The 55,771-nt window shown below is 56.3% G+C and carries 58 protein-coding genes, 1 pseudogene and 1 other annotated feature (2 of these 60 cut by a window edge); of the genes and pseudogenes, 32 read left to right on the forward strand and 27 right to left on the reverse strand.

Annotated elements, in window-relative coordinates:
* Positions 1-1,100 carry the 5' portion of a protein kinase YeaG gene (gene yeaG, locus ACMGGH_RS14215; RefSeq protein ID WP_014883443.1) on the reverse strand. It extends 835 nt beyond the left edge of the window, so the window shows 1,100 of its 1,935 coding nt (coding positions 1-1,100); it begins with the start codon at positions 1,098-1,100; its stop codon lies beyond the left edge, outside the window.
* 430 nt (positions 1,101-1,530) lie between these two features.
* On the opposite strand from yeaG, the gene ACMGGH_RS14220 reads away from it, so the two are divergent.
* Complete coding sequence (locus ACMGGH_RS14220; protein ID WP_023335330.1) at positions 1,531-2,277, forward strand: MipA/OmpV family protein; 747 nt, start codon at positions 1,531-1,533, stop codon at positions 2,275-2,277.
* A 78-nt stretch (positions 2,278-2,355) separates the two neighbouring features.
* Here ACMGGH_RS14220 and ACMGGH_RS14225 read toward each other — a convergent pair whose 3' ends face one another.
* Both ACMGGH_RS14225 and gapA read right to left on the reverse strand, forming a co-directional pair.
* Positions 2,356-3,240, reverse strand: coding sequence for a D-hexose-6-phosphate mutarotase (locus ACMGGH_RS14225; RefSeq protein WP_041910476.1), 885 nt, complete (start codon positions 3,238-3,240; stop codon positions 2,356-2,358).
* 75 nt (positions 3,241-3,315) lie between these two features.
* Positions 3,316-4,311: a glyceraldehyde-3-phosphate dehydrogenase gene (gene gapA / locus ACMGGH_RS14230; protein ID WP_006809136.1), complete on the reverse strand. Its 996-nt coding sequence runs from the start codon at positions 4,309-4,311 to the stop codon at positions 3,316-3,318.
* A 341-nt stretch (positions 4,312-4,652) separates the two neighbouring features.
* Here gapA and msrB point away from each other — a divergent pair, with 341 nt between their 5' ends.
* Together msrB and ACMGGH_RS14240 are read left to right on the forward strand one after the other, a co-directional pair.
* A complete protein-coding gene (msrB, locus tag ACMGGH_RS14235; protein WP_028012770.1) occupies positions 4,653-5,066 on the forward strand; it encodes a peptide-methionine (R)-S-oxide reductase MsrB in 414 nt (137 codons plus the stop codon).
* Between the two features lie 41 nt (positions 5,067-5,107).
* Complete coding sequence (locus ACMGGH_RS14240; RefSeq protein ID WP_028012771.1) at positions 5,108-5,386, forward strand: YeaC family protein; 279 nt, start codon at positions 5,108-5,110, stop codon at positions 5,384-5,386.
* A 59-nt stretch (positions 5,387-5,445) separates the two neighbouring features.
* On the opposite strand, the gene ACMGGH_RS14245 is transcribed toward ACMGGH_RS14240, so the two are convergent.
* The 4 genes from ACMGGH_RS14245 to sppA all read right to left on the reverse strand — a co-directional run bounded on the left by ACMGGH_RS14245 (position 5,446) and on the right by sppA (position 10,462).
* Positions 5,446-6,702, reverse strand: coding sequence for a glycoside hydrolase family 18 protein (locus tag ACMGGH_RS14245; RefSeq protein WP_232948099.1), 1,257 nt, complete (start codon positions 6,700-6,702; stop codon positions 5,446-5,448).
* Positions 6,703-6,874: 172 nt separating this feature from the next.
* Positions 6,875-7,516, reverse strand: coding sequence for a bifunctional nicotinamidase/pyrazinamidase (gene pncA, locus ACMGGH_RS14250; RefSeq protein WP_232948100.1), 642 nt, complete (start codon positions 7,514-7,516; stop codon positions 6,875-6,877).
* Positions 7,517-7,525: 9 nt separating this feature from the next.
* On the reverse strand, positions 7,526-8,542 hold the full coding sequence (gene ansA, locus ACMGGH_RS14255; RefSeq protein ID WP_420299127.1) for an asparaginase: 1,017 nt from the start codon (positions 8,540-8,542) through the stop codon (positions 7,526-7,528).
* Positions 8,543-8,605: 63 nt separating this feature from the next.
* Positions 8,606-10,462 carry a signal peptide peptidase SppA gene (gene sppA / locus ACMGGH_RS14260; protein WP_232948101.1) on the reverse strand — a complete coding sequence of 619 codons (1,857 nt, stop codon included), beginning with the start codon at positions 10,460-10,462 and terminating at the stop codon, positions 8,606-8,608.
* Positions 10,463-10,629: 167 nt separating this feature from the next.
* On the opposite strand from sppA, the gene ACMGGH_RS14265 reads away from it, so the two are divergent.
* The 3 genes from ACMGGH_RS14265 to ACMGGH_RS14275 all read left to right on the forward strand — a co-directional run bounded on the left by ACMGGH_RS14265 (position 10,630) and on the right by ACMGGH_RS14275 (position 14,253).
* Positions 10,630-11,181, forward strand: coding sequence for an NAD(P)H nitroreductase (locus ACMGGH_RS14265; protein ID WP_232948102.1), 552 nt, complete (start codon positions 10,630-10,632; stop codon positions 11,179-11,181).
* Between the two features lie 116 nt (positions 11,182-11,297).
* A complete protein-coding gene (gene selD, locus ACMGGH_RS14270) occupies positions 11,298-12,341 on the forward strand; it encodes a selenide, water dikinase SelD (protein WP_028012777.1) in 1,044 nt (347 codons plus the stop codon).
* Positions 12,342-12,345: 4 nt separating this feature from the next.
* Positions 12,346-14,253: a DNA topoisomerase III gene (locus ACMGGH_RS14275; protein WP_232948103.1), complete on the forward strand. Its 1,908-nt coding sequence runs from the start codon at positions 12,346-12,348 to the stop codon at positions 14,251-14,253.
* A 59-nt stretch (positions 14,254-14,312) separates the two neighbouring features.
* Here ACMGGH_RS14275 and gdhA read toward each other — a convergent pair whose 3' ends face one another.
* Positions 14,313-15,656, reverse strand: a complete 1,344-nt coding sequence (gdhA, locus tag ACMGGH_RS14280; protein ID WP_049001719.1) for an NADP-specific glutamate dehydrogenase — start codon at positions 15,654-15,656, stop codon at positions 14,313-14,315.
* A 227-nt stretch (positions 15,657-15,883) separates the two neighbouring features.
* Here gdhA and ACMGGH_RS14285 point away from each other — a divergent pair, with 227 nt between their 5' ends.
* Positions 15,884-16,156 (forward strand): YnjH family protein, encoded by a 273-nt coding sequence (locus tag ACMGGH_RS14285; protein WP_028012780.1) that lies wholly within the window; start codon positions 15,884-15,886, stop codon positions 16,154-16,156.
* Here the strand turns inward: ACMGGH_RS14285 and ACMGGH_RS14290 are convergent.
* Positions 16,116-16,532, reverse strand: a complete 417-nt coding sequence (locus ACMGGH_RS14290; protein ID WP_028012781.1) for a pyrimidine (deoxy)nucleoside triphosphate diphosphatase — start codon at positions 16,530-16,532, stop codon at positions 16,116-16,118. The genes ACMGGH_RS14285 and ACMGGH_RS14290 overlap by 41 nt on opposite strands.
* Positions 16,533-16,607: 75 nt before the next feature.
* Between ACMGGH_RS14290 and ACMGGH_RS14295 the strand changes: the two genes are divergently transcribed.
* Positions 16,608-17,177 carry a carboxymuconolactone decarboxylase family protein gene (locus ACMGGH_RS14295; protein ID WP_028012782.1) on the forward strand — a complete coding sequence of 190 codons (570 nt, stop codon included), beginning with the start codon at positions 16,608-16,610 and terminating at the stop codon, positions 17,175-17,177.
* Positions 17,170-17,787: a CDP-alcohol phosphatidyltransferase family protein gene (locus ACMGGH_RS14300; RefSeq protein ID WP_192985970.1), complete on the forward strand. Its 618-nt coding sequence runs from the start codon at positions 17,170-17,172 to the stop codon at positions 17,785-17,787. Before ACMGGH_RS14295 ends, ACMGGH_RS14300 begins: the two co-directional genes overlap by 8 nt.
* On the opposite strand, the gene ACMGGH_RS14305 is transcribed toward ACMGGH_RS14300, so the two are convergent.
* The 6 genes from ACMGGH_RS14305 to xthA form a co-directional block, all read right to left on the reverse strand.
* A complete protein-coding gene (locus ACMGGH_RS14305) occupies positions 17,784-19,091 on the reverse strand; it encodes a sulfurtransferase (protein ID WP_232948104.1) in 1,308 nt (435 codons plus the stop codon). The two genes, ACMGGH_RS14300 and ACMGGH_RS14305, sit on opposite strands and share 4 nt — an antisense overlap.
* Positions 19,092-19,164: 73 nt before the next feature.
* The gene (locus ACMGGH_RS14310) at positions 19,165-19,785 is read right to left on the reverse strand and encodes an ATP-binding cassette domain-containing protein (RefSeq protein WP_232948105.1); all 621 of its coding nucleotides are present in this window, start codon (positions 19,783-19,785) and stop codon (positions 19,165-19,167) included.
* Positions 19,785-21,314, reverse strand: coding sequence for a thiamine ABC transporter permease (locus ACMGGH_RS14315; RefSeq protein WP_232948106.1), 1,530 nt, complete (start codon positions 21,312-21,314; stop codon positions 19,785-19,787). Before ACMGGH_RS14315 ends, ACMGGH_RS14310 begins: the two co-directional genes overlap by 1 nt.
* On the reverse strand, positions 21,287-22,447 hold the full coding sequence (locus ACMGGH_RS14320) for an ABC transporter substrate-binding protein (RefSeq protein WP_406585047.1): 1,161 nt from the start codon (positions 22,445-22,447) through the stop codon (positions 21,287-21,289). Before ACMGGH_RS14320 ends, ACMGGH_RS14315 begins: the two co-directional genes overlap by 28 nt.
* Positions 22,448-22,462: 15 nt before the next feature.
* Positions 22,463-23,146 carry a TVP38/TMEM64 family protein gene (locus ACMGGH_RS14325; RefSeq protein ID WP_232948107.1) on the reverse strand — a complete coding sequence of 228 codons (684 nt, stop codon included), beginning with the start codon at positions 23,144-23,146 and terminating at the stop codon, positions 22,463-22,465.
* Between the two features lie 6 nt (positions 23,147-23,152).
* Complete coding sequence (gene xthA, locus ACMGGH_RS14330) at positions 23,153-23,959, reverse strand: exodeoxyribonuclease III (protein ID WP_032644863.1); 807 nt, start codon at positions 23,957-23,959, stop codon at positions 23,153-23,155.
* Positions 23,960-24,392: 433 nt separating this feature from the next.
* Between xthA and astC the strand changes: the two genes are divergently transcribed.
* The 7 genes from astC (at position 24,393) to ves (ending at position 32,103) form a co-directional block, all read left to right on the forward strand.
* The gene (gene astC, locus ACMGGH_RS14335; RefSeq protein WP_028012790.1) at positions 24,393-25,613 is read left to right on the forward strand and encodes an aspartate aminotransferase family protein; all 1,221 of its coding nucleotides are present in this window, start codon (positions 24,393-24,395) and stop codon (positions 25,611-25,613) included.
* The gene (astA, locus tag ACMGGH_RS14340) at positions 25,610-26,644 is read left to right on the forward strand and encodes an arginine N-succinyltransferase (RefSeq protein ID WP_041910463.1); all 1,035 of its coding nucleotides are present in this window, start codon (positions 25,610-25,612) and stop codon (positions 26,642-26,644) included. The genes astC and astA overlap by 4 nt, the downstream gene beginning before the upstream one ends.
* A complete protein-coding gene (gene astD, locus ACMGGH_RS14345; protein WP_232948108.1) occupies positions 26,641-28,128 on the forward strand; it encodes a succinylglutamate-semialdehyde dehydrogenase in 1,488 nt (495 codons plus the stop codon). The genes astA and astD overlap by 4 nt, the downstream gene beginning before the upstream one ends.
* Positions 28,115-29,440, forward strand: a complete 1,326-nt coding sequence (gene astB, locus ACMGGH_RS14350; RefSeq protein WP_045630133.1) for an N-succinylarginine dihydrolase — start codon at positions 28,115-28,117, stop codon at positions 29,438-29,440. The genes astD and astB overlap by 14 nt, the downstream gene beginning before the upstream one ends.
* 10 nt (positions 29,441-29,450) lie before the next feature.
* Positions 29,451-30,416 (forward strand): succinylglutamate desuccinylase, encoded by a 966-nt coding sequence (gene astE / locus ACMGGH_RS14355; RefSeq protein ID WP_048959445.1) that lies wholly within the window; start codon positions 29,451-29,453, stop codon positions 30,414-30,416.
* A gap of 337 nt (positions 30,417-30,753) precedes the next feature.
* Positions 30,754-31,248: an ATP-independent periplasmic protein-refolding chaperone Spy gene (gene spy / locus ACMGGH_RS14360; RefSeq protein WP_232948109.1), complete on the forward strand. Its 495-nt coding sequence runs from the start codon at positions 30,754-30,756 to the stop codon at positions 31,246-31,248.
* Between the two features lie 297 nt (positions 31,249-31,545).
* Complete coding sequence (gene ves, locus ACMGGH_RS14365) at positions 31,546-32,103, forward strand: environmental stress-induced protein Ves (protein ID WP_045261590.1); 558 nt, start codon at positions 31,546-31,548, stop codon at positions 32,101-32,103.
* Here ves and cho read toward each other — a convergent pair.
* Both cho and nadE read right to left on the reverse strand, forming a co-directional pair.
* The gene (gene cho, locus ACMGGH_RS14370; protein ID WP_088205593.1) at positions 32,081-32,959 is read right to left on the reverse strand and encodes an excinuclease Cho; all 879 of its coding nucleotides are present in this window, start codon (positions 32,957-32,959) and stop codon (positions 32,081-32,083) included. The genes ves and cho overlap by 23 nt on opposite strands.
* A 121-nt stretch (positions 32,960-33,080) precedes the next feature.
* Positions 33,081-33,905 (reverse strand): ammonia-dependent NAD(+) synthetase, encoded by an 825-nt coding sequence (gene nadE / locus ACMGGH_RS14375; protein ID WP_028012798.1) that lies wholly within the window; start codon positions 33,903-33,905, stop codon positions 33,081-33,083.
* Between the two features lie 232 nt (positions 33,906-34,137).
* Between nadE and osmE the strand changes: the two genes are divergently transcribed.
* The 7 genes from osmE to chbG all read left to right on the forward strand — a co-directional run bounded on the left by osmE (position 34,138) and on the right by chbG (position 39,989).
* The gene (gene osmE / locus ACMGGH_RS14380) at positions 34,138-34,482 is read left to right on the forward strand and encodes an osmotically-inducible lipoprotein OsmE (protein ID WP_003857836.1); all 345 of its coding nucleotides are present in this window, start codon (positions 34,138-34,140) and stop codon (positions 34,480-34,482) included.
* 281 nt (positions 34,483-34,763) lie between these two features.
* Positions 34,764-35,081 carry a PTS N,N'-diacetylchitobiose transporter subunit IIB gene (chbB, locus tag ACMGGH_RS14385; RefSeq protein WP_014883474.1) on the forward strand — a complete coding sequence of 106 codons (318 nt, stop codon included), beginning with the start codon at positions 34,764-34,766 and terminating at the stop codon, positions 35,079-35,081.
* An 80-nt stretch (positions 35,082-35,161) separates the two neighbouring features.
* On the forward strand, positions 35,162-36,520 hold the full coding sequence (gene chbC / locus ACMGGH_RS14390) for a PTS N,N'-diacetylchitobiose transporter subunit IIC (RefSeq protein WP_028012799.1): 1,359 nt from the start codon (positions 35,162-35,164) through the stop codon (positions 36,518-36,520).
* A 47-nt stretch (positions 36,521-36,567) separates the two neighbouring features.
* Complete coding sequence (gene chbA, locus ACMGGH_RS14395; RefSeq protein WP_028012800.1) at positions 36,568-36,915, forward strand: PTS N,N'-diacetylchitobiose transporter subunit IIA; 348 nt, start codon at positions 36,568-36,570, stop codon at positions 36,913-36,915.
* A gap of 5 nt (positions 36,916-36,920) precedes the next feature.
* The gene (gene chbR, locus ACMGGH_RS14400; RefSeq protein WP_028012801.1) at positions 36,921-37,763 is read left to right on the forward strand and encodes a transcriptional regulator ChbR; all 843 of its coding nucleotides are present in this window, start codon (positions 36,921-36,923) and stop codon (positions 37,761-37,763) included.
* 109 nt (positions 37,764-37,872) lie between these two features.
* Positions 37,873-39,228: a 6-phospho-beta-glucosidase gene (locus ACMGGH_RS14405; protein ID WP_028012802.1), complete on the forward strand. Its 1,356-nt coding sequence runs from the start codon at positions 37,873-37,875 to the stop codon at positions 39,226-39,228.
* Between the two features lie 11 nt (positions 39,229-39,239).
* On the forward strand, positions 39,240-39,989 hold the full coding sequence (gene chbG / locus ACMGGH_RS14410; RefSeq protein ID WP_232948111.1) for a chitin disaccharide deacetylase: 750 nt from the start codon (positions 39,240-39,242) through the stop codon (positions 39,987-39,989).
* A 122-nt stretch (positions 39,990-40,111) separates the two neighbouring features.
* Here the strand turns inward: chbG and katE are convergent, their stop codons facing one another.
* Complete coding sequence (gene katE / locus ACMGGH_RS14415) at positions 40,112-42,361, reverse strand: catalase HPII (RefSeq protein ID WP_232948112.1); 2,250 nt, start codon at positions 42,359-42,361, stop codon at positions 40,112-40,114.
* Positions 42,362-42,529: 168 nt separating this feature from the next.
* On the opposite strand from katE, the gene cedA reads away from it, so the two are divergent.
* Positions 42,530-42,805 (forward strand): cell division activator CedA, encoded by a 276-nt coding sequence (cedA, locus tag ACMGGH_RS14420; RefSeq protein WP_223239595.1) that lies wholly within the window; start codon positions 42,530-42,532, stop codon positions 42,803-42,805.
* A 48-nt stretch (positions 42,806-42,853) separates the two neighbouring features.
* On the opposite strand, the gene tcyP is transcribed toward cedA, so the two are convergent.
* From tcyP to hxpB, 4 genes are all read right to left on the reverse strand, one after another.
* On the reverse strand, positions 42,854-44,245 hold the full coding sequence (tcyP, locus tag ACMGGH_RS14425) for a cystine/sulfocysteine:cation symporter (RefSeq protein ID WP_041910456.1): 1,392 nt from the start codon (positions 44,243-44,245) through the stop codon (positions 42,854-42,856).
* A 129-nt stretch (positions 44,246-44,374) separates the two neighbouring features.
* Entirely contained in the window at positions 44,375-44,965 is a 591-nt protein-coding gene (locus ACMGGH_RS14430; protein WP_232948113.1) for a metal-dependent hydrolase, read from the reverse strand.
* Between the two features lie 94 nt (positions 44,966-45,059).
* The gene (gene kduD, locus ACMGGH_RS14435) at positions 45,060-45,821 is read right to left on the reverse strand and encodes a 2-dehydro-3-deoxy-D-gluconate 5-dehydrogenase KduD (RefSeq protein ID WP_232948114.1); all 762 of its coding nucleotides are present in this window, start codon (positions 45,819-45,821) and stop codon (positions 45,060-45,062) included.
* Between the two features lie 127 nt (positions 45,822-45,948).
* A complete protein-coding gene (gene hxpB, locus ACMGGH_RS14440) occupies positions 45,949-46,620 on the reverse strand; it encodes a hexitol phosphatase HxpB (RefSeq protein ID WP_028012808.1) in 672 nt (223 codons plus the stop codon).
* Positions 46,621-46,767: 147 nt separating this feature from the next.
* Between hxpB and ACMGGH_RS14445 the strand changes: the two genes are divergently transcribed.
* Positions 46,768-47,304 carry a YniB family protein gene (locus ACMGGH_RS14445; RefSeq protein WP_048959441.1) on the forward strand — a complete coding sequence of 179 codons (537 nt, stop codon included), beginning with the start codon at positions 46,768-46,770 and terminating at the stop codon, positions 47,302-47,304.
* A 35-nt stretch (positions 47,305-47,339) separates the two neighbouring features.
* On the opposite strand, the gene ACMGGH_RS14450 is transcribed toward ACMGGH_RS14445, so the two are convergent.
* The 3 genes from ACMGGH_RS14450 to pfkB all read right to left on the reverse strand — a co-directional run bounded on the left by ACMGGH_RS14450 (position 47,340) and on the right by pfkB (position 49,633).
* Positions 47,340-48,200: a fructosamine kinase family protein gene (locus ACMGGH_RS14450; protein ID WP_041910453.1), complete on the reverse strand. Its 861-nt coding sequence runs from the start codon at positions 48,198-48,200 to the stop codon at positions 47,340-47,342.
* A 105-nt stretch (positions 48,201-48,305) separates the two neighbouring features.
* On the reverse strand, positions 48,306-48,596 hold the full coding sequence (ghoS, locus tag ACMGGH_RS14455; RefSeq protein WP_232948115.1) for a type V toxin-antitoxin system endoribonuclease antitoxin GhoS: 291 nt from the start codon (positions 48,594-48,596) through the stop codon (positions 48,306-48,308).
* Positions 48,597-48,700: 104 nt separating this feature from the next.
* On the reverse strand, positions 48,701-49,633 hold the full coding sequence (gene pfkB, locus ACMGGH_RS14460; RefSeq protein WP_041910452.1) for a 6-phosphofructokinase II: 933 nt from the start codon (positions 49,631-49,633) through the stop codon (positions 48,701-48,703).
* Positions 49,634-49,929: 296 nt separating this feature from the next.
* On the opposite strand from pfkB, the pseudogene ACMGGH_RS14465 reads away from it, so the two are divergent.
* Positions 49,930-50,689, forward strand: a pseudogene (locus ACMGGH_RS14465) (DUF481 domain-containing protein).
* A gap of 101 nt (positions 50,690-50,790) precedes the next feature.
* Here the strand turns inward: ACMGGH_RS14465 and yniD are convergent.
* Positions 50,791-50,898: a small membrane protein YniD gene (yniD, locus tag ACMGGH_RS14470; RefSeq protein WP_088205299.1), complete on the reverse strand. Its 108-nt coding sequence runs from the start codon at positions 50,896-50,898 to the stop codon at positions 50,791-50,793.
* 97 nt (positions 50,899-50,995) lie between these two features.
* Positions 50,996-51,088, reverse strand: a complete 93-nt coding sequence (gene yncL / locus ACMGGH_RS14475) for a stress response membrane protein YncL (protein WP_072032007.1) — start codon at positions 51,086-51,088, stop codon at positions 50,996-50,998.
* Positions 51,089-51,410: 322 nt separating this feature from the next.
* On the opposite strand from yncL, the gene thrS reads away from it, so the two are divergent.
* The 6 genes from thrS to pheS form a co-directional block, all read left to right on the forward strand.
* A complete protein-coding gene (thrS, locus tag ACMGGH_RS14480) occupies positions 51,411-53,339 on the forward strand; it encodes a threonine--tRNA ligase (protein WP_028012814.1) in 1,929 nt (642 codons plus the stop codon).
* A 3-nt stretch (positions 53,340-53,342) separates the two neighbouring features.
* Entirely contained in the window at positions 53,343-53,885 is a 543-nt protein-coding gene (gene infC, locus ACMGGH_RS14485) for a translation initiation factor IF-3 (RefSeq protein ID WP_023616141.1), read from the forward strand.
* 97 nt (positions 53,886-53,982) lie between these two features.
* Entirely contained in the window at positions 53,983-54,180 is a 198-nt protein-coding gene (rpmI, locus tag ACMGGH_RS14490) for a 50S ribosomal protein L35 (RefSeq protein WP_003030583.1), read from the forward strand.
* Between the two features lie 50 nt (positions 54,181-54,230).
* On the forward strand, positions 54,231-54,587 hold the full coding sequence (rplT, locus tag ACMGGH_RS14495; RefSeq protein ID WP_000124850.1) for a 50S ribosomal protein L20: 357 nt from the start codon (positions 54,231-54,233) through the stop codon (positions 54,585-54,587).
* A 117-nt stretch (positions 54,588-54,704) separates the two neighbouring features.
* Positions 54,705-54,829: a sequence feature (Phe leader region), on the forward strand.
* Positions 54,710-54,754 carry a pheST operon leader peptide PheM gene (gene pheM / locus ACMGGH_RS14500; protein WP_001386830.1) on the forward strand — a complete coding sequence of 15 codons (45 nt, stop codon included), beginning with the start codon at positions 54,710-54,712 and terminating at the stop codon, positions 54,752-54,754. Its footprint overlaps the feature before it by 45 nt.
* Positions 54,830-54,891: 62 nt before the next feature.
* Positions 54,892-55,771, forward strand: partial view of a phenylalanine--tRNA ligase subunit alpha gene (gene pheS, locus ACMGGH_RS14505; RefSeq protein WP_010426091.1) — the 5' portion only. Its footprint extends 104 nt past the window's final position; 880 of the gene's 984 nt are visible here — the first part of the coding sequence; the start codon lies at positions 54,892-54,894; its stop codon lies beyond the right edge, outside the window.

The following is a 55,771-nucleotide window of genomic DNA, read 5'->3' on the forward strand; positions in this document are numbered from 1 at the left end:
AAGCGCGAGAGCGTTTCCAGCGTGCCCGGAGCGCATGGCGCATGCACCAGCTCACTGTGGTTAAGCAGTTTTTCGTAAATTTTGATCTCTTCGGAGATCCGCAGGCAATAAGGCACCTTGACGATGTACACGCGGTCAAGGAAGGCCTCATTGTTTTTGTTATTACGGAAGGTCACCCATTCCGATTCGTTCGAGTGGGCGAGAATAATCCCGTTAAACGGCAGGGCGGAGATACCTTCCGTACCGTTGTAGTTCCCTTCCTGGGTCGCCGTCAGCAGAGGATGCAGCACTTTGATCGGTGCTTTAAACATCTCGACGAATTCCATAATCCCCTGGTTGGCGCGGCACAGCGCACCGGAATAGCCATAGGCATCCGGGTCGTTTTGTGCGAAGTTTTCCAGCTTACGGATATCGACTTTACCCACCAGCGCCGAGATATCCTGGTTGTTCTCATCACCCGGTTCCGTTTTGGCGATAGCGATCTGCTCCAGTATGGATGGCCACACTTTCACGACGCGGAATTTGGTGATATCACCGCCAAATTCGTGCAGGCGTTTTGCCGCCCACGGCGACATAATGGTGCCGAGGTAGCGACGCGGGATGCCAAACTCTTTATCCAGAATTTGCGCATCTTCCTGCGGGTTAAACAGGCACAGCGGATGGTCGTTCACCGGGCTGCGTTCGCCGTTGGCGCTCAGCACATAAATCGGTACGCGCTGCATCAGAGACTTCAGGCGTTCAGCCAGCGAGGATTTACCGCCTCCGACGGGGCCGAGTAAATAGAGGATCTGTTTCTTCTCTTCCAGACCCTGGGCGGCATGCTTCAGATAGGAGACAATCTGTTCAATGGCATCTTCCATACCATAGAACTCTTCGAACGCCGGATATCGGGCGACCACCCGATTCGAAAATAGACGGGAAAGCCGTGGCTCCAGGGCAGTATCAACCATGTTTGGCTCACCGATAGCCATCAATAGCCGTTCTGCCGCATTGGCATAGGCACTGCGATCTTGCCGACAAATGGTAAGAAACTCCTGCAGTGTGAACTCTTCGTCCTTGGCAGCTTCGTAGCGCTGGCGATAGTGATCGAATATATTCATGGCATGCCGTCCTTTCGTTTTTTAGCACAGGATAAGAGCCGTTCGTATGAGTAGTGGAGGCTCCCGGAAGAGAATCTCTCGCACCCCACTGCCAGAGCAGCAACCTGTGTGCCAGGTCAGACGCTAAGAACCGCAGGTGTTCAGGAAAACTCTTCTTAAATTTAAGCGTAGATGGCATTTGCCAAACTTGCATGCTGAGAAAAACTAATTTCAATGACATATCAATAACTCATCCAAAAATTTCCACCCTGGTTATAAGGCTTAAGCACGTTTTTCATTCATCGGTCATATAAATGAAAGCGGGTTGTCATCTGAAAAGTTAAAAATAATGGGTTAATCAGACTGATTAGCAGGCAAAAAATTTTGGGATGTACGGGAATGGCGGTTACACTTCACCCGCTGATTATTTGACTACAGGAAAGAATGGATTGTGACCAAACTCAAACTTCTGGCATTGGGCATCCTTGCCGCGACCGCAGTTAGCACCGCTCAGGCGGAAAGTCAGTGGACGGTGGGTGCGGGCGTTGGCGTCATTAACAGCCCATACAAACAGTATGACCGCGATGTTTATCCTGTACCCGTTATCACCTATGAAGGCGATAACTTCTGGTTCCGCGGTCTCGGCGGCGGCTACTATCTGTGGAACGATACGGCCGATAAGCTTTCTATCATGGCCTACTACGATCCAACGCACTTCAAGCCTGGCGACAGCGACAGCCACGCGCTTCGCCAGCTCGACAAGCGCAAAAGCTCCATGATGGCCGGGCTTTCATACGTGCATAACACCCAGTATGGCTTCCTCCGTACGGCCCTGGCGGGTGATACGCTGGATAACAGCAACGGCTTTATCTGGGATCTGGCGTGGTTGTATCGCTATACCAACGGTGGGCTCACCCTGACGCCGGGTATCGGCGTGCAGTACAACAGTGAAAACTACAACGACTATTACTACGGCGTTTCTAAAAACGAGTCCCGCCGCAGTGGGCTGAAAAGCTACAGCGCCGATGATGGCTGGGATCCTTACCTGGAGCTGACCGCGAGCTATAACTTCCTCGGCGACTGGAGCGTCTACGGTACCGGCCGTTACGAGCGTCTGAGCGACGAAGTGAAGGATAGCCCGATGGTTGATAAGTCCTGGGCTGGCATCTTCTCGGTGGGTGTGACCTACAAGTTCTGATTGTGCATTATTGCGGTGCAATCATTGCATCAAAACGGGGCGCTTGCGCCCCGTTTGCTTTGGTGTGGTGCAGCGACCTTATCGCTTAACGATGCGAATTGTCTGCCCTAAACGAGACGGCTTTTCCTCGCTCGCTTTTTGCGGGGTCGTCACGCAGGCTGTTTCCACGCAGACGAACGTTTTGTAACCGTCATCAGGGATGTCGGCCATGCTGATGGAGAGTGCAGGCCCTGGGTTCCAGCCCACCACGTTGCTATGATGGTGATGAACCACCTCAATGCCGCGGTTCAGAGCACCGTCGTGGATCACGCTGCACGCTTCCGGATGCAGATAGACGCGGTCAGTACGGTCAGGGAACGCCTGAACGCCGTCGCTCAGCTTACCTTCCTTCGCGTTATCAACTTTGTCGATAAAGGTATCGCCCAGGCCGCTCACCTTCACTGCATTGATGTCACCCACGTTGAAGTAGGTATGCAGGGCAGAGGTGGTCTCGAACTCGCCGTGGGCTTCCAGCTCAATCTCGCAGCTTTGACCCAGTTTGAATCGGGCATACAGGGTGAAATCATGCGGCCACAGGGCGCGGGTTTCATCATTAGCCTGCAGCTCAAAGGTCAGCACTGCGCCGTTGTCATCTTCGTTATGCGCTTTCAGCGTCCACTGCTGGTTACGGGCGAAACCGTGAGAAGGCAAACCCGGCTGTGCGGACGGGCCAAACCACGGCCAGCAGATCGGTACGCCGCCGCGAATCGCATCCCCTTTTTTGAACGAGGTGGCGTCACTCAGCCACAGCGCTTCCGCTTCGCCTTCCGGTTTCCAGGAGAGCAGGTGCGCGCCGTTCAGCGCCACGGAGGCTTTAACGCGCGGGTGGTCAACGACGATAACGTCAGCACCGTCAATCTGACGGCGGGAGAGCACAGGGGTAAGTTGTTCGACTACCGGAAGTGCAAAAATTTTATTTATCATTAAGCAATCCTCTGTCTAAAAAACAATAAAAAAGGCGACCGAAGTCGCCTTTTTGGATCAATCACTCATCTCAACTTATTTGGAGATGTGAGCGATCAGGTCCAGTACTTTGTTAGAGTAACCGGTTTCGTTGTCGTACCAGGAAACCAGTTTCACGAAGTTGTCGTTCAGTGCGATACCTGCTTTAGCATCGAACACGGAAGTGCACACTTCGCCGTTGAAATCGGTAGATACAACGTCGTCTTCGGTGTAACCCAGAACGCCTTTCATTGGGCCTTCGGAAGCAGCTTTGATTGCTTTCTTAATTTCTTCATAAGAAGCAGCTTTTTCCAGACGAACGGTCAGGTCAACAACGGATACGTTAGGAGTTGGAACGCGGAACGCCATACCAGTCAGTTTGCCATTCAGTTCTGGCAGTACTTTACCAACAGCTTTAGCAGCACCGGTAGAGGATGGGATGATGTTCTGAGCCGCGCCACGGCCGCCGCGCCAGTCTTTGTGAGACGGGCCGTCAACGGTTTTCTGAGTAGCGGTGGTCGCGTGAACGGTAGTCATCAGACCTTCGATGATGCCGAAGTTGTCGTTGATCACTTTAGCCAGCGGTGCCAGGCAGTTGGTGGTGCAGGATGCGTTAGAAACGATGTCCTGGCCAGCGTAAGTTTCGAAGTTTGCACCGCGAACGAACATTGGGGTGTTGTCTTTGGAAGGACCAGTCAGAACAACTTTCTTCGCACCCGCAGTGATGTGTTTACGTGCAGTTTCGTCGGTCAGGAAGATACCGGTTGCTTCAGCAACAACGTCAACACCGATTTCGTTCCATTTCAGGTTAGCTGGGTCTTTCTCAGCAGTAACGCGGATGGTTTTGCCGTTAACAACCAGGTGGCCGTCTTTCACTTCAACGGTGCCGTCGAAACGACCGTGAGTTGAGTCGTACTTCAGCATGTACGCCATGTATTCAGCGTCCAGGAGATCGTTGATACCAACGATTTCGATGTCAGAACGTTTCTGAGCAGCACGGAAAACAATACGGCCGATACGGCCAAAACCGTTGATACCTACTTTGATAGTCATATATTCCACCAGCTATTTGTTAGTGAATAAAAGGTTGCCTGTAAAATTACAAAAACCTTACGCAGCGTCAAGCGGAATCGTGTCAATCATTGCGACAAATCAATCCTGTGACTAACGTTTGTGCGACTGACTCGCCTCACTTTCCCTTTGAGCTTGCAACCACATGGGGGCTGCGCCCGGAATTTTAAAGTCCTCGCAGGATAAAAATGTGAACGTGATCACAATTGCCTGACCGCCTTTTCGCGACACATAAGTTTAGAACAAAAGTGCACGCAAGGGTGTTAATGTTTTGTTAGAATCCGGGTTAAAAGATGTCTGTTTCTACAGCGAGATGTAAGCATATGTCGAACCAACATAACCCTGACGATTTGAAAAAAAACCTCACCGAAATGCAGTTTTACGTGACCCAGAATCACGGCACGGAGCCGCCATTTACCGGGCGATTACTGCACAACAAGCGAGACGGTGTCTATCACTGTCTGGTCTGCGATGCCCCGCTGTTCAATTCACAAACTAAATACGACTCCGGCTGCGGCTGGCCGAGCTTTTACGAGCCGGTGAGCGATGACGCAATCCGCTATCTGACCGACTCGTCGCACGGTATGGTGCGCACGGAAATTCGCTGCGGTAACTGCGACGCGCACCTGGGGCACGTCTTCCCGGATGGTCCTCAGCCAACGGGTGAGCGTTTCTGCGTGAATTCAGCCTCAATGAGCTTCACCGATGATGAAAACGGCGACCAGATTAAGGGTTGAAAAAACGATTCAGCAAATTATTCCTTTGAAAGGGAGAGATCGTGAATATTGAGGACATGATTAACGGGATGACCCCGGAAGTTTATCAACGTCTGGTGACCGCCGTTGAGCTGGGAAAATGGCCGGACGGTGTGGCGCTCACGCCTGAGCAAAAAGAGAACAGTTTGCAGCTGGTGATGCTGTGGCAGGCGCGCAATAACACCGATGCGCAACACATGACTATCGACACTAACGGTCAGATGGTGATGAAGAGCAAGCGCGAGCTGAAGGAAGATTTTGGCATCACGCCGAAGCCGATTGCGACGATCAAAATGCAATAACGGTGCGGGTTGATGCCCTCACCAGGCCCTCTCTATGTGGGAGAGGGCCTGGTGTCTTACTACTTGTGCGGGATCCCGAGCGACTCCGCCAGCTGTTTCGCTAACTGATTATTGTCGTCTGCTCCGTACTCCCAGAACATCGCCCCGGCGAGGCCTTTCTCTTTGATGTAGTCCGCCTTGATCGCGACAGAACGCGGATTCTCATACGAAATCGCAAACAGCGCGTTGCCATCGGCACCCTTTACCGAGAGCCACGGTACCTTCGCCTGGTCGTCCCAGTGCTCGGTAAAACGCTTCTGCGGATCGTTCAGCAGCTTCTTCACGATATCGTTGTACTTCACGTAGGTATCTTTAGCCAGGTCATAGCCGAGCGACTTAAACAGGGCGATCTCCTGCGGTCCAAAGTAGGGCTGTGTGACCGGATTTTTTTGCGCGTCCGGCTTGCTCCAGTCAATGCCCGGTTCAACCGCACGTTTCGGTACGCGGCCGTAAAAACCGATCCCGAGGTTCATCTGCTTCGGCTTAAGTCCGGCGGCCAGATAGTTGTTCACCACAAAATCGACGCTGTATTTGTCGGCGGCAGCCACCGTTGGCCAGGCGCTGGAGTCATACAGGTTCGCGTTGAAGTACTGTGTCCCGTACGCCATGTCGTAGGTCATCAGGTTGATGTAGTCGAGGAGCGGGGCGATGGCTTTGACATCCACCCAGCTTTTCGGACTTTCCGCATTCGCGCCCACCGCAATGGTCACCAGCTTTTTCTGCCCGAACGCGTCGCGCATCTCTTTCAGCAGGGCGGTGAAGTTATCCCTGTCGGCGGGCTGGCTTGCAACCAGCCCCCACGCGCCGTTGACCGGATATTCCCAGTCGAGATCGATCCCGTCCAGACCGTATTTCTCAACAATTTCCTTCGCGGAGCGGATAAACACCGCGCGACTCTCCTGGGTTGCCGCTGCGCCAGAGAAGCCACGCGCCCCCCAGCCGCCAACGGAGAGCAGGACTTTCAGGTTCGGGTTTTGCTTACGCAGAGTGGGGATTAAGGCCAGATCGGACGCCACTTTTGGCGACAGCCAGATTTGATGCAGTTTCGCCGGATCTTTCAGCGCGGCGTTGGTTTCGTCTTTTTCGTCGTTATAGACCAGACCAAACGAGTAGTTCAGGTGGGTGATCTGGCGAACGTCCAGTTTATTGATATCGCCACCCGGTCCGGCGGTGACGTCACCACCCCCGTTAAAGTAGCCCACGGACATCAGAGGTGCGGCGGAAGCAAGCGACGCGCAAAGCAAGGGTAATGCTGCCAGCAGGGGCAAACGTTTCATACAAGTTCCTCTTTGACTTAATAAAAATAACCACGCCACAGAAAAGGCGTGGCGAAAAAACAGCCTGAAGAGAATAGCATTGCCGCTTCGCTGAGGATGCGAGGGAGTTCACTTTATGGGGATTGGGGAGGAGTTTTGCCGGGTAAGCGTCAGCGCCACCCGGCCTAAAAGGCTACGCCTGCGTTTCCAGCCAGTCTGCCAGCGTATACAGCGTGGCACCTTCGGCGGCCATATCCATAAACGCCTGGGCGCTGTCATGTGGTTGGATGTTCACCCCACGACAGCCGTCGGTGATGACGCTAACGGTATAACCCAGCTGGAGCGCGTCCAGCACGGTAAACTTCACGCAGTAATCCGTCGCCAGACCCAGCACGATCAGCTCCGTGATTTCATGGTGACGCAACCACGCATCCAGCGCCGTCTTCTGGCGATGCCCGTTATCGAAAAACGCGCTGTAGCTGTCGATAACCGGGTTTTCACCTTTATGGAACACCGCGTCGATGGCCTTCTGATTCAGGAGCGGGTGCAGCTCCGCTCCTTCGGTCTGTTGTACGCAGTGATCCGGCCAGAAGGTTTGCGCCAGACCGTCGAGTTCACCCTGGGTAAAAGGCTCAACGTTGTGCTGGCTGGCAAAGCTGCCGTGGTTCGCCGGGTGCCAGTCCTGGCTGGCGACAACCGCTTCACCGCGGGCTTTGCACCAGTCAATCAGGGTATTTGCCACGTCAACGGTGCTGTCACCTTCGGCGACGGCCAGCGCGCCGCCCGCGCAGAAATCATTTTGCAAATCGACCAGTAGCAGGGCGCGTTGCTTCATGAGAGCTCCTTATTCGTCCGGGGTCAGCTCGCCGCGCAGGTTTTGCATCATTGCGCGGCGAATGGACTGAATGTCCAGATCCTGACTCAGTAAATAGTGAAGTTTAGTCAGCGTCGCCTCAACGGTCATATCGAAGCCGCTGATCACCCCCGCGTGCGCCAGCGCGTTGCCAGTGGCATAACCGCCCATATTGACCTTGCCAGACATGCACTGGGTCAGGTTTACCACCACAATTCCGCGCTCGCTTGCTTCCTGAAGCTCCTTCAGAAATTCGCCGTTCTGCGGAGCGTTGCCGACGCCATAGGAACGGAGGATCAGCGCTTTCACCGGCTGGCGCAGGAAGTTGCGCACCACGTCCGCGGAGATGCCCGGATAGATGGTGACCACGCCAATTGGTTGTGGAGTAATCGGATGCACAATCAGCTCGCCGGCGGTGTTCGGTGCCGGAGGCGTTCCCAGACGACGGATATGAATACCCGCTTCCAGCAGCGGCTGCAGGTTAGGGGAGGCAAAGGCATCAAAACCGTCGGCATGGGCTTTGGTGGTGCGGTTGCCGCGATACAGGCGATTGTTAAAGAACAGCGACACTTCGTTGATCGGGTAATTCGCCGCCACGTACAGGGAGTTCAGCAGGTTGATCTGCCCGTCCGAGCGCAGCTCCGCCAGCGGTATTTGCGACCCGGTGACGATCACCGGCTTGCTCAGGTTCTCCAGCATGAAGGAGAGCGCCGAAGCGGTGAACGCCATGGTGTCGGTGCCGTGCAGGATCACGAAGCCGTCGTACTGGTCGTAATGGGCTTTAATGTCATCCGCGATGTGCTGCCAGTCTTCCGGCGTCATGTCGGAGGAGTCCATCAGCGGCTCGTATTCGTGGATGGTGAAGTCAGGCATTTCCGGGCGGTGGAATTCAGGCATCAACGCAAGCTGACGCTGCAGATGGCCGGAGACGGGGATATAGCCATTTTCAGAGCGCTGCATACCGATGGTACCGCCAGTGTAGGCTACATAAATCGATTTCTTCAGCATGGTAGTGAGTTCTTGTTCTTCAAAAGAAAAAAATCCCCTCTTCACGGGAAGAGGGGACGGTTTTTAACGGACGTTCGCGCAGGTCAGGCAAAACGCGTAACGACTTTGTGGATCGTTAAAGGCCGCGAGCTTATCGCTTTCCGCCTTCATCGCTTTCGCAGCCGTGGTCACCGGGGCCGGCAGGTACGCCTGCAGCGCCTCCGGCAGCATGGCGCGTACGGAGACGGACATGCTGTCCATCACCATATCGAAGAACGACGGTTCGTCCTGATAATACTCAACGTGCCACTGCTTGAGCTTCGCCAGTTCGGCGGCTTTCTTCACCGCGTCGTCGAAGTCGCCCAGGCTGTCGACCAGACCGTTACTCTTCGCATCCTGTCCGGTCCAGACGTGGCCCTGAGCAATCTTGTCGATCTGTTCCGGCGTCTTCTTACGCGAGTCGGCAACCAGCGTGATAAAGCGTTTATAGCCGTTCTCAATGCTCAGCTGCATCATCTCTGAAACTTCCGGCGGCAGAGATTTGGTCATCGACACATCCGCCAGCGGCGACGTGGAAACACCATCGGTATGCACGCCCAGATAATCCAGGCTGTTTTCCACGGTGTTAATCACCCCGAAGATGCCAATCGAGCCGGTCAGCGTGCTTGTGTTCGCCACAATATAGTTGGCAGGCGTGGAGATCCAGTACCCGCCAGACGCGGCCATGCCGCCCATGGATACGACGATCGGCTTGCCAGCGGCACGCGCTGCGGCCAGCTCGGCGCGGATCACTTCGGAAGCGCTAACGCTGCCGCCAGGGCTGTTCACCCGCAGGACAATCGCTTTCACTTTCGGGTCAAGGCGTGCATCGCGGATTTGCGACGCGGTAGTATCACCCCCGACGTTCCCCGGGGTTTCCTGACCGTCCATGATAGCGCCGTTAGCAAACACCACGGCTACGCTGTCGCCGCTGTCGTCCGGCTTTTTCGCAGCATAGTCATACATGCTGATGGCGCTGTAGTTTTTGTCCTCTTTGCTCCAGCCAAACTGTTTGGTCAGGGCTTTTTCGATATCTGCACTGGTGCCCAGCGCGTCAACCAGCTTGTTGTCGAGCGCATATTTCGCGGTATCTCCGTCGACCTTGCGCAGTCCATCCAGCACGCCGCGAGCGCCAGGGAACACCTGCTCAGCGGTAATTTGACGGTTAGCGGCAACGGTACCCAGATAGTTCTGCCACAGCTCGCCAATCCAACGGCTGTCCGCTTCACGGGCGGCAGGGGACATATCGTCGCGGATAAACGGCTCCACGGCAGATTTATAGGTGCCGACGCGGAAGACGTGGGTGGTGACCTTCAGCTTATCGAGCAGCGATTTGTAGTACAGGCCGTTGGTGGCAAAACCGTGCAGATCGACCGTTCCCTGTGGCGAAAGCCAGATCTTATTGGCGAAGCTTGCCAGATAATATTGCCCCTGGCTGTAGCTGTCGCCCACGGCAATCACCGGCTTGCCGCTGTCGCGGAATTCGCGCAGCGCTTTACCGATGTACTGCATAGAAGGCTGGTCGCCGCCGGCAAAATCTTTCAGATCCAGCACGATCCCGGTGATGTTTCGGTCGTCTTTGGCCTGACGGATAGTATCGACGATATCGAACAGGGAGTTCTCCTGCAGGCGGTCTGACGTCGCGCCAAACAGCTGGCGGCCGATCACCCCCAGACGATTGCTGGTGGACGGTTTATCAACGATCACGCCGGTGATATCGAGTAACAGGGCCCCACGAGTCGAATGCTGCGCCTGATTCGCGTTGCTGATATGCATCCAGATGCCCGCGCAAACCAGAACCAGCAGGATGAAGAAGATGTTCATCACCAGGTTGCGGACGAAGTTGAGCAGTCGCCACGTCCATTTAAAGAAACCGGCAAAGATTCGCCAAAGGGTTCGCATGTATTCTCCCTAACCAGAAAATGACTGTTTCCGTCGCCACTGGACGGTAATGTTGGGTTATCGTAATGACCCAACCGCCACTTGTCAGCAGGAATCGCCTGCCAGGCTGTAACAAAATCTGCCGTCGTGTTAATTTTGTGAGTAAATTTCAAGAAAGGAGTTAACCAATGGATGCACTCGAACTGCTTGTTAACCGTCGTAGCGCGTCACGTCTGGCCGAACCCGCCCCAGCGGGCGAGCAGCTGGAAAACATTCTGCGTGCCGGTATGCGTGCGCCGGATCATGGCACGCTGCTGCCGTGGCACTTCTTTGTGATTGAAGGCGAAGGCCGCGATCGCTTCAGTCAGCTGATGGAGCAGGGGGCAGTTGCCGCCGGGCAGGATGAGAAAGGTATCGACAAGGCGCGTAACGCGCCGTTCCGCGCCCCGATGATTATCGCTGTCGTGGCGAAATGCCAGGCCGACCATAAGGTGCCGGTCTGGGAGCAGGAAATGTCTGCCGGCTGTGCGGTGATGGCGATGCAGATGGCCGCCGTTGCGCAGGGCTTTAACGGTATCTGGCGCACCGGGCCGCTGACCGAGAGCGCCGCAGTGCGGGCAGGATTCTCCTGCGGTGAGCACGACAAAATTGTCGGTTTCCTTTACCTCGGCACCCCGCAGCTTAAAGCCTCCAGCACCATTAGCGTGCCGGACACCACGCCTTTCGTCAGCCGTTTTTAATTACACGCGCTAAACTGTCTGGATTCTGAGCATCCGCCGCAGAATTCAGACAGTCATACTTACCTCTTTATGGAATGAGCGCTACCATAGCGCGATTGAGATGACAGGAGACGTCCATGAGCGAGCAAACCATTCGTTTAACGCAGTACAGCCACGGAGCCGGTTGCGGTTGTAAAATTTCCCCGAAAGTGCTGGAGACCATTCTGCACAGTGAACAGGCGAAGTTTGTCGACCCGAACCTGCTTGTCGGCAACGAAACGCGTGACGATGCGGCGGTTTATGACTTAGGTAACGGCACCAGCATTATCAGCACCACTGACTTCTTTATGCCGATTGTTGATAACCCGTTCGACTTCGGGCGCATCGCGGCCACCAACGCCATCAGCGATATCTTCGCCATGGGCGGTAAGCCGATCATGGCCATCGCCATTCTGGGCTGGCCGATCAACACCATTCCACCGGAAATCGCCCGCGAGGTGATTGATGGCGGGCGTTTCGCCTGCCAGCAGGCGGGGATTGCGCTGGCCGGCGGCCACTCGATTGATGCGCCAGAGCCGATCTTCGGCCTGGCCGTTACCGGCGTGGTGCCGACCGAGCGCGTGAAGCGCAACAGCACCGCGCAGGCGGGCTGCAAGCTGTTCCTCACCAAGCCGCTGGGCATTGGTGTGCTCACCACCGCTGAGAAAAAATCCCTGCTCAAACCGGAGCACAAAGGTCTGGCGACGGAAGTCATGTGCCAGATGAACCTCGCCGGCGCGGCGTTCGCCAATATCGACGGCGTAAAGGCGATGACCGACGTCACCGGTTTTGGCCTGCTGGGGCACCTCTCTGAAGTCTGTCAGGGGGCGGGCGTACAGGCGCAGGTCTGGTATCAGGACGTGCCGAAGCTGCCTGGCGTGGAAGAGTACATTGCCCAGGGCGCGGTTCCGGGCGGTACCCAGCGCAACTTCGCCAGCTACGGTCACCTGATGGGCGAAATGCCTGAGGCGTGGCGCAACCTGCTGTGCGATCCGCAAACCTCCGGCGGCCTGCTGCTGGCCGTCACGCCGGAATCCGAAGCCGAGGTTCAGGCAACCGCCGCCGAGTTTGGCATCACCCTGACGGCGATCGGCGAACTGGTGACCGCCCGCGGCGGCCGACCGATGATTGAGATCCGTTAATTCGATGCGGTTGTTTATTGCCGAAAAGCCGAGCCTGGCCCGTGCCATCGCCGACGTGCTGCCTAAACCGCATCGCAAAGGCGACGGCTTTATCGAATGCGGTAACGGGCAGGTGGTCACCTGGTGTATCGGCCACCTGCTTGAACAGGCGCAGCCGGACGTCTACGACAGCCGCTACGCCCGCTGGAACCTCAACGATCTGCCCATCGTGCCGGAAAAATGGCGTCTTCAGCCTCGTCCGTCCGTCACCAAACAGCTCAACGTCATTAAGCGCTTCCTGCATGAGGCGACGGAAGTGGTCCACGCAGGTGACCCGGACAGGGAAGGGCAGCTGCTGGTGGACGAAGTGCTGGACTATCTTGAGCTGGCGTCGGAAAAGCGTCAGCAGGTGCAGCGCTGCCTGATCAACGACCTCAACCCGCAGGCCGTTGAGCGGGCGATCTCGCGCCTGCGTTCCAACAGCGAGTTTATCCCCCTGTGCGTCTCTGCTTTAGCGCGCGCCCGAGCGGACTGGCTGTACGGGATCAACATGACCCGCGCCTACACCATCCTCGGGCGTAACGCGGGCTATCAGGGCGTACTCTCCGTGGGCCGCGTGCAGACGCCGGTGCTGGGGCTGGTGGTGCGTCGCGACGAAGAGATCGAGAACTTCGTCGCCAAAGATTTCTTTGAAGTGAAGGCGCATATCGTCACGCCGAAAGACGAGCGCTTTACCGCCGTCTGGCAGCCGAGCGACGCCTGCGAGTCGTACCAGGATGAAGAGGGGCGTTTGCTGCATCGTCCGCTGGCGGAGCATGTGGTTAACCGTATTACCGGCCAGCCTGCCATCGTTACCAGCTATAACGATAAACGGGAATCAGAACCCGCGCCGCTGCCGTTCTCCCTTTCTGCTCTGCAGATTGAGGCCGCGAAGCGCTTTGGCCTCAGCGCGCAGAACGTGCTGGATATCTGCCAGAAACTCTACGAAACCCACAAGCTGATCACCTATCCACGTTCGGACAGCCGCTACCTGCCGGAAGAGCACTTTGCCGGACGCCATTCGGTGATGAATGCTATCGGCGTCCACGCGCCGGATCTGCTCCCGCAGTCTGTCGTTAACCCGGACACCCATAACCGCTGCTGGGACGACAAAAAGGTCGATGCCCACCACGCGATTATCCCGACGGCGCGCGCCAGCAAGGTCAACCTGACCGATAACGAAGCGAAGGTCTATAACCTGATCGCCCGTCAGTACCTGATGCAGTTCTGCCCGGACGCGGTGTTCCGCAAGTGCGTCATCGAGCTGGAAATTGCCAAAGGCAAGTTTATCGCTAAAGCGCGTTTCCTCGCGGAAGCGGGCTGGCGCACGCTCCTCGGCAATAAAGAGCGCGATGAGGAGAACGACGGCACGCCGCTGCCGGTGGTCGCTAAAGATGACGAACTGCTGTGCGAGAAGGGCGAAGTGGTTGAACGTCAGACCCAGCCGCCGCGCCACTTCACCGATGCGACGCTGCTGTCGGCCATGACCGGGATCGCCCGCTTTGTGCAGGATAAAGATCTGAAGAAGATCCTGCGCGCCACCGATGGACTGGGTACGGAAGCAACCCGCGCGGGGATCATCGAGCTGCTCTTTAAGCGCGGTTTTCTTGAGAAAAAGGGGCGCTACATCCACTCAACGGAACCGGGCCGGGCGCTCATACACTCCCTGCCGGAGCTGGCCGCAAGGCCGGACATGACCGCGCACTGGGAATCCGTACTGACGCAAATCAGCGAAAAGCAGTGCCGCTATCAGGACTTTATGCAGCCGCTGGTGGGGACGCTTTACCAGCTGATCGATCAGGCGCGCAGCACGCCGGTGAAGCGGTTCAGAGGGATGGTTGCACCCGGTGGTGGCGCGAAGAAACCGTTCAAAAAGAAAAAGAGCGCGGCCTGATACACCCGGTTTTCTCCCTCTCCCTGTGGGAGAGGGCACCCGGCCGCACGATATAAACCTTAAATCACACCCTGCCCAATCATCGCATCCGCCACCTTCACGAACCCGGCGATATTCGCCCCGCGCACGTAGTTGGTTTGCGATGCCTCGCCGCCGTACTCGACGCAGGCATGGTGAATATCCAGCATGATGTGGTGCAAACGGGCATCCACTTTCTCCGCCTTCCAGCCGAGCCGCGCCGCGTTTTGCGCCATCTCCAGGCCGGAGGTTGCCACGCCGCCCGCGTTCGCCGCCTTGCCTGGCGCAAACAGCACGCCCGCCTCCAGGAACAGATCCGTTGCCTCGATAGTGGTCGGCATATTCGCCCCTTCGGCCACCGCCTTCACACCGTTGCTAATCAGCGTGCGCGCGGCGTCCGCGTCCAGTTCGTTTTGCGTGGCGCACGGCAGGGCGATATCCACCGGTACGCCCCACGGCTGTTTGCCTTCCAGATACGTCAGGCCAAACTCCGCGGCATAATCGGCAAGTCGGCCATCGCGGCTGGCTTTGATTTCGCACAGGCGCGCCAGTTTCTCCGCCGTAAAGCCCGCTTCGTCCACTACCGTGCCTTTAGAGTCGGAGGCCGTCACCACGCGGGCACCAAACTGCATCGCTTTTTCGATAGCGTACTGCGCCACGTTACCGGAGCCGGAGACCGCCACGCGCATCCCCTCGAAACCTAAGCCGTGACGCTTGAGCATTGCCTCGGTGAAGTAAACCAGGCCGTAGCCGGTCGCCTCCGGGCGGATCAGGCTGCCGCCAAACGATAACCCTTTGCCGGTAAAGACGCAGGCGCTGTTGTTGGAGAGTTTTTTCATCATCCCGGCCATAAAGCCCACTTCACGTCCGCCCACGCCGATATCACCGGCAGGCACGTCGGTATCCGGGCCGAGGTGGCGGTAGAGCTCGGTCATCAGCGCCTGGCAGAAACGCATGACTTCACCTTCGCTTTTGCCTTTCGGGTCGAAATCGCTCCCGCCTTTACCGCCGCCCATTGGCAGGGTGGTGAGGGCGTTTTTAAACGTCTGTTCAAAGCCAAGGAATTTCAGAATCGACAGGTTCACGGAAGGGTGGAAGCGCATGCCGCCCTTAAACGGGCCGATGGCGGAGTTAAACTGCACGCGCCAGGCACGGTTGACCTGTACCTGGTTGCGGTCATCCACCCAGGTCACGCGGAACTGGATCACACGCTCTGGTTCAACCAGACGTTCCAGCAGCGACAGTTGACGATAGCGCGGGTTTTCTTCAAGGAACGGCCAGAGGGTAGTCATTACTTCACGAACGGCCTGAGCAAATTCGCTTTGGTGCGGGTCGCGCTGCTGAACATAGGCAAGGAAACTTTCCAGAGAGCGTGTCTGATCCATAGATATAAGAACCTCTTATAGTAATTAATGTATGTTGCTTATGCGATTTGTGTTGTTTTTTTGACTATACCACCCGTACCGCTTTGTGAAGCAAGCAGAAATGTGGACCGAAAGGGAAATTAATGACCCGGGCCGCGTCATAACAAAAAGCGATGGCGCGCTAAATTAAAGATTCTGCCCGATTTACCGTTATAGTCATTATCAGGACACAACAGGAAGAGAAGTCTATGAACCGTTACGTGATGGCAGCGCTATCGTTGATGTTGACCGCAGGCGCGCAGGCGGACCGCATTCGCCCGGACGTGGAGGTAAACGTGCCGCCGGAGGTCTTTAGCTCCAGCGGCCAGCGCGCGCAGCCGTGTAACCAGTGCTGCATTTATCAGGATCAGAATTATTCCGAAGGGGCGGTGGTGAAGGCTGACGGCGTGCTGCTGCAGTGCCAGCGCGACGAGCGCACTATCAGCACGAACCCGCTGGTCTGGCGGCGCGTAAAAGAATAAACGCCTCCAGCAGCGGAATATCCGCCGGAGCTAACTCATAACTGAAAGCCTCTTCCGGCGTACACCACGCCAGCGCGCTGTGGTAGTGCGCCGTTAACTCTCCGCTGAAGCGGGGTACGTGCCAGGCGTGCAGGTTGATTAACCGCTGTGATACCTCGCGCTGATGGCTCGCCACGTACTGCTCAGGCTGTGCCTCGATACCCAGCTCTTCACGCAGCTCGCGGATAAGCGCCTCAGGCTGGGTTTCTCCGGCCTCCACTTTGCCGCCAGCGAACTCCCACATTCCCGGCTGGTCGGCGTGAGCAGGGCGCTGTGCCAGTAAAATTTTGTCGTCTTTTTCGATGATGGCCGCAACGACATCGACTGTTTTTAGCATGGTCGTCAATACTTGATAGCGAAAAACGCCATATTATCGTGCCCTTTCAAAGAGTCCAGCCATCAGGAGAATCAGGTGAAAGAGACGTCCACCTGGGTAGAGCCCATCCCAACCCTTCCGGCGAGCGTAAAACCCATTGCCGCCATGCAGCAAAAACACTTCGGCGCCGTGCTGAACCCCACGCGCTGGTGGGGACGCATGCCGCGTCTGTTCTGGCTGGTCGCTTTGTTTGTGGGGTTTCTGGAGCGCAGAAAAGCGCGCCTGACGCCAGTGCTGCGCTCGCTGCTCATGACGCGCATATCGCAGCTGTGCCACTGTGCGTTCTGTATTGACGCCAACAGCCTGCGCCTGGCCGAGCGCTGCGGCGCGCTGGATAAAGTCCAGGCCGTAAGCGGCTGGGCTGATTCTGACGTGTTCAGTGAACAGGAACGCGCGGCGCTGGCCTATGCGGAGGCGGTGACCGCCACGCCGCCCCGGGTGGATGAAGCAATCAAAACGGCGATGAAACGCCACTTTACGGATGATGCCATCACTGAAATGACGGCGCTCATTGCCTTTCAGAATCTCTCGGCCCGGTTTAATGCCGCGCTGGATATACCGGCACAGGGGCTGTGCGCCACGTTTAAAGGGAAGCCTGATGCTTGACCGTCACCTGCACCCGCGCGTAAAGCCCGCTCTGGACCGTCTGGTATCCGTGCTGGATAAGCCGGGCGTTACGCCCGACGGATTAACGCTTGCCGGGTTTGCCATCGGCCTGCTGGCGCTGCCGTTTCTGGCCCTCGGCTGGTATCCGGCGGCGCTGGCCGCCATCGTCCTGAACCGCCTGCTTGATGGTCTGGACGGCGCGCTGGCGCGTCGGAGAGGACTGACGGATGCGGGAGGGTTTCTCGATATCGCCCTCGATTTTCTGTTCTATGCGCTGGTGCCGTTTGGTTTTGCGCTGGCTGCACCTGCAGAGAATGCGCTGGCGGCGGCCTGGCTGTTGTTTGCGTTTATCGGCACCGGCAGCAGTTTTCTCGCCTTTGCCGCGCTGGCGGCGAAGCACGAGATCGAGAACCCCGGCTATGCGCATAAGTCGTTTTACTATATCGGCGGGTTAACGGAAGGGACGGAGACCATCGCGCTGTTCGTGCTGTGCTGCCTGTTTCCGGCACAGTTTACGCTGTTCGCGTGGATATTCGGCGCGTTGTGCTGGCTGACCACCACAACGCGCATCTGGAGCGGCTACGTGACGCTGAAGTCGCTCACCCGTTAGAGAGCACTCTCTGGTCCGCGCTCTCCGGCGGTGACCGGGTTCTGCGGGTGGCTGCTCCATTCGTACCAGCCGCCGTCATAGACGGCGATATTGTTCCAGCCCATCGCCCGGGCGTACATAAAGGCTTCGGACGCCCGCCAGCCGGTGCCGCAGTAAAACGCGACCTGCTGTTCCGGCAGGATATTCCAGCGCTTCCACTGGGCGGCGATGTCGTCAGCGCTGCGCATGGTGCCATCCGGGTTATGGAAATCCTCCATGTGGGTGGCATCGCTGCCCGCGTGACCCCAGCGGGCACCGGCAATTTCACCTTTTGGCTTGATGTAGCTGTAGCCGCTGGTTTCGCCGATAAACTCCGGCCATGAACGAATGCTGACCAGGGAGGCATCCTGACGGTGCAGCATGCCGCGCGCCTGTTCCATATCCACCATCAGCTGAGGCTGGCCGGGGATCGGCGCGCCAAAATCAGGGGCAGGAGCCACTTTGCCGGGCGTACCGCGCTCAACCGGCAGACCGGCATCTGACCACACCTTCCAGCCGCCATCGAGAAGGCGCACATCCTTCACGCCCGCGTAGAGCATGATCTGCGCCACGCGCGCGGCGGCGTAAACGTCGCGCCCGTACAGAATGACGGTGGTATCGTGACGGATCCCGTGCTTTGCCAGCATTGCTTTCAGCCTGTCGTCGGAGACTTTGTTCCACAGCGGCTCGCTTTCCACCTCGTTGGTATCAATGTAGCCCGCGCCGGGAATGTGGTTAAGCAGGTAAAACTTCGGTGCGCCCCAGGCCGCTTCTATGACTTTCCATTCGCCCGCCGGCGCGGCGGTCACCGGTTTGCCCTGCTGAAGCCGGTGGATCCACTGCGGGTAGACCAGCTGTTCAAAGTGGGGCAGGCGCTGAAGGCGGTCGGGCGTCCGCAGAGCATCGCTGAGCAGCAAAACGTGGCGGTAACCAGCTTTCTCCAGACGGGCTTTCACCGCCTGGTTATCGTTCTCGTCGCCATACAGCGCGATGGACGTCGCAGGGGTAAGCTGATGCTGTTTTGCCCAAAGTGCAATCTGCTCGTCGCTCATAGCGCTAAGCCAGGCGGCTGCCAGGTTGAGCGCTGCGGGTTCGTGCCCGGAAGGACCGCTGAGGGTCTGCGGCCAGCCGTTATAGAAGGCGCTGGGGCGGGTGTCGATTGCTGCGCCGTGCTGCGCCTGAAGCTGAGACAGCGTCATCGCGTTGGCCATATCAGCAGCCTGAGAGGAAAAAGAGGCGAGGCCGCAGATCAGGGCCAGCGCGGTCAGTTGAGAAACACGTTTCATCGAATAACCTGACGTCAGTAAAAGAGGGGGGCATTGTCGTCTCTCCCGAAACGGAAAACATTGCGTTAGCACATTATTGCCAGCGAGAAATCTCCATCACCTCGCCGCCGGGCGGTATATCGTCCTCGTCATGGGTGACCAGCACCACCGGAATATTGCGCGCGCGGACGGCGTCAAATACCCATGCCCGGAACGTCGTGCGTAACGCTTTATCAAGGCGGCTGAACGGTTCGTCCAGCAGCAGCGCCTGCGGCTCTGCGAGCAGGGCGCGCAGCAGGCTCACCCGGGCGCGCTCTCCGCCGGAAAGGGTGGCCGGATCGCTGTCGTAATGACCGCCAAGCCCGGCGGAATCCAGCGCCTGCTTGACCGCTTCCCGCCGTGCGCGTCCCGCGATCCGCTCAGGCAAGGCCAGCAGCAAATTTTGCCCAACGCTGAAAGGGTCGAACAGCAGCGCGTCCTGAAAAAGAATCCCCAGACCGCGGGATTCGACGGGCAAACCGTCGCAGCGGCGTTCGCCGATCCACAGTTCGCCCCGCGCCTGAAAATCCTCTGACAGCGCGCCGACCATCCAGGCAAAGAGGGTCGATTTGCCGCTGCCGGATGGCCCCATCAGGGTGACAATCTCCCCACGGGCTACGCAAAAATTGACCTTGCGGAAAAGCGGTTCGATGGTGAGATCGTTGACCTTGAGCATTAGCGTAATCCTTGACGGTAGCGGCCCGCGAGCCGGGATAACAGCGCAGCAAGACCGAATACGACGCCCGTGACCAGCAGTAATCCCAGGGCTCGGTTAGCGAGAACCGGGATGCTGCCTCCGCTGCTGAGCGCGACGGTCTCGGTGGTCAGCGTGGCGAAACGTCCCGCGCCCAGCCACAGGGTCGGCATATATTGGGCCATGCTGACGGAAAAGCCGGTGGCAAAGGCCAGCAGCGCAGGACGCACCAGCAGGGGACATTTCAGCAGGCAGAAAATTTTTGCCCGCCGCCAGCCGAGCGTTCTGGCGGTAAGGATAAGCCGGGGATCGATCCGCCGCCAGGCGGGCTGCAGCACCAGCAGCATCCACGGTAGCACCCACAGCAGATGGCTCCAGAGGACGGCGATAAAGCCTCCGTCGAGACCCAGATGCAAAGCAATCGCGTATTGCCCGGTGACGAGCGGCAGTGCCGGAAGGGCGAGCGGTAGCCACACCCATGCCGCGCCGCGCTGCGGCCCCCATTCCAGCCAGAGAAAAATGACGATCAGGGCGATAAGGCTCGAAAGCAGACCGAAGGAGAGGCTGGTTCCCACGGGACCTACGTCGTCCCGCTGCGCCAGCATCAACAGCACGGCGGCGCAAAGGAGGCCGCATGCGGGCAAAAAGCCGCTGAATGCGCGTTCAGGCAGGACGAGATGCAACCTGCGGCGCGTCCCGCTCAGGTCCGGAATCGCGCGACGCCAGACCTTCCACAGGCCGTACCCCAGCGCGGCAAGCGCGGCCAGCAAAAGAAGGAGCACCAGGCACAGCAGCGTTCCTTTCACCTGCTGCTGCGCGTCGCCCTGGCTCAGCCACTGCCAGGCCAGCACGGCCAGCGTGGGCGGGTTGCCGGGCCCGAGAACGATCGCTACGTCCACAACCGACAGCGACCACGCCAGCACCGCCAGCATCACCGCCCCGAGGACGGGCGCGATCGCCGGAAGGATCAGCCAGCTGAGCGTCTGAAAACGCCCGTAGCCAAAGGTTTGCAGGACGATCTTCTGCTGCGCGAGCCCTTTTTCCGGCAGCACGGCGTAAATGGCCCACAGCACGAATGCGCTCTCTTTGACCGCGAGCGTCAGGCCCAGCCCTACGCCGTAGCGGTCAAACGGCGGCGAACAGACGGTACAAACCTGATAAAACAGTCCGCCCTCGGCAAACAGCAGTAGCGCGCTGGTGGCGAAGGCCACGTGGGGGATCGCCAGCAGCCACGGCAGGCGCGTGCTGAGGCGCCGCCAGCGGGTGCCGGGCCAGAAAAGAGCCGCGAGGGAAAGGGCGATAAACAAGGCCCCCAGCGTAGCGATAAGCGTTGAGACCAGCGTGGCAACGGCTGCCTGCGGCAACTGAGGATCGTTTAGCAGCCGCTGCCAGTTCGTCACGGAAAAGGCCGGCGCGAACAGCACGGTGCCAGCGGGCAGGATCGGCAGATAAATCACCGTCATCGCCAGCCAGACAAGCCAGCCTAACGGGTGCCGTAACGACGCAGCCATTCCTGCTCCAGCGCGTTCACCCACGCGGACTGCGGCTCCGGGAGCACCTTCGGCAGCCCCTGAGGCGTGTGGGCCTGCAGCTGTTTCGCTTCACCTTCGGGCAGCGTTTTCGCATCCAGCACGCTCGGATCCCCCCAAATGGCCGGGTCGGCCTTGCGGATCTGCGCCTGCGGCGACAGCAGGAAATTGGCGACCACTTTCGCCCCCGCGCTCGCGCTGGCATTAGCCGGAATAGCTACAAAATGCACGTTGCCGAGCATCCCGTCCTGAAAACCAAAGCTGTAGCTGTCGGCAGGCAGTTCGCCGCTCGCCACTTTTTGCTGCGCATGCGCCGGGTTAAAGGTCAGCGACAGGTTCAGACTTCCGCTGGCGAGCAGGGCATCCATCCGGGCGGGTGAGGGAGGGAAGTCTTTTCCTTCACGCCACAGCAGCGGGTGCAGTTTATCGAGGTAGGCCCAGAGCGGCGCCGTAACCTGGGCAAACGTATCATCAGGCGCTTTTTGTAACGCCTCGGGATGCGCCGTAAGCGTCAGCAGCAACTGCTCAAGAAAGGCCGTGCCGGTAAAATCGGGTGGGCGAGGATAGCTCACCTTGCCCGGGTGCTGCTGCGCGAACGCCAGCAGCGCCTGCGGATCCTCCGGCGGCATTGGCATGCTGGCTTTGCGGGCGATAAAAGTCAGCTGCGCGCCGCCCCACGGCGATTCCGCCCCGTCGGTTGGAATCGCAAAATCTTCCGTAACGGGTTTACGGGTATCGACATAGCGCCAGTTGGGCAGACTCTGCGCCCACCCGGTTTGTAGCAGGTTCGCCTCTTTTAGCGTGCGGAAGTTCTCGCCGTTCACCCACAGGAGGTCGACCGAGCCGTTGGTCTTACGCCCTGCGGCGGCTTCCGTCTGAATACGTTTGACCGCATCGGCGGCATCCGCCAGCGGGACGATTTTTAGGGTGATGGCATAGTGCGTTTGCATCTCACCGCTGACCCACTCAAGGTAGCGGTTAACCGCCGGATCGCCGCCCCAGGCGTTAAACCAGACGGTCTGGCCTTTGGCCTGCTGTTGAATAGCTTGCCAGCCGTCGGCGGCATAGAGGGGGGCTGCCAGCAGCAGACCGGTCAGAAACGTGCAAAAACGCACACGGCGCATAATGCCTCACTTTTTATCAGCAGGGAGATAGCGGGAAAACAGCCGGCGCGTAACCAGCGGTAATAACCCCAGTAGTGTAAAGGCGAATACCACGCCCGGCGACAAAATATCGCGCAGCGATGCCACTTTTCCCAGCTCCCGCCCGGCGTTCAGAAAGATAACCGTCGCGGGCAGCATGGCGAGCTGGCTGACCCACCAGTAGTGCCGGACCGTGATGCGGGTCAGCCCCATCAGTAAATTCACCAGGAAAAACGGGAACAGCGGCATCAGGCGCAGGGCAAAAAGATAGCCCGCGCCGTCGCGCGCCATGCCCGCATTTACCGTTGCCATCTGTCGGGCAAACCGCCGCTGCACCCAGTCGCGCAGCAGGTAACGGCTGGCGAGCATCGCCAGCGTGGCCCCGAGCGTGGAGGCAAACGAAACCAGCACGGTGCCTTCCCACAGCGTAAATAACGCCCCGCCCAGCAGGGTCAGAACCGCCGCGCCGGGTATCGAGAGAGCGGAAACCGCCACGTAAAGCGCAAAGAAGATCAGCGCGCTACGCAGCGGCGCGTGGTCGACATGGGAGAGTAGCGTCTGTTGGTGGGTTTTAATTCCTGCCAGAGAAAGCGTGTCAGGCGGCAGAATGACAAATGTCATAAGAAATGCGCCCAGAAGGGCGCACAGGAAGAGTGTTTTTCGTATGTTCACGCGCGATTACAGCTTGAATTTAGCCCATACCGGCGCGTGGTCCGACGGTTTTTCCATGCTGCGGATGTCGTAGTCGATCCCGGTTTCGATGCAGCGCTCCGCCAGCGGCGTACTCGCCAGCAGCAGATCGATACGCAGGCCGCGGTTGTCGTCAAAGCCCTTCGAGCGGTAGTCAAACCACGAGAAGCGATCCTGCGTTTCCGGGTTGGCATTGCGGAAGGTATCCACCAGGCCCCAGCCCAGCAGGCGCTCCATCCACTCACGCTCTTCCGGCAGGAAGGAGCATTTGCCGGTGCGCAGCCAGCGCTTGCGGTTCTCTTCGCCGATGCCGATATCCAGATCCGTCGGGCTGATGTTCATGTCGCCCATAATTAGCACCGGATTCTCTTTTTTCAGTTCGGTCGTCAGGTAGTTCTGCAGATCCTGATAAAACTTCGCTTTGGCCGGGAATTTTGTCTCGTGATCGCGGCTCTCACCCTGCGGGAAATAGCCGTTAATGACCGTAATATTCCCGAGCGCGGAGGGCACTTCCGCCATGATGATGCGGCGCTGGGCTTCTTCACCGTCGCCGGGGAAGCCGCGGCGCACGGAAACCGGCGTGTCTTTGGTGAGCAGCGCGACGCCATAGTGACCTTTCTGACCGTGGTAAAAGACGTTGTAGCCGAGTTTCGCCACCTCTTCGAGGGGGAACATGTCGTCGTGAACCTTGGTCTCCTGCAGGCCGATCACATCTGGCTGATGTTGCTCAACAATGGCTTCTAGCTGATGAGGGCGGGCGCGCAGGCCGTTGATATTAAAAGAGACAAATTTCATAGTCGCTGCCAGTGCAAGGTGAATAGTGCATGGATGGTAGCAGAATTTGCGTCAACTGTTACCGGGTTCGACCAATAACTGCGACAGATATTGCCGGTGGTGCAATATTTGCACCATTCTGACGCGCTTCGCCCTCAAACAGGGCGTAAAGGGCCGATAAATTTCGCGAGCGATCACAATTCCAGAATTATATTTGGCCTGTGCATACTCTTTCTGATTTTCATGCGGCAAAGCGCCGCTTGTCGTAAAAATATTCACTTTTTATGCACTAACAGTGAATAACTCCATATTGTAACCTATTGATATTCTGTTACCTCACCCCGTTTATGCATTTTTATCGCTGGCTGGCACGAAGGCTGCAATCTACATTCACAGTGCAAACACTCAATTATTTAACATTCAAATAACTTTTTATTTACCGGATGAGGTCGCTATGTCTCTGTCAATTACGCGTGAAAATTTCGATGAATGGATGATGCCGGTTTACGCTCCGGCGGCTTTTATTCCGGTTCGCGGGGAAGGCTCACGCCTGTGGGATCAGCAGGGTAAAGAGTATATCGACTTTGCCGGGGGGATTGCGGTGAATGCGCTGGGTCATGCCCACCCGGCGCTGCGTCAGGCGCTGAATGACCAGGCGGCGAAGTTCTGGCATACCGGCAACGGCTTTACCAACGAGCCCGCACTGCGCCTGGCGAAAAAGCTGATTGACGCGACCTTCGCTGAAAAAGTCTTTTTCTGTAACTCCGGCGCGGAGGCCAACGAAGCGGCGCTGAAGCTGGCGCGCAAATATGCCCACGACAAGTTTGGGACGCACAAGAGCGGGATTGTGGCGTTTAAAAATGCTTTCCACGGGCGCACGCTCTTTACCGTGAGCGCGGGCGGCCAGCCTTCTTATTCGCAGGATTTCGCTCCGCTGCCGCCGGATATTCGCCACGGCATTTATAACGATCTTCAGTCCGCCAGCGAGCTGATTAACGACACCACCTGCGCGGTGATTGTCGAACCGATGCAGGGCGAGGGCGGCGTGCTTCCGGCGCAAAAGGCATTCCTGCAGGGGCTGCGCGAGCTGTGCGATCGTCATGACGCGGTCCTGATTTTCGACGAAGTGCAGACCGGCGTGGGCCGCACCGGCGAGCTGTATGCCTATATGCACTACGGCGTGACGCCGGACGTTCTCTCTACCGCCAAAGCGCTGGGCGGCGGCTTCCCGATTGGCGCGACGCTGACCACCGATAAATTCGCCAGCGTGATGACCGTGGGCACCCACGGCACCACCTACGGCGGCAACCCGCTGGCGACCGCCGTCGCCGGACAGGTTCTCGACATCATTAACACCCCTGAGGTGCTGAAGGGCGTTAAGCAGCGTCACGAGTGGTTCGTTGAGCGCCTGAACGCCATTAACGGCAAGCTTGGCCTGTTTAAAGAAATTCGCGGCCTGGGGCTGTTGATCGGCTGCGAGCTCACGGCTGAGTTTGCCGGAAAAGCGAAGCTTATTTCACAGGAAGCGGCAAAAGCGGGCGTGATGGTGCTGATTGCCGGTGCCAACGTGGTGCGTTTTGCGCCTGCGCTGATTGTCAGCGAGGAAGAGGTACAAACCGGTCTGGACCGTTTTGCGCTGGCGTGTGAGAAGGTGAAATCCGGGGTGTCATCATGATGGTCATCCGTCCCGTTGAGCGCGGCGATATTGCCGGGCTCATGCAGCTTGCCGGTAAGACGGGAGGCGGGCTGACCTCGCTTCCTGCCGATGAAAAAACGCTGTCGGCGCGCATTGAGCGCGCCCTGCAAACCTGGCAGGGGACGTTGCCAAAAAGCGAACAGGGTTACGTGTTCGTGCTGGAAGACACCGAAACGGGGAGCGTGGCCGGGATCTGCGCCATCGAAGTGGCCGTCGGGCTTAACGACCCGTGGTACAACTACCGCGTCGGCACCATGGTTCACGCCTCGAAAGAGCTGAACGTCTATAACGCGCTGCCCACGCTGTTTCTTTGCAATGACCACACGGGCGCCAGCGAGCTCTGTACGCTGTTCCTCGACCCGGCATGGCGCAAAGAGGGCAACGGCTATCTGCTCTCCAAATCGCGCTTTATGTTTATGGCCGCTTTCCGCGATCGCTTTAACGAAAAAGTGGTGGCAGAGATGCGCGGCGTGATCGACGACAAAGGCTACTCGCCCTTCTGGGAGAGCCTGGGCGAGCGTTTCTTCTCGATGGAGTTCAGCCGGGCGGACTATCTCTGCGGCACCGGCCAGAAGGCGTTTATCGCGGAGCTGATGCCTAAACATCCTATCTATACCCATTTCTTAACGCCGGAAGCGCAGGCGGTAATTGGCGAAGTGCATCCGCAAACCGCGCCTGCCCGCGCGGTGCTGGAGAAAGAGGGCTTCCGCTACCGTAACTATGTCGACATCTTTGACGGCGGGCCAACGCTTGAGTGCGATATCGACCGCGTGCGCGCCATCCGCAAAAGCCGCCTGGTTGAGGTATCCGAAGGCCAGCCCGCGCCGGGTGACTGGCCGGCATGCCTGGTGGCGAACGAAAATTACGCCAACTTCCGCGCCATGCTGGTGCGGACCAACCCGAAATGTGAACGTCTGGTGCTGACGGCTGCAGAGCTGGATGCCCTGAAATGTAACGCCGGCGATACGGTTCGCCTGGTGCGTCTCTGCCCTGAGGAGAAAACAGCATGACATTATGGATTAACGGTGACTGGGTAACGGGCGAAGGCGAACAGCGCGTAAAAACCAATCCAGTTGGAAAAGAGGTGCTGTGGAAGGGAAACGACGCCAGCGTCGCGCAGGTCGAGCAGGCCTGCCGTTCCGCACGACACGCGTTTCCCGCGTGGGCAAAACGGCCATTCGCCGAGCGCCAGGCGCTTATTGAAAAATTTGCCGGACTGCTGGAGGCCAACAAGGCCGAGCTGACGCGCATCATCGCGTCCGAAACCAGCAAACCGCGCTGGGAAGCGGCGACCGAAGTGACAGCGATGATCAATAAAATCGCTATTTCGATTAAGGCATACCACACCCGCACCGGCGAGCAGCATACCGAGATGCCGGACGGCGCGGCCACGCTGCGCCACCGTCCGCACGGCGTGCTGGCGGTGTTTGGCCCGTATAACTTCCCAGGGCATCTGCCGAATGGTCACATTGTGCCCGCGCTGCTGGCGGGCAATACCGTCATCTTCAAACCGAGCGAGCTTACGCCGTTAACCGGCGAGGCGGTGGTGAAGCTGTGGGAGCAGGCCGGGCTGCCGCCGGGCGTGCTGAACCTCGTGCAGGGCGGACGGGAAACCGGCCTGGCGCTGAGCGCGCTGAGCGATATCGATGGCCTGCTGTTTACCGGCAGCGCCGGAACGGGCTATCAGCTGCACCGCCAGCTAGCGGGGCAGCCGGAGAAAATTCTGGCGCTGGAGATGGGCGGCAACAACCCGCTGATTGTCGAAGATCCTGACGATATCGATGCCGCGGTGCACCTGACGATCCAGTCCGCCTTTATTACCGCCGGACAGCGCTGCACCTGCGCCCGCCGCCTGCTGGTCAAGCGCGGCGCGCAGGGGGATGCCTTCCTGAAGCGTCTGGTAGAGGTGAGCGCGCGGCTGGTGCCAGCCACGTGGGATGCCGACCCGCAGCCGTTTATCGGCGGGCTGATCTCCGAACAGGCCGCGCTGAACGTGCTCAACGCCTGGCAGGACCACGTAGCGCGTGGGGCGAAAACCCTGCTGGAGCCGAAGCAGGTTCAGCCGGGTACCTCGCTGCTGACGCCGGGCATCGTTGAGATGAGCGGTGCGAGCAGCGTGCCGGATGAAGAGGTGTTTGGCCCGCTGCTGTGTGTCTGGCGTTACGACGATTTTGATGCGGCCATTGCGATGGCGAATAACACCCGCTACGGCCTGTCGAGCGGGCTGATATCGCCGCATCGCGAGAAGTTTGAACAACTGCTGCTGGAAGCGCGTGCCGGGATCGTGAACTGGAATAAACCGCTGACCGGGGCGGCGAGCACCGCGCCGTTCGGCGGCGTGGGCGCCTCGGGCAACCATCGCGCCAGCGCCTGGTATGCCGCCGATTACTGCGCGTGGCCGATGGCGAGTCTGGAAACCCCGGCGCTGACGCTGCCGGAGACGCTTAACCCGGGGCTCGATTTTACGAAGGGAGAAGGCCATGAAAGCGCGTGAAGTCAACTTTGACGGGCTGGTGGGGCTGACGCACCACTATGCCGGTCTCTCCTTTGGTAATGAAGCCTCGACGAAGCACCGCTTTCAGGTCTCCAACCCGAAGCTGGCGGCGAAGCAGGGGCTGCTAAAAATGAAGGCGCTGGCGGATGCCGGCTTCCCGCAGGCGGTGATCCCGCCGCAGGAACGCCCTAACGTGGCGGTGCTGCGCCAGCTAGGATTTAGCGGTACGGACGAGCAGGTCGTCGAAAAAGCGGGTACGCAGACGCCGCATTTGCTCTCTGCGGCAAGCTCTGCCTCCTCAATGTGGGTGGCCAACGCGGCCACCGTCGCGCCGTCAGCCGATACGCTGGATGGTAAAGTCCACCTGACGGTGGCGAACCTGAATAATAAGTTTCATCGCGCCACTGAAGCGGACACCACCGAGCGCGTGCTGCGCGCTATTTTCAAGCATGACGCCCATTTTGAGATCCATCAGGCCCTGCCCCAGGTGGCGATGTTTGGCGACGAAGGCGCGGCCAACCATAACCGGCTGGGTGGCGATTACGGCGATCCCGCCGTGCAGCTGTTTATCTACGGGCGGGAAGAGGGCGGCCACGCCGCGCCAACCCGTTATCCAGCGCGTCAGACGCTCGCGGCCAGCCAGGCGGTTGCGCGCCTGAACCAGGTCAATCCTTCCCAGGTGATTTTTGCCCAGCAGAACCCGCACGTGATCGACCAGGGCGTGTTCCATAACGACGTGATTGCCGTGTCCAACCGCCAGGTGCTGTTCTGCCATGAGCAGGCCTTTGCCCATCAGGATAAGCTGCTCGCCACGCTGCGCGAACGCGTGCCGGGCTTTATGCCGATCCAGGTGCCAACGCAGGCGGTCAGCGTGCAGGACGCGGTCGAAACCTATCTGTTCAACAGCCAGCTGCTGAGCCGCGATGACGGCAGCATGATGCTGGTGCTGCCGCAGGAGTCCCGGGATCATCGGGGCGTGTGGCGCTACCTCACCGAACTGGTGAAGGCCGATAACCCGATTGACGAGCTGCGCGTGTTTGACCTGCGCGAAAGCATGGCTAACGGCGGTGGTCCCGCCTGTCTGCGCCTGCGGGTCGTGTTAACGCCAAATGAAATACAGGCCGTTAACCCGGCAGTCATGATGAATGAGACGCTCTTTAACACCCTGAACGACTGGGTGGACCGCTACTATCGCGACCGGTTAACGCAGGCCGATCTGGTTGACCCGCAGCTGCTGCGCGAAGGGCGCGAGGCGCTGGACGCATTATCGTCAATCCTGCAGCTGGGCTCGGTTTACCCGTTCCAGCGCTAAAGGAGTGGATATGGAAAATTTACTGGCGCTGACCCTGGCCGATGAAACGCCGGACCAGAGTGAGGGGGAAGGCCCCTCATTCCGATGGCGGTGGCTGGGGCGCGGGGTGCTTGAGCTGACGCCGAAGGCCAGCAGCGTGTTATCGCTGCTGCTTTCCACGGGGATCCACGGGAATGAAACTGCACCCGTTGAGATCGTCAATGGGCTGCTGCGCGCGCTGTATCGCGGCGAGATATCCCTTGCGTGCCGCGTGCTGGTGGTGCTTGGCAATCCGCCTGCGCTGGCGCAAAACAAACGGTATCTGGTTAGCGACATTAACCGCATGTTCGGCGGGCGCTGGTCGCAGTTTCCGCAGAGTGACGAAACGGCGCGCGCGCAGTGGCTGGAGAACGTCGTGACGACGTTTTTTGCCGCGGCGGGACCGGCGCGCTGGCATCTGGATCTGCATACGGCGATCCGCGCCTCTTACCATGTCAGATTCGGCGTTCTGCCGCAGCGCAATCAGCCGTGGGATGAAGCGTTTCTGAGCTGGCTGGGGGATGCCGGGCTGGAGGCGCTGGTGTTTCATCAGTCGCCGGGCGGGACCTTTACTCACTTCACTTGCGAACGGTTTGGCGCGCTGTCCTGTACGCTGGAGCTGGGAAAAGCGCTACCGTTCGGACAGAACGATCTCACGCGCTTTGCGCCAACGGAGCTCGCGCTTCGGGCGCTGCTCGGTGGGACGGCTACCGAGCACGCACATCAGCCCGTTGAGCGGTACCGGGTCGTACAGCAGATCACCCGCCGCAGCGAGGCTTTCCAGCTTCACATGGCCGCGCACACCCTGAACTTCACGCCGTTTCGCAAAGGGGCTCTGCTGGCGGAAGATGGCGAAGAGCGTTACGAGGTGCAGAAAACCACCGAATATGTGCTATTCCCCAACCCCTCCGTAGCGTTTGGCCTGCGGGCCGGTCTGATGCTGGAAAAACTCACCTGAACCTTTCCCCTCTCACCATCCGGGAGGGGAAGTAAATATGTTTTCTTAGCGATTAAAGCGCTCTGATTTCTTTTACGGAATATTCCTGGCGAATTGCTTTATTATTCACCGTCACTTCGTTATACTTCTGCTAAATAGCTTTAAAATCATCGTATTGAATATTTCTTGTTGCAACTCTCCACGCTTTATCCTTATTTCCTCCACATTTGGCGAAAAAATGTTTTTTACACTTTCATTGTTTTACCGTTGCTCTGATTAATTGACGATAAACCCCGTAAAGTTAATCTCGTCAACACGGCATAGCGCCGAAGAATAACTGAAAGAAAGGAAATAAATTATGCGTAAGTTTACTGCACTGTTTGTTGCTTCTACCCTGGCTCTGGGCGCTACCAGCATGGCGTTCGCCGCAGATACCGCAACCACCACCGCCGCGCCAGCTGAAGGCAAAATGATGATGCATCATAAAGGCAAGCCGGGTATGCACCACGAGATGATGATGTTCAAAGATTTGAACCTGACGGACGCGCAGAAGCAGCAGATCTGCGACATCATGAAAAGCCAGCGTGACCAGATGAAGCGTCCTCCGCTGGAAGAGCGCCGCGCAATGCATGACATTATTGCCAGCGACAGCTTCGATAAGGCGAAAGCCGAAGCGCAGATCGACAAAATGGCCGAGCAGCACAAAGCCCGCATGCTGGCCCACATGGAAACCCAGAACAAGATCTACAACATTCTGACCCCGGAACAGAAAAAACAGTTTAATGCCAATTTTGAGAAGCGTCTGACAGAACGTCCGGCGATGGAAGGTAAAATGCCAGCACCAACCGAATAATCGGTTCACTCTCTTAAGACCGCCGGGATCCTGTCCACAAAAGCGAAATCGCTGTGGACAGGACCGGCGGTTTTTCTATTCTGCCCTCTTGCCTGCCGCCGCCAGCGCGGTATTCTCCTGTAGTCGCTTCAGAGAATGTCTGTAGAGTCATGGCGTTAGCATTTTTATTAACGTTCCGCTAAGGCCTGCCCGCTCTGCTGCCGATACTGTGTCTGTGAATACCTAACGATAACAAACAAGACTGCAGGGGTAGCGATATCCTTGCCCTGGCACGGGTTGTGCCATTCAGGAGTGGTGATGGAGTTCTTTGATATTCGTAAGATGCCGGTCAGCCTCTGGCGCAATGGTGCCGGCGAAACGCGAGAAATTTGCTGTATCCCTCCCGCGACGCGCGATTTTTTCTGGCGTGCCAGTATCGCGACCATCGCCAGCAACGGCGAATTCTCCTCGTTTCCCGGTGTCGACCGGGTCATTACCCTGCTGGAAGGCGGGGAGGTGACGCTGGATGCCGGTCAGGCGTTCTGCCATACCCTTAAACAGCATCAGCCTTACAGTTTTGCTGGCGATTTGCCGGTGAAGGCGCTGCTTTCCGATGGCAGGATGGCGATGGATTTCAACATCATGACCCGGCGCGATTGCTGTCAGGCGAAGGTGCGGGTTGCCGATCGTACTTTTACCACCTTTGGCTCGCGCGGGGGCGTGGTGTTTGTATTAAGCGGTGCGTGGCAGCTGGGTGATAAATTGCTGACGGCCGATCAGGGCGCCAGCTGGCAGGAGGGGACCCATACTCTGCGTCTGCTGGAGTCTCAGGGCACCCTGCTGTTCAGTGAAATTAATTGGCTGCCGGGTCACTGAGTGCGATGATCTCGAACTTGCCCGCTAATACGGGCTTGCAGAGGATTTTGTAGCCGTCGTGGTCGAATCCCGCGGGGGTGCGCAGCAGGGTTGCCGCGTCGCTTAAATCATCGACAGCCCCCAGCCAGAGCCAGTTATTGACGATGTGATACTGCGTCATGGTTTCACCCACTTCTTTTAGCGCAACGGCGCCGTCCCACGGCCAGCAGTTGACGCTGATCCCGGCCAGTCCCGCGAGGAGCCGGGCGTGATGCGCCTCAACGCTCTCTTTTCCGCAGCAGGCGCCCGCGCAGCGCTTCAGAGCGGAGCGGAAACAGGCGCGGCCCCGCGTGGTGCCCTCTAGCCCTAAAAGGCTATAGCAAAGCTGCAGCTCGTCCGCGAGCGCCTGCAGAGACTGCAGGGCGGCACGCTTGTTTGCGAACAGCCCGAAGAGATTCGGGGCGTGGGAGAAATCGACCTCGCGGGCGTAGACGACCTGCGGCTTGCCGTCGGCGATCTGCAGGGAGCAGAGCTGGCGGTTGCGCCGCAGGCGCTTATTGAAGAGCGGCTGCTGCTCTTTTATCAGCCGGGCTTCCAGCAACAGCGCGCCCATTTCTCCCGCCGTCTGGAACCAGGTAATGCGTCGCGACTGGCGCAGCATGGCGGCCTCGTCCGGGGTGCGCAGGTGGGATAACACCCGGCTGCGAATGTTAACGCTTTTGCCGATGTAGAGCGGCAGGGTCTCGCTTTCACCGTGAAAGATGTACACACCCGGCTGTTTGGGCAGCGCCTCAAGCCAGGGGCGAAGATGTTCGGGATATTCATAGATAGCCGCCGCTTCAAACTCAAGACGCGGGGCTGATTGACGCCTGCTCACATACTGCTCCATATACTGTTCAGGTATACAGTGTAGCAGGTGTGCTGTGGTTAAAAAAGAGCCGGGTGGCGTGATGCCCTCTCCCTAAAGGGGAGAGGGAGCAAAGATTAACGTTTTGCGTTTATTTCCAGAAATCGTCAAACACCGTAATTGGCGTGTGGCGCTTGTGCTCGGTTTTCAGGTACCAGCCCTCGATAATTTTCGCGGTACCTTCATCCAGCGTTTTGCCTTCCAGATAATCATCAATGTTGTCATAGGTGACGCCAAGGGCCGCTTCATCCGGCAGGGAAGGGCGATCGTCTTCCAGATCCGCTGTTGGCGCTTTCTTGTACAGGTGCTCAGGGCAGCCCAGCGCGGCGAGCAGCTGCTTGCCCTGACGCTTGTTGAGACGGAAAATCGGGTTGATGTCGGTGCCGCCATCGCCGTATTTGGTGAAGAAACCGGTGATCGCTTCTGCCGCATGGTCGGTGCCTACCACAACGCCTTTGGTCATCCCGGCGATGCTGTACTGCGCTTTCATGCGCTCGCGCGCTTTCTCGTTGCCGCGCACAAAATCACTCAATTCAATGCCCGCTTCGCGCAGCGCCTGCTCGCTTGCCAGCACTGAGGCTTTGATATTGACGGTAAGCACGCGATCGGGCTGGATGAACGCGATGGCGTCCTGGCAATCCTGTTCGTCCGCCTGAACCCCGTAAGGCAGACGCACGGCGATAAACTGCAGCGCTTCGTCGCCCGTCTCTTCACGAAGCTCTGAAATCGCCATCTGGCAGAGTTTACCCGTCAGGGTAGAGTCCTGCCCGCCGCTGATGCCCAGCACCAGGGATTTCAGGAAAGCGTTCTTTTTTAAGTACGACTTTAAAAAATCCACGCTGCGGCGGATCTCTTCCTGTGCATCTATCGCAGGCTTAGCGCCCAGCGCCTGAATAATCTCTTGTTGCAGAGCCATCATGCCCTCCGTATGCAGAACATAAACAGAATGTGTTAACTGTTAAAACTAACCCTTTGGGCGGAAAACGACAAGGATCACAGTTTCGAGTGCGTTAATTTGCGGCGATTTAGCAGCTTATCGTTGTTTTATTAGAATTTTCCGAAATTCGTCTGGCGTAAATCACAAAGTTGAACAATAGTACTTTTTATCCCATGCTTAGATAACACGCTGATAAACAAGAGGACGGAATATGAACAAGAACGTAGCAGGAATTCTTAGCGCAGCGGCGGTACTGACGATGCTGGCAGGGTGTACGGCTTACGATCGCACCAAGGATCAGTTTACCCAGCCCGTGGTTAAAGACGTTAAAAAAGGGATGACACGTTCGCAGGTGGCTGCGATCGCCGGCAAGCCTTCTTCTGAAGTGACCATGATTCACGCGCGCGGTACGTGTCAGACTTATATCCTGGGTCAACGTGATGGTAAGGCAGAAACCTACTTCGTCGCGCTGGATGATACCGGACATGTGATTAACTCCGGCTATCAGACCTGTGCTGAATACGACACCGATCCGCAGGCACCTAAGGCGCAGTAACCCTGCTTGCCTGAAGATGTTAACAAACCGGCCTCTGGGCCGGTTTTTTTATTCATACGTTAATCTTATTTCTTTGCGCGAATTATTTGCCTGAAATGTGAAGGTAGTCAACAAGCCAGGTCAATGAGAGACAATTTAGGCCTATCCAGAATTATCTCCCCTCTGTACCATTGCGTATACTCACTTCAACGATAAACAACAGTACGCAAGCTACCTGTCTGCCGGGACAGCGAGTCGAGTGATAGCGCGACGGCAGGTAGTCATACAAGAGGGAAATTATGATGGAAAAGAAACATATCTACCTGTTCTGCTCAGCGGGCATGTCAACCTCGCTTCTGGTGTCAAAGATGCGCGCGCAGGCTGAAAAGTATGAAGTTCCTGTGGTGATTGAAGCGTTTCCGGAAACGCTGGCGGGCGAAAAAGGCCAGAAAGCCGATGTGGTGTTACTGGGGCCGCAAATTGCCTATATGTTGCCCGAAATTCAACGACTGCTACCGAATAAACCGGTCGAGGTGATCGACTCGGGGCTGTACGGCAAGATCGATGGTTTAGGTGTACTTAAAGCTGCTGTGGCAGCCATTAAAAAAGCTGCTAATTAATTTTTATTTTTCCCGTCAAAGAGTTATTTCACACACAATTACGCCGTAACATGCGTTACGGCATTTAAGGGTATTTTCCTATGAGTAAAGTCATCGCTTCACTTGAAAAGGTACTCCTTCCTTTTGCTGTTAAAATAGGAAAGCAGCCTCACGTTAATGCCATCAAAAACGGTTTTATTAAATTAATGCCGTTGACGCTGGCCGGGGCCATGTTCGTTTTAATTAACAACGTTTTTCTGAGCTTTGGTGAAGGTTCCTTCTTTTATTCATTAGGAATTCGGTTAGACGCTTCCACTATTGAAACCCTTAATGGTTTTAAAGCCATCGGCGGCAACGTATATAACGGTACGTTGGGTATTATGTCGCTGATGGCGCCTTTCTTTATTGGGATGGCGCTGGCTGAAGAGCGGAAAGTGGATCCGCTGGCCGCCGGATTATTATCCGTTGCCGCGTTTATGACCGTCACGCCTTACAGCGTGGGTGAAGCCTACGCCGTTGGCGCAAACTGGCTGGGCGGAGCCAACATTATCTCCGGTATTGTTATCGGCCTGGTGGTGGCAGAAATGTTCACCTTTATTATCCGTCGCAACTGGGTTATCCGCCTGCCGGATAGTGTGCCGGCCTCCGTTTCTCGTTCATTTTCCGCGTTGATCCCAGGCTTCATTATCCTCTCCATCATGGGGATTATCGCCTGGGCGCTCTCTCACTGGGGCACGAACTTCCACCAGATCATCATGGACTCTATCTCTACGCCGCTGGCGTCGATGGGTGGCGTGGTCGGTTGGGCGTATGTGATTTTCACCTCTCTGCTGTGGTTCTTCGGCGTGCATGGTTCACTGGCACTGGCCGCGCTGGACAGCGGAATTATGACCCCATGGGCACTGGAAAACGTTGCGCTTTACCAGCAGTACGGCTCCGTTGACGCGGCGCTGGCGGCAGGTAAAACCTTCCATGTGTGGGCGAAGCCGATGCTTGACTCCTATATCTTCCTGGGTGGTACCGGGGCGACCCTGGGTCTGATCATCGCGGTCTTTATTGTCTCTCGTCGCGCTGACTATCGTCAGGTGGCGAAACTGGCCCTGCCATCAGGCATCTTCCAGATTAACGAGCCGATTCTGTTCGGTCTGCCAATCATCATGAACCCGGTAATGTTTATCCCGTTCATCCTGGTGCAGCCGCTGCTGGCAGCGATCACCCTGACGGCTTACTACATGGGTATTATTCCACCGATCACCAACATTGCTCCGTGGACCATGCCGGCAGGTCTGGGCGCCTTCTTTAACACCAACGGTAGCGTCGCGGCCTTCCTGCTGGCGATATTCAACCTCGGGATTGCCACCCTGCTGTACATGCCGTTCGTGGCGATTGCGAACAAAGCTGCCACCATCATTGATGAAGAAGAGAGCGAAGAGGAAATTGCCCTCTCACTGAAATTCTAATATTGACCGGCGCGGGGAAGCCCGCGCCAGCCACAAGGAGCTAAAACATGTTAGATTTGGATAGTATCGTCGCAGACGAAGCCGCAGAGAACGATCTCGAAGAAGTGGTGATGGGCCTCATTATCAACTCCGGGCAGGCGCGCAGCCTGGCGTATGCCGCACTGAAGCAGGCCAAGCAGGGCGATTTCGCCGCCGCGAAAACCATGATGGAGCAATCCCGCACGGCGCTGAACGAAGCGCACCTGGTGCAGACAAAGCTGATTGAAAGCGACCAGGGCGAAGGGAAGATGAAGGTCAGCCTGGTGCTGGTACACGCTCAGGATCACCTGATGACGTCCATGCTGGCGCGTGAGCTGGTGGCGGAGTTGATTGAGCTTCACGAGAAAATGCACTAGGTCGGATTGAGCAGCAGGAGGTCAGCACGATGGAAATCAAAACCGCATTTGAACAGCAACTGTTTAATGGCAAAAATTTTCACGTGGTTATCTACAACAAGACGGAGAGCGCCAGCGGTCTGCACCAGCATGACTACTATGAGTTCACGATTGTTCTGACCGGCCGCTACTACCAGGAGATCAACGGTAAGCGCGTCCTGCTGGAGCGAGGGGATTTTGTCTTCCTGCCGATGGGTTCCTATCACCAGAGCTTTTACGAATTTGGCGCGACCCGCATTCTGAACGTGGGCGTCAGCAGACGCTTCTTTGAGAAGCACTATCTGCCGCTGGTGCCGTTCTGCTTTGTGGCGTCCCAGGTATATCGTGTGAAAAACGAGTTCATGACCTGGATTGAAACGGTCATCGCCTCGCTTAACTTCCGCGACAATGAGTTTGATGAATTTATTGAAACGGTGACCTTCTACGTGATGAACCGGTTGCGGCATCACCGTGAAGAGCAGCAGGTGACGGATGATGTTCCACAGTGGCTGCGCAGCACCGTGGAACTGATGCACGATAAAGGCCAGTTCAGCGAAAATGCGCTGGAAAATATGGTATCCCTCTCGGGGAAATCCCAGGAATATCTGACCCGCGCGACGCAGCGTTATTATCGTAAAACGCCGGTGCAAATAATTAATGAAATCCGCATTAATTTTGCCAAAAAACAGTTGGAGATTACCAACTATTCTGTCACCGATATTGCCTATGAGTCAGGATATAGCAGTCCCAGCCTGTTTATTAAAACTTTTAAGAAGTTGACCTCATTCACACCGAACAGCTACCGGAAGAATTTAACGGTAATTAATTAACTTTCGGCGGATTACCCGCCATAAATATTGCTTTAATGGCTTGCCCAAATAGCGGGAAGAGTACGCTATACCTTGCAGGCGATTAACCTGATACGCTAAGGGAGATATTATGCAAAAGAAATTAAAAGTCGTAACCATTGGTGGCGGCAGCAGCTATACCCCAGAATTACTCGAAGGTTTTCTGAAACGTTATCATGAATTACCGGTCAGCGAATTATGGCTGGTGGACGTTGAGGAAGGTCAGGAGAAGCTGGATATTATTTTCGACCTGTGCAAGCGCATGGTTGAGAAAGCGGGCGTGCCGATGACCGTGCATAAATCCCTCGATCGTCGCCTGGCGCTGAAAGATGCGGATTTCGTTACCACTCAGCTGCGCGTCGGCCAGCTAAAAGCGCGCGAGCTGGACGAGCGTATTCCGCTGAGCCACGGCTACCTGGGGCAGGAGACCAACGGCGCGGGCGGCCTGTTCAAAGGCCTGCGTACCATTCCGGTGATTTTCGACATCGTCAAAGATGTGCAAGAGATCTGCCCGAACGCGTGGGTGATTAACTTCACTAACCCGGCCGGAATGGTGACCGAGGCGGTATATCGTCATACCAATTTCAAACGCTTTATCGGCGTCTGTAATATCCCGATCGGCATGAAGATGTTTATCCGCGACGTGCTGGAGCTGACCGACAGTGACGATCTCTCAATCGATCTGTTCGGCCTGAACCACATGGTGTTCATTAAAGACGTCATCGTGAACGGAAAATCGCGCTTTGCCGAACTGCTCGATGGCGTGGCTTCCGGTCGCCTGACCGCGGCCTCCGTGAAGAACATCTTTGACCTGCCGTTCAGCGAAGGGCTGATCCGCTCGCTGAATCTGCTGCCGTGCTCATACCTGCTTTACTACTTCAAGCAGAAAGAGATGCTGGCTATCGAAATGGGCGAGTACTATAAGGGCGGCGCGCGTGCGCAAATCGTTCAGAAAGTTGAGAAGCAGCTGTTCGATTTATATAAAGATCCGAACCTGAACGTCAAACCGAAAGCGCTTGAGCAGCGCGGTGGGGCCTATTACTCCGATGCAGCGTGTGAAGTGATCAACGCCATCTACAACGACAAGCAGGCGGAGCACTATGTTAACGTGCCGCATCACGGCCATATCGACAATATCCCGGCGGACTGGGCCGTCGAGATGACCTGCATTCTCGGGCGCGAGGGGGCTAAACCGCATCCACGTATCACCCACTTCGACGACAAAGTTATGGGCCTGATCCACACCATCAAAGGCTTTGAAGTGGCGGCGAGCAACGCGGCGCTGAGCGGTGAACTCAATGACGTGCTTCTGGCGCTGAACCTCAGCCCGCTGGTGCATTCCGACCGCGATGCTGAGCAGCTGGCCAGCGAGATGATCCTGGCGCATGAAAAATGGTTGCCGAACTTTGCCGCCACGATTGAGAAGCTGAAGTTCAAACAACACTGAGAGGACGCACAATGGAAAACCTGCTGATCGTTAATGCTGATGACTTTGGCCTTTCGAAAGGCCAGAACTACGGCATTATTGAAGCCTGTCGCCGCGGGGTAGTGACCTCTACAACGGCACTGGTGAACGGTGAAGCGGTTGAACACGCGGCGCAGCTGAGCCGCGAGGTGCCAGAGCTGGGTGTCGGCATGCATTTTGTGCTGACGCTCGGGATGCCGCTTTCGCCTATGCCGGGCCTGACGCGTGACGGTCTGCTGGGCAAATGGATTTGGGAACTGGCGGAGCAGGACGCTCTGCCGCTCGAAGAGATTGCCCTTGAGCTGGACTGCCAGTACAACCGCTTTGTTGATCTTTTTGGCAAGGCGCCGACGCACATCGACAGCCACCATCATGTGCACATGATCCCGGCGATTTTCCCGATTGTTGCGGCGTTTGCCCAACGCAAAGGCGTGGCGATGCGCGTGGATCGTGAGGCGCAGGGCGTGCCGGACTGTGCCGTGACAACAACAGAGGGGTTCAGCAGTGCCTTTTACGGTGACGAGATCGACGAAGCGCTGTTCCTGAAGGTGCTGGAGGATTCCGCCGCGCGGGGGGAACGGTCGCTGGAGGTCATGGCGCATCCCGCCTTTGTCGATAACACCGTGCGTAAGAGCGCCTACTGCTGGCCGCGCCTGGCGGAGCTGGATGTCCTGACGTCGCCGTCGCTGAAATACGCCATTGCCGAGCGTGGGTATCGGTTGGGGACGTTTGGGGATCTGTAAGAAGTGCCGGGTGGCGAGGTAAAAGCAAAACGGTAACCTGGGTTACCGTTTTTATTGTTTTCTCCCTCTCCCGTGGGAGAGGGGCGGGGTGAGGGCATCAGGCCGCACAACCGGGAATGTTTTTACGCCGGGATCTGATCGATCTTACTGCTGCGCGACCAGACGCGGTGCGCGGCGAGCAAATCAAACAGCTTTGTCATAAACGCATCGTCAACGCTATCGCCCTCGACAATGCCGTCCTCACCCTGCTCGGCAACCTTCAGTTGCGCCTTAAACTGACGCGCGTCGCCGGACAGCGCGATCGGCTTCAGGTGCTTATAGGCTTCCAGCAGATAATAGACGGCGTCGCCGTTGGTCAGCAGGCTGGCAATATCCCCGCACGGCACGATCACCGCATCGACGGTCAGCGATGGCGCACCGGCAAAGGTCGCCGCCACCGGCAGCACGGAGCCGTCATCGGCCGTCACTTCACCCATGCGGGAATAAAGCAGTTTGGCGTGTACGCCCTGCGTTTTTAGCGCCTGCATAATTCCTAGCACGTCGCTGGCGCGGGTTTTGTCGTTCAGCAGGATGGCGACTACGCGGCCCTTAATTGAACCACCCGGCACCGCATACAGGCTCAGCGATGGATCTTTCTTCACGCCGTTAACCTCTTTCGGTGGCGCAAAGTTACGCTGTTCGTCCGTTAGCGTGATGCCAAGGTTATCCGCCACGCTCTGGGCAAGCTGAATATCAATGTGCGCCAGCTGATCGACCACGCGCTCGCGGATGTAGGTGCGCACCACTTTGCTCAGTTCGAAGCTAAAGCCGCCGATGATGTGCTGTTGCTCAATCGGCGTCTGGCTGTTCCAGAACAGGCGAGGGTGGGCGTAATACTCACCGAACGAGGGGCTGCGCTCGCGAATTTTGTTGCCGTCGATACGCTCCTGGTACGATTCGAATCCGCCGCGTTTCGGCCCCGGCGGGGTTTCTCGCGGCCAGTTGTCGTTGATGGAGTTCGGCTCATAGTTTGCCGGGTTGGTATCAATATCCTGACGGTGCATCCCGTCGCGCTGGAAGTTATGGTACGGGCAGGTTGGGCGGTTAATCGGGATCTCGTGGAAGTTCGGCCCGCCAAGACGGCTAATCTGCGTATCGGTATACGAGAACAGACGTCCCTGTAAGAGCGGATCGTTGGTGAAATCCAGTCCGGGGACGATGTGGCCCGGGTGGAACGCGGCCTGCTCGTTTTCGGCAAAGAAATTATCCGGGTTGCGGTTAAGCACCATTTTGCCCACCAGCTGAACGGGCACCAGCTCCTCAGGGATGAGTTTTGTCGGGTCAAGCAGGTCGAAATCGAACTTAAACTCGTCTTCTTCCGGGATCAGCTGTAAGCCCAGTTCATATTCCGGGAAGTCACCCGCTTCAATGGATTCCCACAGTTCGCGGCGATGGAAGTCCGGATCGCGCCCGGTGAGCTTCTGCGCCTCATCCCATACCAGCGAGGCTTTGCCCGCTACCGGCTTCCAGTGGAAGCGCACAAACGTGGCTTTTCCTTCCGCGTTGATCATGCGGAAGGTATGAATACCGAACCCTTCCATCGTGCGATAGCTGCGCGGGATCCCACGGTCGGACATCGCCCACATCACGTTGTGTAAGGTTTCAGGCTGCAGGGAGACATAGTCCCAGAAGGTATCGTGCGCACTTTGTCCCTGGGGTATGGCCCAGTGGGGCTCCGGTTTTACCGCATGGACAAAGTCAGGAAATTTATGCGCATCCTGAATGAAAAACACCGGGGTGTTATTGCCCACCAGATCGAAAATACCCTCTTCGGTATAAAACTTGGTGGCAAAGCCGCGGATATCACGCACCGTGTCTGCCGAACCTGCGCCACCCTGCACGGTGGAGAAACGCACAAAGACCGGCGTGATTTTATCCGGGTCGGAGAGGAAATCCGCTTTGGTGATCGCTTTCAGGCTTTTATAGGGCTGGAAGTAGCCGTGCGCCGCAGAACCGCGCGCGTGAACGATGCGTTCCGGAATTCGCTCGTGGTCAAAATGGGTAATTTTTTCCCGCAGGATGAAATCTTCCAGCAGGGTCGGTCCGCGCGCGCCTGCGCGAAGGGAGTTTTGATCGTCAGCAATGCGCACGCCCTGATTGGTAGTGAGTGCAAAACCTTCGCCGCCTTTACGGTGTGGCTCAAGCGATTTCAGCTTCTCGTTTCCGGTGTCCGGCGATTTCATGCTTCCCGGCGCGGTTGGTTGTTCGCCAGGGGCTGATGGGCCCGGCGAGGGGCGGTGAGAGCCGTCAGCAGGGGCGAGAGAGTCCATACCCGGTTGAGATTCTTCAGTGCCATGAATCGGTGATTGATGTGATTTATCTTTGTTCGACATTGCACGCTTCTCCTTTATCCATTGCTAAAAACCCTATTAAGGATAGAACAATGTCGTGAGATAGCTCGCTAACTAAGCGTTTTTCACATGACGTTATTAACGAAAGGAGCCATCTCACCCACTCGGAGCGCGACGTAAGGCAGCAGGATCGGCTATCATAGAATTTTCCTGCTTCAAGAATTTGCTTTAGTGAATCCGTCGCTTATGAAACCTCTTCGTCAACAAAACCGCCAGGTTATTAGCTATGTGCCCCGCGTTGAGCCCGCGCCGCCTGACCATGCCCTGAAAGTGGATGGTTTTCGTGATGTCTGGCTGCTTCGCGGTAAATATGTGGCTTTTGTCCTGATGGGGGAACATTTCCGCCGGTCGCCGGCGTTTTCCGTGCCGGAGTCAGCCCAGCGATGGGCGACGCAAATCCGCCAGGATGAAGAGGTTGAAGAATAACAGCCATAAAAAAACCGCCATCAGGCGGTTTTTTTATTTCTATCGAGATTAACGGTGCGCCAGCTCGGCGTCGTCTTCACTTTCCAGAATGGCTTTATCGGTCTGCTTCAGCCACTGGCTGGTCAGCGTACCGGCAGTCATGGAGCCGCTCACGTTCAGCGCGGTACGGCCCATGTCGATCAACGGTTCAACGGAGATCAGCAGGGCGACCAGCGTGACGGGCAGGCCCAGCGCGGGCAGCACAATCAGCGCGGCGAAGGTTGCACCGCCGCCGACACCTGCAACGCCGGCGGAGCTGATGGTAACAATCCCGACCAGCGTGGCGATCCAGACCGGATCCAGCGGGTTGATACCCACGGTTGGGGCAACCATCACCGCCAGCATCGCCGGGTAGAGACCCGCGCAGCCGTTCTGACCGATGGTAGCACCAAAGGAGGCAGAGAAGCTGGCGATAGATTCCGGCACGCCCAGACGACGGGTCTGTGCTTCAACGTTCAGCGGAATAGACGCTGCGCTGGAACGGCTGGTGAAGGCAAAGGTCAGTACCGGCCATACTTTGCGGAAGTATTTCAGCGGGCTGACGCCGTTCACGCCCAGCAGGATACCGTGCACCACGAACATAATGCCCAGGCCCAGATAAGAGGCGACAACGAAGCTGCCCAGCTTAATGATGTCCTGCAGGTTAGAACCGGCTACCACTTTGGTCATCAGCGCCAGAACGCCGTATGGCGTCAGCTGCATGACCAGACGGACCAGCTTCATCACCCAGCTTTGCAGGGTATCAATCGCCGTCAGTACGCGTTCGCCTTTCGGCGCGTCGTCTTTCAGCAGCTTAAGCGCAGCCACGCCCAGGAATGCCGCGAAGATCACCACGCTGATGATAGAGGTTGGGCTTGCACCGGTCAGGTCAGCAAACGGGTTCTTCGGAATGAAGGAGAGGACCATCTGCGGAACCGTCAGATCAGCCACTTTACCCACGTAGTTGGTTTGAATTGCGGTCAGACGCGCCGTTTCAGCGGTACCCTGAACCAGACCTTCGGCCGTCAGGCCAAACAGGTTGGTAACCAGCACCCCCACCAGCGCGGCAATCAGCGTGGTAAAGAGCAGCGTACCAATGGTCAGAAAGCTGATTTTACCCAGCTGAGTTGCGTTGTGCAGACGGGCTACGGCGCTCAGAATAGAGGCGAACACCAGCGGCATAACGATCATCTGCAGCAGCTGGACGTAGCCGTTACCGACAATGTTGAACCACTGAATGGACTCTTTCAGTACCGGACTATCGGAGCCGTAGACGGCGTGTAAGGCCAGACCAAACGCCACACCCATGACCAGACCGACCAGTACTTTTTTCGCCAGGCTCCACTGTTTGTGGCGCGCCTGCGCGAGAAGCAATAGTAATACGACGAACACGACTATGTTCGCGATGAGTGGAAAATTCATCCCCGTTCTCCTGATTTATTATGTGGGATCGGTTTTTCCCGATCCTGTTGGCGGAAGGTTAGCAGAAGTGTGATGTGGCGCTTATATCCAAATGGAATGGTTTATGACAAATGGAATGATTTTGTTGGTTTACTGTTCAATCTGGTGATGAATAAAACGATTGAACTGAAATTGCAGCGAATTGATCACCTGGGAAGACCAGCGCACTGCACTGTTTTCGGGCAAGGTTTGCGGCATCCAGACGGCGTAGGCGAACAGCGCCATGCACAGCACGCGTTCAAGCTGATTCCCTTTCTGCGGCGCAAGGATCGGAAAACGGAAACGCCAGCGGCAGGGCCAAAGCAACGGCACGCCTGCGGGCGTCAGCATATCGGCGAGGATATGGCTTAAATAACCCAGCACCATGCCCTGAATGGCATCGCCCGGCACTATCCAGCTTTCAGGGACTTTTAAATAGAAAAGCGTGAGCAGGCCAAAAACGGCCAGCAGGCTGTGGGTAAACCCGCGGTGGCCGAACGCGCGGGCGATGGGCTTCGACACCCACTTCAGGCGCTGTCCGAGGAAGGATTTTGGGTGGTCAATATCGGGCAGCAGACAGGTTAAAACGGCGGAAGGGACAATATGCCACCAGTCTCCCAGTGCAAGCACGGGAGTAAGTTCTGCGTTTTTGGCAAATACTGCGCACGCAATTGAAAAAAGCAGGTGGCCTTCCGCCGTCATGATAAAACCCACGAAACTGTCAATTTATACAGTATAGGGTTTTTATACAGTGGGCGAAAGAGGTGACGGTGTAACTGTTTGTCACAAACGCGCCTCAGCGCGCCAGCCAGCCGCCGTCGACGGCTAAGGTGTGACCATTCACGTAATCTGATGCGGGGGAGGCTAAAAAGACGACCGGCCCCTGAAGGTCATCCGGTACTCCCCATCGACCCGCCGGGATGCGGTCAAGGATCTCCGCGTTACGCTGTTCGTTATCGCGCAGCTGCTGCGTGTTGTTCGTCGCCATGTAGCCCGGCGCGATGGCATTCACGTTGATGCCATGTAGCGCCCACTCATTTGCCAGCAGGCGCGTGATCCCCAGTACGCCGCTTTTCGAGGCGGTATACGACGGCACGCGAATGCCGCCCTGAAAGGAGAGCATAGAGGCGATATTGATAATTTTGCCGCCATGGCCCTGGGTGATAAATAGCTTAGCGACCGCCTGAGAGAGGAAAAAGAGCGACTTGAGATTCAGGTTCATAACGTCATCCCAGTCTTTTTCGCTGAACGTCAGAGCCTCCTCCCGGCGAATCGTCCCGGCATTGTTCACCAGAATATCAATTCGTCCCATCTCCGCCACGGCGGTGTCCACGACGTACTGAAGATTTTCCTGCTGGCTCAGATCGGCCCGAATAGCCACAAAACGTCTTCCCATGGCGGTGACGGCGCTGGCCGTTTTCTCAGGAGCTTTGCGATTTACCCCAACTATATCGCAACCTGCCTGCGCCAGCGCAATAGCCATGCCTTGCCCCAGCCCGGTATCGCACCCGGTGATGAGGGCTACTTTGCCTGAAAGAGTAAAGGTGTCCAGTATCATACGCGCCTCAGAAGCTGGTTATCGTCGTGTTGACGTTAAAGATAGGAGGCAGGGATGAGAAAAGCAAACAAAATGAAACTGTGTTTTGTTTTTATCAGGCAGCATGACGCTGCCTGTAGGAGGGGCGCTATTCGCCGCGCAGGTGTTGTACCGTCAGTTCAGCCAGCGAATTCAACTTAACGTCGGCAAGAGCATACCGCGGATCGTGGCGGTTTTCTTCATCGGGAACCACGATGGAGCGCATACGTGCGGCTTTGGAGGCCACCATGCCGTTTACTGAATCTTCCAGCGCGACGCAGGTAAGCGGATCAAGACCCAGTTTCGCGGCGCAGTCCATATAGACCTGTGGATGCGGCTTGCTGTAGGGCAGTTTTTCCGCAGACGCCAGGGCGTCAAAACTGTCGCGCAGCTCAAACATGATCAGCACTTTTTCCAGCATATGCAGCGGTGAAGCGGAAGCCAGGCCAACCTTCAGCCCCTGAGATTTGCACAGCGCGACAGCCTCATGTACGCCCGGCAAGAGCGGCTTGTTCTCCTCCACCAGCGCGATGGCGCGGCTGATAATACGCGAGGTGACTTCGTCGCGATCGGGCCCAACCCACGGCTGTTGGGCGTACCACAGGTCAACGACCATATCAATACGCAGGCCCAGCGTGTCGGGAAGTTCATTACGGCGACTGATATCAACGCCCAGGCTGGCCATCACGTCCAGCTCGGCGCGATCCCACAACGGCTCGGAATCAATCAGTAATCCATCCATGTCAAAAATAGCGGCAAGTATCTGGCGCGGTGTCGACATCACAACGTCTCCTTATCCAGGTGTTCGACAGACGATAAGTGCTAAGCACAGTCTGCAATTTAGCATATTGCTTTTAAAGAGCGGGCGAAATTGATGTCCAGCAGGTAGACTTAGGCTCAAATCACGCGTCTTTATGAAGAGGAACTGATGACGTATCAACAAGCTGGACGCATTGCTGTCTTAAAACGTATTGCAGGCTGGGTGATTTTTATTCCCGCCGTCATTTCTACGCTGATATCCGTGCTGAAGTTTATGTACGATCACAGCGAAAAACAGCCGGGCATTAATGCGGTAATGCTTGATTTTGCGCATGTCATGATTGAGATGGTGCGGTTTAACACCCCGTTCCTGAACGTCTTCTGGTTCAACTCGCCAACGCCGGACTTTCGCCATCAGCTGAATATTGGGTTCTGGATTATCTATGCGCTGATTTTTATTGCGATGGCGCTGCAGGCATCGGGCGCACGAATGAGTCGCCAGACCCGTTTTTTACGCGAAGGGGTGGAAGATCAGCTTATCCTTGAGAAGGCGAAAGGTCCTGAAGGAATGAGCCGGGAGCAGATTGAATCCCGCATTGTGGTGCCTCGTCACACCATTTTCCTGCAAATTTTCCCGCTCTATATCCTGCCGGTTATCATCATCGTGGCGGGATATTTCTTCTTCTCACTGCTCGGTTTTCTGTAACGAATTAGGGTGGCGGCAAGGCCACCCTTTTGTCTTTAAGCCGCAAGCACGCGTTCAAGCGCGCGCTGGGCGTTGACCAGATGTTGCCCGCCAAAAAGAATGGCTCGGTTCATCAGCGTATAGAGCTGATACACGGGCTGGCGCTCAAGGAAGTCCGGCGGCAGGGGGGAGACAGACTGATAGCCATCGTATATTTGCGGCGGTTGTTCGGGATGCAGGGGCAACATGGCCAAATCGCACTCTCTGTCGCCCCAGTAGCAGGCCGGGTCGAAGATATACGGGCCGTTGGGGCCCAGCGCGCAGTTATCGGACCATAAATCACCGTGCAGCAAAGACGCCTGAGGCTGGTGGGAGGCCAGGCGCTGTTGCACATGCTCGACGATGGCATCAATATTGCCAAATTCCAGCCCTTTCTCTGCGGCCAGCTCAAGCTGCCATCCGATGCGCTGCTCGGCAAAGAACGTCGACCAGCGGCGCTGCCAGGCATTGGGCTGCGGCGTGGTGGAAAGGTCGTTGTCGAAGTCGAGACCAAACTGGGGCTGGTCGCTCCACTGGTGCAGGCGCGCTAACTGTTGCCCGAGAATAAAGGCGTTATGGGCGTCCAACGGACGGGCAGGGAGATAGTCCATCACCAGAAAGCTGTAGTCCCGGTCACTGCCCACGGCCAGCACCTCAGGTACCGTCACCGTTTTACTGCGGGACAACAGTTCAAGCTGATCGGCTTCAGCGGTAAAAATCGGGAGCAGCTCTCGCTCGTCGCATTTAACGAACAGATCGCGTCCTGCGTAGCGTAAATGCCACGCGGCGTGAATTTCCCCGCCCGGCAGCTCGTTACGCAGTTCAATTTCACCTTCACCCAATTGCTCATGTAAAAGATGACTGATAGCCTGCCACATGTTGACTCTCCCATGTTGTCTGCCAGATCATAAAGTTAGCGCATAACTGCGGTAAAAAAATACGAACTAACGCACACCTGAGCGGATTAATTTCATGCAGGGCACTTATTGTTCTTTTTTCTGCCAGCGTTCCCACGTCTCCACGGTGATGTCGGCAAGCTTGTCGGTCACGCTTTCCACCAGGCTGGCGGCCAGCGCATGTACCTCTTCTTCACTCAGGGCTGCGATCAGGCCAAACGCCAGGGTGCCTAAATCATGAATATGACCTTCGTCATCCGTTAGCGTGAGCAGGAAATTCGCCCGTGTAAAGGCATTGTTGAGCTCGTTAAGCTCGGTCAGCGATGCTTCATGAAGGCTGATGGTCACGACGTAGCGGGTGATATCACCACTGCTCATAATTCACCTCGTTGTTATCCTGAAAGTTTTTTTAGCATAGTCGATACGCCATATTTGGCGACTTCCACAGATATTCCCCCTCCGTCAGGAGGGGGATATATCGGTTAGCTTCGTGACAGGTAATCGACGATTTTCTGCGTATCGGCAAGCGAACACAGGCGCGTTCCCTGATTGATGGTGGCGGCACTCCCCGCCGCGACGCCATAGCGCGTCATCTCCAGAAGTGATGCGCCCTGCGCCAGCTTCAGCGCCATCGCGCCGACCATACTGTCGCCTGCGCCGACGGTGCTCTGGCTCTTCATTGGGGGCGGAACAACCTGCACAAAGCCCGTCTTGTCGACGGCCAGCGCACCCTGAGGACCGAGAGAGACGACAACGCGGTGCGCTTTGCCGCTGCGAACCAGTTCTTCTGCGGCAGTACGCACGTCATCCGGCTGGCTAAGTTCGCGATTAACAAGCGCACTCAGCTCTTTCTGGTTAGGCTTAACGAGCTCAAGCTGTCCGGGTTCTAATGCCGCCTGCAGGGCTTCGCCTGAACTGTCGACAATGCAGCGAATGCCGCGCTGAAGTACGGCATCAACCAGTGCTGTCAGCTTTTCTGTTTTGACGCCTGGCGGCAGGCTACCGCTGATGACCAGCAGCGAGCCGCTTTCAATGGTTAGCACCTTCTCTTCCAGCTGACGAAACTCATCATCGCTCAGCCTGGCGCCTGGCATAACGAAACGATACTGTTCCCCGCTGGACTCAACGTGGACATGCAGGTTCTGCCGGGTCCAGTCTTTGGCGTCTACGGTATCCACGGCAACCTGTTCATCGGCCAGCAAGGCAACAAGATGCTCCCCCGTGGCACCACCGGCCGGAAAGATGGCAGTCGCTTTACCGCCGAGGTGGGTAATCGCACGCGCAACGTTAATCCCGCCGCCGCCCGGCTCAAATACGGGTGCGCTACAGCGTAGTTTACCTTCCGGGTAAATCTGCGGCGTTATGGTCGCGGAGTCGAGGGAAGGGGAGAGCGTCAGCGTATAAATAGAAGCCATCATAACCTCCTTTTAGCATGAGTTCTCTTAAGCCTGGCACCGATCGACAGGAAGGCAATGTAAATAACAGTATGATTTTAAAAATGAATGCTGACATAAATGCGATGAGGGATATATAAAATAAAACGCGTTTTGAGATCGTTCTTATTCAAAAAATGAAATAAGAAAATATTGCTATGTTATTTGCGCCTTTTTATAATTTGTTACCTTTCTCTGGACGCCTTGTCATTGATCCTCAAGAAAGTTTCCGAGACCGTGGTGGTCTCTTTTTTTGTTGTACGGACTCCTTAAATAAAATGAAGCTTTTGAAGACAGTACCCGCAGCACTGATGCTGGCGGGTGGCGTTTTTGCATCACTGAATGCCAGCCGCCGATGACACCGTTTTTACTGTCATGGACGATCCCTCCACTGCCAAAAAACCGTTTGAAGGTAACCTGAACGCCGGGTATCTCGCGCAATCGGGTAATACGAAAAGCTCTTCTCTGACGGCGGACAGCACCCTGACCTGGTACGGCAATACCACTGCATGGTCGCTGTGGGGGAATGCCAGCAACACGTCCGCTAACGATGAACGCTCATCCGAGAAATACGCGGTGGGTGGACGTAGCCGTTACAACATGACCGACTATGACTACATCTTTGGTCAGGCAAGTTGGTTAACCGACCGCTTCAACGGCTATCGCCAGCGCGATGTGTTCACCGCCGGTTATGGTCGTCAGTTCCTGAATGGTCCGGTACACAGCCTCCGTTTCGAATTCGGTCCTGGTGTCCGCTATGACGAGTACACCAATGGCGAAAATGAAACCCAGCCGCTGGGCTATGCTTCCGGCACGTATGCCTGGCAGATGACCGACAACACCAAATTTACGCAGGGTGTTTCTGTGTTTGGTGCCGAGGATACGACGCTGAACTCCGAAAGCGCTTTGAACGTGGCTATCAATGAACACTTCGGTTTGAAATTGGCCTACAACGTGACCTGGAACTCTTCACCGCCAGAAACGGCACCGGATCATACCGATCGCAGAACCACGATTTCGCTGGGTTATAAAATGTAATCATGGCGGGCCGATGAAAGTGTCGGCCCGTTTTCATTATTATGGTTAACCCGCGCCAATAAATTCTCATCACGCGCCACGGCAATTATTTTTATTTGTACTTAGCCCCAAATCATTGCCGCCCACCGAAATAACAGCATTGCACCGCAGATGGCAACCAGCACCAGCACCATTTTCCAGTGTTTTACGGCAAATCGTTTTGTTGGCATAACCTAATCCTTGTTCGTTGATACGCATAGTCTATCAAACGGGGCCAAAAGATGCGCCTTCCCGGGAGCGATCGAGTTATGCCAACAAGGGTTCGGTTTAGAACCAGTGGAATCGTTCGGCGAGGATCAACACTAGACCTGTTGCGGAAAGGACGTTCAAAATCACAACCGTTCTACTGGATACATTCATGGTATGCACCTGTTGATATAAAAGGCATGTTCAAGAGTAGCCCAGCATGTCTGAAATGCGAGCGCCGGAGAGATGCAATCTGCAAATTTACGCTACGTGCCAGCCCATCATTCTGGCTGCAGAGGGTGCAATCTCCTTGCTGATAGTGTTAACATTACGTCGCTTGCCGTAAATCCGCATTAATCTGAATTCGGCAGGTGCATGATGACGAACCAATTTGACGATTGTTGGTCAGATGGTGTCGTAATCTATTGTCAAATCACGATTATTTTCTTTGTATATGCTCTTATGTGTGGGGCATCACTGCAAATAAGGATATAAAATGCCTGTAATTACTCTTCCTGATGGCAGCCAACGCCATTTCGACCACGCTGTTAGCCCTATGGATGTCGCCCTGGACATCGGTCCTGGCCTCGCGAAAGCGACCATCGCCGGCCGTGTGAACGGTGAGCTGGTTGATGCGTCCGATCTGATTGAAAACGATGCGACGCTTGCAATCATCACCGCGAAAGACGAAGAAGGTCTGGAGATCATTCGTCACTCCTGCGCACACCTGTTGGGTCATGCTATCAAGCAGCTGTGGCCAAACACCAAAATGGCGATCGGTCCGGTTATCGACAACGGTTTCTACTACGACGTTGATCTTGACCACACCCTGACCCAGGAAGATATCGACGCGCTCGAAAAACGTATGCACGAGCTCGCCGAGACCAACTATGACGTCATCAAGAAGAAAGTCAGCTGGCACGAAGCGCGTGAAACCTTCGTCAAGCGTGGCGAGAGCTATAAAGTCTCTATTCTCGATGAAAACATTGCTCATGATGACAAGCCTGGCTTGTACCATCACGAAGAATACGTCGACATGTGCCGTGGACCGCACGTGCCGAACATGCGCTTCTGTCATCATTTCAAACTGATGAAGATCGCCGGCGCCTACTGGCGTGGCGACAGCAACAACAAGATGTTGCAGCGTATCTATGGTACCGCGTGGGCGGATAAGAAAGCCCTGAACGCGTACCTGCAGCGCCTGGAAGAGGCCGCGAAGCGTGACCACCGTAAAATCGGTAAGCAGCTTGACCTGTACCACATGCAGGAAGAAGCGCCGGGTATGGTGTTCTGGCATAACGATGGCTGGACTATCTTCCGTGAACTGGAAACGTTCGTACGTTCCAAGCTGAAAGAGTACCAGTATCAGGAAGTGAAAGGCCCGTTCATGATGGACCGTGTGCTGTGGGAAAAAACCGGCCACTGGGACAACTACAAAGATGCGATGTTCACCACCTCGTCCGAGAACCGTGAATACTGCATCAAGCCAATGAACTGCCCGGGCCACGTTCAGATCTTCAACCAGGGTCTGAAATCCTACCGCGACCTGCCGCTGCGTATGGCGGAGTTCGGTAGCTGCCACCGTAACGAACCATCAGGTGCGCTGCACGGTCTGATGCGCGTTCGTGGCTTTACTCAGGATGATGCGCATATCTTCTGTACTGAAGATCAGGTACGTGATGAAGTTAACGCCTGTATTCGTATGGTCTACGATATGTACAGCACCTTTGGCTTCGAGAAGATCGTGGTCAAACTCTCAACGCGTCCGGAAAAACGTATCGGTAGCGATGAGACCTGGGATCGCGCAGAAGCGGATCTCGCCGTAGCGCTGGAAGAGAACGGTATTCCGTTCGAATACCAGCTGGGCGAGGGCGCATTCTACGGTCCGAAAATTGAATTTACCCTGTATGACTGCCTCGATCGCGCATGGCAGTGCGGTACTGTACAGCTGGACTTCTCCCTGCCGCAGCGTTTAAGCGCCTCTTATGTTGGCGAAGACAACGAGCGTCAGGTACCGGTCATGATTCACCGTGCTATTCTCGGTTCTCTGGAGCGCTTCATCGGCATCCTGACCGAAGAGTTCGCGGGCTTCTTCCCAACCTGGCTTGCGCCAGTGCAGGTCGTGGTGATGAACATTACCGATTCTCAGGCAGATTACGTTAAAGAATTGACGCAGAAACTACAAAATGCGGGCATTCGCGTAAAAGCAGACTTGAGAAATGAGAAGATTGGCTTTAAAATCCGCGAGCACACTTTACGTCGTGTCCCGTATATGTTGGTCTGTGGTGATAAAGAGGTGGAAGCAGGCAAAGTTGCCGTTCGCACCCGCCGTGGTAAAGACCTGGGCAGCCTGGACGTAAGTGAAGTGATTGAGAAGCTGCAACAAGAGATTCGCAGCCGCAGTCTTCAACAACTGGAGGAATAAGGTATTAAAGGCGGAAAACGAGTTCAAACGGCACGTCCGAATCGTATCAATGGCGAGATTCGCGCCCAGGAAGTTCGCTTAACAGGTCTGGAAGGCGAGCAGCTGGGGATTGTGAGTCTGAGAGAAGCGATCGAAAAGGCTGAAGAAGCTGGAGTAGATTTAGTTGAAATCAGCCCTAACGCCGAACCGCCAGTTTGTCGTATCATGGACTACGGCAAGTTCCTTTATGAAAAGAGTAAGTCTTCTAAGGAACAGAAGAAGAAGCAAAAAGTTATCCAGGTTAAGGAAATCAAATTCCGTCCTGGTACCGACGATGGCGATTATCAGGTAAAACTCCGCAGCCTGATTCGCTTTCTGGAAGATGGCGATAAGGCCAAGATCACACTGCGTTTCCGCGGTCGTGAGATGGCCCACCAACAGATTGGTATGGAAGTGCTTAACCGCGTCCGTGACGATCTGAGTGAACTGGCAGTAGTCGAATCCTTCCCTACGAAGATCGAAGGCCGCCAGATGATCATGGTGCTCGCTCCTAAGAAGAAACAGTAAGGCCTTCAAGCAGCAAAATCTGTGGAGCCTTCGGGTTTCATAGGTTTTGTTCGCCTATGTTTCGTTTATTTAACAATGCGAAGTGGAAGTTATTAAGATGCCAAAAATTAAGACCGTACGCGGTGCTGCTAAGCGCTTCAAAAAAACCGGTGGTGGTGGATTTAAGCGTAAGCACGCAAACCTGCGTCATATTCTGACCAAAAAATCTACTAAGCGTAAACGTCACCTGCGTCCAAAAGGCCTTGTTTCTAAAGGCGATCTGGGTCTGGTTATCGCGTGCCTGCCGTACGCATAAGCCGTTAACGTTTAATTTTTTACTAAGAATATAGATACAGGAGAGCACATATGGCTCGCGTAAAACGTGGTGTAATTGCACGTGCACGTCACAAGAAAATTTTGAAACAAGCTAAAGGCTACTACGGTGCGCGTTCACGCGTATACCGCGTTGCCTTCCAGGCTGTTATCAAAGCAGGTCAGTACGCTTACCGTGACCGTCGTCAGCGTAAGCGTCAGTTCCGTCAACTGTGGATTGCGCGTATCAACGCAGCAGCACGTCAGAACGGTATTTCTTACAGCAAATTCATCAACGGCCTGAAAAAAGCCTCTGTTGAAATCGACCGTAAGATCCTGGCTGACATCGCAGTATTCGACAAAGTAGCGTTCACCGCTCTGGTCGAAAAAGCGAAAGCAGCACTGGCATAAGCCAGTTGAGAGAGGGGGCCTGGCTCCCTCTTTTCATTTAACACCATCAGAAGATTGACATTTATCCGTGCAGGCTTTTCAATAAGGTCTTACCGGTTTTTACCCAACAAGGTAACGCAAGCATGAATGCTGCTATTTTCCGCTTCTTCTTTTACTTTAGCACCTGACTCCAGGAGGCTAGCGCGTGAAAGATGAAACGAAAAACAGCGCCAGATAAGCCTCCCGATGGAGGCTTTTTTTGTGCCTGAATTTGAGAGAATAACTCCACCAAATCGGTGTCTGCACCGACATAATGAGGAAAATCATGTCACATCTCGCAGAGCTGGTTGCCAGTGCAACAGCCGCCATTAATCAGGCCTCAGATGTTGCCGCGTTAGACAATGTCCGCGTCGAATATCTTGGGAAGAAAGGGCACCTGACCCTTCAAATGACAACCCTGCGTGAACTGCCGCCAGAAGAACGCCCGGCAGCGGGTGCGGTGATTAACGAAGCCAAAGAGCAGGTTCAGCAGGCGCTGAACGCGCGTAAGGCCGAGCTGGAGAGCGCGGTACTAAACGCGCGTCTTGCGGCAGAAACCATCGACGTTTCTCTGCCGGGTCGCCGTATTGAAAACGGTGGTCTGCATCCGGTTACCCGTACTATCGATCGTATTGAAAGTTTCTTCGGTGAGCTCGGCTTTACCGTGGCGACTGGCCCGGAAATCGAAGATGATTACCACAACTTCGACGCCCTGAACATTCCTGGCCATCATCCGGCACGCGCTGACCACGACACTTTCTGGTTTGACGCGACGCGTCTGCTGCGTACCCAGACCTCTGGCGTTCAGATCCGTACCATGAAGGATCAGGAACCACCAATCCGCATCATCGCGCCGGGCCGCGTGTATCGTAACGACTACGATCAGACCCACACCCCAATGTTCCACCAGATGGAAGGTCTGATTGTTGATAAAAACATCAGCTTCACCAACCTGAAGGGCACGCTGCACGATTTCCTGAACAACTTCTTTGAGGAAGATCTGCAGGTTCGTTTCCGTCCGTCCTACTTCCCGTTCACTGAACCGTCTGCGGAAGTTGACGTGATGGGTAAAAACGGCAAATGGCTGGAAGTGCTGGGCTGCGGCATGGTGCATCCAAACGTGCTGCGCAACGTGGGTATCGATCCGGAAGTATACTCCGGCTTTG

Source organism: Enterobacter sp. BNK-16 (assembly GCF_048684955.1).
GTDB classification, from domain to species: Bacteria; Pseudomonadota; Gammaproteobacteria; order Enterobacterales; family Enterobacteriaceae; genus Enterobacter; species Enterobacter bugandensis.

Bases quoted from the DNA above. Each gene is read 5' to 3' on its own strand.
- nadE (WP_028012798.1), bottom strand. From the start codon at position 33,905: ATGGCTCTGCAACAAGAGATTATTCAGGCGCTGGGCGCTAAGCCTGCG.
- ACMGGH_RS14315 (WP_232948106.1), bottom strand. From the start codon at position 21,314: ATGGCTGCGTCGTTACGGCACCCGTTAGGCTGGCTTGTCTGGCTGGCG.
- gdhA (WP_049001719.1), bottom strand. From the start codon at position 15,656: ATGGATCAGACACGCTCTCTGGAAAGTTTCCTTGCCTATGTTCAGCAG.
- pfkB (WP_041910452.1), bottom strand. From the start codon at position 49,633: ATGGCTTCTATTTATACGCTGACGCTCTCCCCTTCCCTCGACTCCGCG.
- katE (WP_232948112.1), bottom strand. From the start codon at position 42,361: ATGTCGAACAAAGATAAATCACATCAATCACCGATTCATGGCACTGAA.
- ACMGGH_RS14275 (WP_232948103.1), top strand. From the start codon at position 12,346: ATGCGGTTGTTTATTGCCGAAAAGCCGAGCCTGGCCCGTGCCATCGCC.
- ghoS (WP_232948115.1), bottom strand. From the start codon at position 48,596: ATGAGCAGTGGTGATATCACCCGCTACGTCGTGACCATCAGCCTTCAT.
- ACMGGH_RS14405 (WP_028012802.1), top strand. From the start codon at position 37,873: ATGCAAAAGAAATTAAAAGTCGTAACCATTGGTGGCGGCAGCAGCTAT.
- ACMGGH_RS14450 (WP_041910453.1), bottom strand. From the start codon at position 48,200: ATGTGGCAGGCTATCAGTCATCTTTTACATGAGCAATTGGGTGAAGGT.
- ACMGGH_RS14300 (WP_192985970.1), top strand. From the start codon at position 17,170: ATGCTTGACCGTCACCTGCACCCGCGCGTAAAGCCCGCTCTGGACCGT.
- astC (WP_028012790.1), top strand. From the start codon at position 24,393: ATGTCTCTGTCAATTACGCGTGAAAATTTCGATGAATGGATGATGCCG.
- osmE (WP_003857836.1), top strand. From the start codon at position 34,138: ATGAACAAGAACGTAGCAGGAATTCTTAGCGCAGCGGCGGTACTGACG.
- yncL (WP_072032007.1), bottom strand. From the start codon at position 51,088: ATGAATGTATCCAGTAGAACGGTTGTGATTTTGAACGTCCTTTCCGCA.
- ACMGGH_RS14445 (WP_048959441.1), top strand. From the start codon at position 46,768: ATGACGTATCAACAAGCTGGACGCATTGCTGTCTTAAAACGTATTGCA.
- yniD (WP_088205299.1), bottom strand. From the start codon at position 50,898: ATGCCAACAAAACGATTTGCCGTAAAACACTGGAAAATGGTGCTGGTG.
- ACMGGH_RS14265 (WP_232948102.1), top strand. From the start codon at position 10,630: ATGGATGCACTCGAACTGCTTGTTAACCGTCGTAGCGCGTCACGTCTG.
- gapA (WP_006809136.1), bottom strand. From the start codon at position 4,311: ATGACTATCAAAGTAGGTATCAACGGTTTTGGCCGTATCGGCCGTATT.
- rpmI (WP_003030583.1), top strand. From the start codon at position 53,983: ATGCCAAAAATTAAGACCGTACGCGGTGCTGCTAAGCGCTTCAAAAAA.
- chbB (WP_014883474.1), top strand. From the start codon at position 34,764: ATGGAAAAGAAACATATCTACCTGTTCTGCTCAGCGGGCATGTCAACC.
- pncA (WP_232948100.1), bottom strand. From the start codon at position 7,516: ATGAAGCAACGCGCCCTGCTACTGGTCGATTTGCAAAATGATTTCTGC.
- ves (WP_045261590.1), top strand. From the start codon at position 31,546: ATGGAGTTCTTTGATATTCGTAAGATGCCGGTCAGCCTCTGGCGCAAT.
- astE (WP_048959445.1), top strand. From the start codon at position 29,451: ATGGAAAATTTACTGGCGCTGACCCTGGCCGATGAAACGCCGGACCAG.
- astD (WP_232948108.1), top strand. From the start codon at position 26,641: ATGACATTATGGATTAACGGTGACTGGGTAACGGGCGAAGGCGAACAG.
- tcyP (WP_041910456.1), bottom strand. From the start codon at position 44,245: ATGAATTTTCCACTCATCGCGAACATAGTCGTGTTCGTCGTATTACTA.
- ACMGGH_RS14290 (WP_028012781.1), bottom strand. From the start codon at position 16,532: ATGCTAAAAACAGTCGATGTCGTTGCGGCCATCATCGAAAAAGACGAC.
- ACMGGH_RS14225 (WP_041910476.1), bottom strand. From the start codon at position 3,240: ATGATAAATAAAATTTTTGCACTTCCGGTAGTCGAACAACTTACCCCT.
- rplT (WP_000124850.1), top strand. From the start codon at position 54,231: ATGGCTCGCGTAAAACGTGGTGTAATTGCACGTGCACGTCACAAGAAA.
- hxpB (WP_028012808.1), bottom strand. From the start codon at position 46,620: ATGTCGACACCGCGCCAGATACTTGCCGCTATTTTTGACATGGATGGA.
- thrS (WP_028012814.1), top strand. From the start codon at position 51,411: ATGCCTGTAATTACTCTTCCTGATGGCAGCCAACGCCATTTCGACCAC.
- spy (WP_232948109.1), top strand. From the start codon at position 30,754: ATGCGTAAGTTTACTGCACTGTTTGTTGCTTCTACCCTGGCTCTGGGC.
- chbC (WP_028012799.1), top strand. From the start codon at position 35,162: ATGAGTAAAGTCATCGCTTCACTTGAAAAGGTACTCCTTCCTTTTGCT.
- ACMGGH_RS14430 (WP_232948113.1), bottom strand. From the start codon at position 44,965: ATGACGGCGGAAGGCCACCTGCTTTTTTCAATTGCGTGCGCAGTATTT.
- ACMGGH_RS14305 (WP_232948104.1), bottom strand. From the start codon at position 19,091: ATGAAACGTGTTTCTCAACTGACCGCGCTGGCCCTGATCTGCGGCCTC.
- selD (WP_028012777.1), top strand. From the start codon at position 11,298: ATGAGCGAGCAAACCATTCGTTTAACGCAGTACAGCCACGGAGCCGGT.
- astB (WP_045630133.1), top strand. From the start codon at position 28,115: ATGAAAGCGCGTGAAGTCAACTTTGACGGGCTGGTGGGGCTGACGCAC.
- ACMGGH_RS14285 (WP_028012780.1), top strand. From the start codon at position 15,884: ATGAACCGTTACGTGATGGCAGCGCTATCGTTGATGTTGACCGCAGGC.
- chbA (WP_028012800.1), top strand. From the start codon at position 36,568: ATGTTAGATTTGGATAGTATCGTCGCAGACGAAGCCGCAGAGAACGAT.
- sppA (WP_232948101.1), bottom strand. From the start codon at position 10,462: ATGCGAACCCTTTGGCGAATCTTTGCCGGTTTCTTTAAATGGACGTGG.
- ACMGGH_RS14310 (WP_232948105.1), bottom strand. From the start codon at position 19,785: ATGCTCAAGGTCAACGATCTCACCATCGAACCGCTTTTCCGCAAGGTC.
- chbG (WP_232948111.1), top strand. From the start codon at position 39,240: ATGGAAAACCTGCTGATCGTTAATGCTGATGACTTTGGCCTTTCGAAA.
- msrB (WP_028012770.1), top strand. From the start codon at position 4,653: ATGTCGAACCAACATAACCCTGACGATTTGAAAAAAAACCTCACCGAA.
- kduD (WP_232948114.1), bottom strand. From the start codon at position 45,821: ATGATACTGGACACCTTTACTCTTTCAGGCAAAGTAGCCCTCATCACC.
- astA (WP_041910463.1), top strand. From the start codon at position 25,610: ATGATGGTCATCCGTCCCGTTGAGCGCGGCGATATTGCCGGGCTCATG.
- ACMGGH_RS14245 (WP_232948099.1), bottom strand. From the start codon at position 6,702: ATGAAACGTTTGCCCCTGCTGGCAGCATTACCCTTGCTTTGCGCGTCG.
- xthA (WP_032644863.1), bottom strand. From the start codon at position 23,959: ATGAAATTTGTCTCTTTTAATATCAACGGCCTGCGCGCCCGCCCTCAT.
- ansA (WP_420299127.1), bottom strand. From the start codon at position 8,542: ATGCTGAAGAAATCGATTTATGTAGCCTACACTGGCGGTACCATCGGT.